The 57,671-nt window shown below is 63.5% G+C and carries 48 protein-coding genes and 1 pseudogene (1 of these 49 running past the window's edge); 28 read left to right on the plus strand and 21 right to left on the minus strand.

Annotated features, from left to right (window positions below):
• Positions 1 to 234: 234 nt before the first annotated feature.
• Complete coding sequence (locus NKJ73_RS03075) at positions 235 to 708, minus strand: VOC family protein (protein WP_352568320.1); 474 nt, start codon at positions 706 to 708, stop codon at positions 235 to 237.
• A gap of 288 nt (positions 709 to 996) precedes the next feature.
• Here NKJ73_RS03075 and ilvD point away from each other — a divergent pair, with 288 nt between their 5' ends.
• The 3 genes from ilvD to NKJ73_RS03090 all read left to right on the plus strand — a co-directional run bounded on the left by ilvD (position 997) and on the right by NKJ73_RS03090 (position 5,486).
• Positions 997 to 2,841, plus strand: coding sequence for a dihydroxy-acid dehydratase (gene ilvD, locus NKJ73_RS03080; protein WP_352568321.1), 1,845 nt, complete (start codon positions 997 to 999; stop codon positions 2,839 to 2,841).
• 230 nt (positions 2,842 to 3,071) lie between these two features.
• A complete protein-coding gene (locus NKJ73_RS03085) occupies positions 3,072 to 4,346 on the plus strand; it encodes an amidohydrolase family protein (protein WP_352568322.1) in 1,275 nt (424 codons plus the stop codon).
• Between the two features lie 219 nt (positions 4,347 to 4,565).
• The gene (locus NKJ73_RS03090; RefSeq protein ID WP_352568324.1) at positions 4,566 to 5,486 is read left to right on the plus strand and encodes a DMT family transporter; all 921 of its coding nucleotides are present in this window, start codon (positions 4,566 to 4,568) and stop codon (positions 5,484 to 5,486) included.
• Here NKJ73_RS03090 and NKJ73_RS03095 read toward each other — a convergent pair.
• Positions 5,483 to 6,385: a phosphotransferase gene (locus NKJ73_RS03095; RefSeq protein WP_352568326.1), complete on the minus strand. Its 903-nt coding sequence runs from the start codon at positions 6,383 to 6,385 to the stop codon at positions 5,483 to 5,485. The genes NKJ73_RS03090 and NKJ73_RS03095 overlap by 4 nt on opposite strands.
• 103 nt (positions 6,386 to 6,488) lie before the next feature.
• On the opposite strand from NKJ73_RS03095, the gene NKJ73_RS03100 reads away from it, so the two are divergent.
• The gene (locus tag NKJ73_RS03100) at positions 6,489 to 7,121 is read left to right on the plus strand and encodes a class I SAM-dependent DNA methyltransferase (protein ID WP_352568327.1); all 633 of its coding nucleotides are present in this window, start codon (positions 6,489 to 6,491) and stop codon (positions 7,119 to 7,121) included.
• An 18-nt stretch (positions 7,122 to 7,139) separates the two neighbouring features.
• On the opposite strand, the gene NKJ73_RS03105 is transcribed toward NKJ73_RS03100, so the two are convergent.
• Both NKJ73_RS03105 and NKJ73_RS03110 read right to left on the minus strand, forming a co-directional pair.
• Positions 7,140 to 9,593 (minus strand): GcvT family protein, encoded by a 2,454-nt coding sequence (locus NKJ73_RS03105; protein WP_352568328.1) that lies wholly within the window; start codon positions 9,591 to 9,593, stop codon positions 7,140 to 7,142.
• Positions 9,590 to 10,474, minus strand: coding sequence for a phosphotransferase family protein (locus tag NKJ73_RS03110; RefSeq protein ID WP_023676353.1), 885 nt, complete (start codon positions 10,472 to 10,474; stop codon positions 9,590 to 9,592). Before NKJ73_RS03110 ends, NKJ73_RS03105 begins: the two co-directional genes overlap by 4 nt.
• 435 nt (positions 10,475 to 10,909) lie before the next feature.
• Between NKJ73_RS03110 and NKJ73_RS03115 the strand changes: the two genes are divergently transcribed.
• The 7 genes from NKJ73_RS03115 (at position 10,910) to NKJ73_RS03145 (ending at position 18,557) form a co-directional block, all read left to right on the plus strand.
• Positions 10,910 to 11,686 carry a DeoR/GlpR family DNA-binding transcription regulator gene (locus tag NKJ73_RS03115; protein ID WP_352568329.1) on the plus strand — a complete coding sequence of 259 codons (777 nt, stop codon included), beginning with the start codon at positions 10,910 to 10,912 and terminating at the stop codon, positions 11,684 to 11,686.
• A gap of 78 nt (positions 11,687 to 11,764) precedes the next feature.
• A complete protein-coding gene (locus NKJ73_RS03120; RefSeq protein WP_023676350.1) occupies positions 11,765 to 12,691 on the plus strand; it encodes a LysR family transcriptional regulator in 927 nt (308 codons plus the stop codon).
• 304 nt (positions 12,692 to 12,995) lie between these two features.
• Positions 12,996 to 14,150 (plus strand): ABC transporter substrate-binding protein, encoded by a 1,155-nt coding sequence (locus NKJ73_RS03125; protein WP_023676348.1) that lies wholly within the window; start codon positions 12,996 to 12,998, stop codon positions 14,148 to 14,150.
• A 188-nt stretch (positions 14,151 to 14,338) separates the two neighbouring features.
• Positions 14,339 to 15,334, plus strand: coding sequence for an ABC transporter ATP-binding protein (locus NKJ73_RS03130; RefSeq protein ID WP_352568330.1), 996 nt, complete (start codon positions 14,339 to 14,341; stop codon positions 15,332 to 15,334).
• A gap of 14 nt (positions 15,335 to 15,348) precedes the next feature.
• Positions 15,349 to 16,299: an ABC transporter permease gene (locus NKJ73_RS03135; RefSeq protein ID WP_023676346.1), complete on the plus strand. Its 951-nt coding sequence runs from the start codon at positions 15,349 to 15,351 to the stop codon at positions 16,297 to 16,299.
• Positions 16,289 to 17,104, plus strand: a complete 816-nt coding sequence (locus NKJ73_RS03140; protein WP_023676345.1) for an ABC transporter permease — start codon at positions 16,289 to 16,291, stop codon at positions 17,102 to 17,104. The genes NKJ73_RS03135 and NKJ73_RS03140 overlap by 11 nt, the downstream gene beginning before the upstream one ends.
• 25 nt (positions 17,105 to 17,129) lie before the next feature.
• Positions 17,130 to 18,557 (plus strand): gamma-aminobutyraldehyde dehydrogenase, encoded by a 1,428-nt coding sequence (locus tag NKJ73_RS03145; RefSeq protein WP_352568331.1) that lies wholly within the window; start codon positions 17,130 to 17,132, stop codon positions 18,555 to 18,557.
• 17 nt (positions 18,558 to 18,574) lie between these two features.
• Here the strand turns inward: NKJ73_RS03145 and nhaA are convergent, their stop codons facing one another.
• The 5 genes from nhaA to NKJ73_RS03170 all read right to left on the minus strand — a co-directional run bounded on the left by nhaA (position 18,575) and on the right by NKJ73_RS03170 (position 25,487).
• On the minus strand, positions 18,575 to 19,768 hold the full coding sequence (gene nhaA, locus NKJ73_RS03150; RefSeq protein WP_352568332.1) for a Na+/H+ antiporter NhaA: 1,194 nt from the start codon (positions 19,766 to 19,768) through the stop codon (positions 18,575 to 18,577).
• Between the two features lie 91 nt (positions 19,769 to 19,859).
• The gene (locus NKJ73_RS03155) at positions 19,860 to 20,423 is read right to left on the minus strand and encodes an ActR/PrrA/RegA family redox response regulator transcription factor (RefSeq protein WP_023676342.1); all 564 of its coding nucleotides are present in this window, start codon (positions 20,421 to 20,423) and stop codon (positions 19,860 to 19,862) included.
• A gap of 63 nt (positions 20,424 to 20,486) precedes the next feature.
• Complete coding sequence (locus NKJ73_RS03160; RefSeq protein WP_023676341.1) at positions 20,487 to 21,812, minus strand: ActS/PrrB/RegB family redox-sensitive histidine kinase; 1,326 nt, start codon at positions 21,810 to 21,812, stop codon at positions 20,487 to 20,489.
• A gap of 90 nt (positions 21,813 to 21,902) precedes the next feature.
• Positions 21,903 to 24,521: an ATP-dependent helicase HrpB gene (gene hrpB, locus NKJ73_RS03165; RefSeq protein ID WP_023676340.1), complete on the minus strand. Its 2,619-nt coding sequence runs from the start codon at positions 24,519 to 24,521 to the stop codon at positions 21,903 to 21,905.
• Positions 24,522 to 24,596: 75 nt separating this feature from the next.
• A complete protein-coding gene (locus tag NKJ73_RS03170; protein ID WP_352568333.1) occupies positions 24,597 to 25,487 on the minus strand; it encodes a DMT family transporter in 891 nt (296 codons plus the stop codon).
• A 27-nt stretch (positions 25,488 to 25,514) separates the two neighbouring features.
• Between NKJ73_RS03170 and NKJ73_RS03175 the strand changes: the two genes are divergently transcribed.
• From NKJ73_RS03175 to dhaK, 14 genes are all read left to right on the plus strand, one after another.
• The gene (locus tag NKJ73_RS03175) at positions 25,515 to 26,204 is read left to right on the plus strand and encodes a PIG-L deacetylase family protein (RefSeq protein ID WP_352568334.1); all 690 of its coding nucleotides are present in this window, start codon (positions 25,515 to 25,517) and stop codon (positions 26,202 to 26,204) included.
• A gap of 212 nt (positions 26,205 to 26,416) precedes the next feature.
• Positions 26,417 to 27,748 (plus strand): ABC transporter substrate-binding protein, encoded by a 1,332-nt coding sequence (locus NKJ73_RS03180; RefSeq protein ID WP_352454682.1) that lies wholly within the window; start codon positions 26,417 to 26,419, stop codon positions 27,746 to 27,748.
• Between the two features lie 110 nt (positions 27,749 to 27,858).
• Entirely contained in the window at positions 27,859 to 28,806 is a 948-nt protein-coding gene (locus tag NKJ73_RS03185; protein WP_031211681.1) for a carbohydrate ABC transporter permease, read from the plus strand.
• Positions 28,803 to 29,753: a carbohydrate ABC transporter permease gene (locus NKJ73_RS03190; RefSeq protein WP_023676335.1), complete on the plus strand. Its 951-nt coding sequence runs from the start codon at positions 28,803 to 28,805 to the stop codon at positions 29,751 to 29,753. Before NKJ73_RS03185 ends, NKJ73_RS03190 begins: the two co-directional genes overlap by 4 nt.
• Positions 29,750 to 29,950 (plus strand): hypothetical protein, encoded by a 201-nt coding sequence (locus tag NKJ73_RS03195; protein ID WP_023676334.1) that lies wholly within the window; start codon positions 29,750 to 29,752, stop codon positions 29,948 to 29,950. Before NKJ73_RS03190 ends, NKJ73_RS03195 begins: the two co-directional genes overlap by 4 nt.
• 3 nt (positions 29,951 to 29,953) lie before the next feature.
• Positions 29,954 to 31,066 carry an ABC transporter ATP-binding protein gene (locus NKJ73_RS03200; RefSeq protein WP_352568335.1) on the plus strand — a complete coding sequence of 371 codons (1,113 nt, stop codon included), beginning with the start codon at positions 29,954 to 29,956 and terminating at the stop codon, positions 31,064 to 31,066.
• Positions 31,059 to 32,072, plus strand: a complete 1,014-nt coding sequence (locus tag NKJ73_RS03205) for an ABC transporter ATP-binding protein (RefSeq protein WP_352568336.1) — start codon at positions 31,059 to 31,061, stop codon at positions 32,070 to 32,072. Before NKJ73_RS03200 ends, NKJ73_RS03205 begins: the two co-directional genes overlap by 8 nt.
• Before the next feature lie 67 nt (positions 32,073 to 32,139).
• On the plus strand, positions 32,140 to 33,783 hold the full coding sequence (locus tag NKJ73_RS03210) for a dihydroxyacetone kinase subunit DhaK (RefSeq protein WP_352568337.1): 1,644 nt from the start codon (positions 32,140 to 32,142) through the stop codon (positions 33,781 to 33,783).
• Between the two features lie 81 nt (positions 33,784 to 33,864).
• Positions 33,865 to 34,467 carry a dihydroxyacetone kinase subunit DhaL gene (dhaL, locus tag NKJ73_RS03215; RefSeq protein WP_352568338.1) on the plus strand — a complete coding sequence of 201 codons (603 nt, stop codon included), beginning with the start codon at positions 33,865 to 33,867 and terminating at the stop codon, positions 34,465 to 34,467.
• Positions 34,464 to 34,853 carry a dihydroxyacetone kinase phosphoryl donor subunit DhaM gene (dhaM, locus tag NKJ73_RS03220; RefSeq protein ID WP_352568339.1) on the plus strand — a complete coding sequence of 130 codons (390 nt, stop codon included), beginning with the start codon at positions 34,464 to 34,466 and terminating at the stop codon, positions 34,851 to 34,853. The genes dhaL and dhaM overlap by 4 nt, the downstream gene beginning before the upstream one ends.
• Positions 34,854 to 34,875: 22 nt before the next feature.
• Entirely contained in the window at positions 34,876 to 35,178 is a 303-nt protein-coding gene (locus tag NKJ73_RS03225) for an HPr family phosphocarrier protein (protein ID WP_023676329.1), read from the plus strand.
• Complete coding sequence (ptsP, locus tag NKJ73_RS03230) at positions 35,162 to 36,778, plus strand: phosphoenolpyruvate--protein phosphotransferase (RefSeq protein ID WP_352568340.1); 1,617 nt, start codon at positions 35,162 to 35,164, stop codon at positions 36,776 to 36,778. Before NKJ73_RS03225 ends, ptsP begins: the two co-directional genes overlap by 17 nt.
• A gap of 8 nt (positions 36,779 to 36,786) precedes the next feature.
• Positions 36,787 to 37,209, plus strand: a complete 423-nt coding sequence (locus NKJ73_RS03235; protein ID WP_023676327.1) for a hypothetical protein — start codon at positions 36,787 to 36,789, stop codon at positions 37,207 to 37,209.
• 26 nt (positions 37,210 to 37,235) lie between these two features.
• Complete coding sequence (gene dhaK / locus NKJ73_RS03240; RefSeq protein ID WP_023676326.1) at positions 37,236 to 38,222, plus strand: dihydroxyacetone kinase subunit DhaK; 987 nt, start codon at positions 37,236 to 37,238, stop codon at positions 38,220 to 38,222.
• Positions 38,223 to 38,506: 284 nt separating this feature from the next.
• Here the strand turns inward: dhaK and NKJ73_RS03245 are convergent, their stop codons facing one another.
• A complete protein-coding gene (locus NKJ73_RS03245; protein ID WP_023676324.1) occupies positions 38,507 to 39,298 on the minus strand; it encodes a DUF2259 domain-containing protein in 792 nt (263 codons plus the stop codon).
• A 170-nt stretch (positions 39,299 to 39,468) separates the two neighbouring features.
• Here NKJ73_RS03245 and NKJ73_RS03250 point away from each other — a divergent pair, with 170 nt between their 5' ends.
• On the plus strand, positions 39,469 to 41,376 hold the full coding sequence (locus NKJ73_RS03250; protein ID WP_352568341.1) for a propionyl-CoA synthetase: 1,908 nt from the start codon (positions 39,469 to 39,471) through the stop codon (positions 41,374 to 41,376).
• A gap of 193 nt (positions 41,377 to 41,569) precedes the next feature.
• Positions 41,570 to 42,271 (plus strand): metallophosphoesterase family protein, encoded by a 702-nt coding sequence (locus tag NKJ73_RS03255; protein WP_352568342.1) that lies wholly within the window; start codon positions 41,570 to 41,572, stop codon positions 42,269 to 42,271.
• Between the two features lie 15 nt (positions 42,272 to 42,286).
• Here the strand turns inward: NKJ73_RS03255 and NKJ73_RS03260 are convergent, their stop codons facing one another.
• From NKJ73_RS03260 to NKJ73_RS03285, 6 genes are all read right to left on the minus strand, one after another.
• Complete coding sequence (locus NKJ73_RS03260) at positions 42,287 to 44,707, minus strand: polysaccharide biosynthesis tyrosine autokinase (protein ID WP_352568343.1); 2,421 nt, start codon at positions 44,705 to 44,707, stop codon at positions 42,287 to 42,289.
• A 149-nt stretch (positions 44,708 to 44,856) separates the two neighbouring features.
• Positions 44,857 to 45,753: a UTP--glucose-1-phosphate uridylyltransferase GalU gene (gene galU / locus NKJ73_RS03265; RefSeq protein WP_352568344.1), complete on the minus strand. Its 897-nt coding sequence runs from the start codon at positions 45,751 to 45,753 to the stop codon at positions 44,857 to 44,859.
• A gap of 75 nt (positions 45,754 to 45,828) precedes the next feature.
• Positions 45,829 to 46,779, minus strand: coding sequence for a glycosyltransferase family 2 protein (locus tag NKJ73_RS03270; protein WP_352568345.1), 951 nt, complete (start codon positions 46,777 to 46,779; stop codon positions 45,829 to 45,831).
• A complete protein-coding gene (locus NKJ73_RS03275) occupies positions 46,769 to 47,719 on the minus strand; it encodes a glycosyltransferase family 2 protein (RefSeq protein ID WP_352568346.1) in 951 nt (316 codons plus the stop codon). The genes NKJ73_RS03270 and NKJ73_RS03275 overlap by 11 nt, the downstream gene beginning before the upstream one ends.
• Positions 47,719 to 48,711, minus strand: coding sequence for a glycosyltransferase family 2 protein (locus NKJ73_RS03280; RefSeq protein ID WP_352568347.1), 993 nt, complete (start codon positions 48,709 to 48,711; stop codon positions 47,719 to 47,721). Before NKJ73_RS03280 ends, NKJ73_RS03275 begins: the two co-directional genes overlap by 1 nt.
• 11 nt (positions 48,712 to 48,722) lie before the next feature.
• Complete coding sequence (locus tag NKJ73_RS03285) at positions 48,723 to 49,895, minus strand: glycosyltransferase family protein (protein ID WP_352568348.1); 1,173 nt, start codon at positions 49,893 to 49,895, stop codon at positions 48,723 to 48,725.
• Between the two features lie 302 nt (positions 49,896 to 50,197).
• Here NKJ73_RS03285 and NKJ73_RS03290 point away from each other — a divergent pair.
• Positions 50,198 to 51,250: pseudogene (locus NKJ73_RS03290) on the plus strand (polysaccharide pyruvyl transferase family protein); the annotation flags it as partial.
• A gap of 222 nt (positions 51,251 to 51,472) precedes the next feature.
• On the opposite strand, the gene NKJ73_RS03295 reads toward NKJ73_RS03290, so the two are convergent.
• From NKJ73_RS03295 to exoK, 5 genes are all read right to left on the minus strand, one after another.
• Entirely contained in the window at positions 51,473 to 52,936 is a 1,464-nt protein-coding gene (locus NKJ73_RS03295; RefSeq protein WP_352568349.1) for a lipopolysaccharide biosynthesis protein, read from the minus strand.
• Positions 52,933 to 54,219: a glycosyltransferase gene (locus tag NKJ73_RS03300; RefSeq protein ID WP_352568350.1), complete on the minus strand. Its 1,287-nt coding sequence runs from the start codon at positions 54,217 to 54,219 to the stop codon at positions 52,933 to 52,935. The genes NKJ73_RS03295 and NKJ73_RS03300 overlap by 4 nt, the downstream gene beginning before the upstream one ends.
• Positions 54,220 to 54,288: 69 nt before the next feature.
• Positions 54,289 to 55,368, minus strand: a complete 1,080-nt coding sequence (locus NKJ73_RS03305) for a glycosyltransferase (RefSeq protein WP_352568351.1) — start codon at positions 55,366 to 55,368, stop codon at positions 54,289 to 54,291.
• 31 nt (positions 55,369 to 55,399) lie between these two features.
• Positions 55,400 to 56,731 (minus strand): UDP-glucose dehydrogenase family protein, encoded by a 1,332-nt coding sequence (locus NKJ73_RS03310; protein WP_023676312.1) that lies wholly within the window; start codon positions 56,729 to 56,731, stop codon positions 55,400 to 55,402.
• Between the two features lie 85 nt (positions 56,732 to 56,816).
• Positions 56,817 to 57,671: the 3' portion of an endo-1,3-1,4-beta-glycanase ExoK gene (gene exoK / locus NKJ73_RS03315; protein WP_023676311.1), read on the minus strand. The gene runs 12 nt beyond the window's last position; the window shows 855 of its 867 coding nt (coding positions 13–867); its start codon lies off the right edge, out of view; it ends in the stop codon at positions 56,817 to 56,819.

Here is a 57,671-nt window from a genome sequence, read left to right on the forward strand (position 1 = left end):
CAAGCCGTCGAAAACTGCTTTCCCGGCCTTCAAAAAAGCCCCATTAACTCACCAACCAGGATTTCGCTTCCCGTGCAAAGCCCTCTTTGTGGGAGAAGGTGTCGCCGAAGGCGACGGATGAGGGGTGTTCCAGGAAACACCAACGTCTCATTCCGTCCAGCACCCCTCAACCGTCTCGGCGCTTCGCGCCGATCCACCTTCTCCCACAGGGGGAGAAGGAAAGATCGCGTTCGTTCACCCTTTCGCTGCCTCTTCGATCTTGGCGATGTCGATCTTGGTCATCTGCATCATCGCCTGCATCACGCGGCCGGCCTTTTCCGTGTCGGGGTCCAGCAGCAGCTTCGGCAACTGCTCGGGAACGACCTGCCAGGAAAGGCCGAATTTGTCCTTCAGCCAGCTGCACTGGCTGGGCTGGCCACCGCCCGCGATGAGCCTGTCCCAGAAATAGTCGACCTCTTCCTGCGTCTTGCAGTCGATGGAGAGCGAGACTGCCTGGGTGAACTTGAATTGCGGGCCGCCGTTGAGCGCCTGGAACTGAACGCCGTCGAGCTCGAATGAGACCATCAGCACCTTGCCCTCATTATCGCCGCTGCCCTTGGGCCAGCGCATCACGCTCAGCACCTTCGAATTCTTGAAGATGGAGATGTAATGGTTCATGGCCTCCTCGGCCTGGTCGTCGAACCACAGGCAGGGGGTGATCTTTTGCATTCTCTTGCTCCTCGGGCTGGTTTTGGCTTGTTTCACTCGCAAAACGGCCGGCTGGCAATTGATGCCCGGTCCCGCCGTCTGCTCAAGGACGCTCGAGCAAAACACGATCCGACAGCACTTCTGACTTTTTTACGGCCTGGACCGGCTGCGTCTTTGGCTGGCCGCTCGTTCCGCACCCTGGCGCAGCGCAAAATTGTGGCCAGACCAGAGTGTGCCGTCTATAAGGCCTGCGGCTCAATTCCGGTTTTCCGCACCTTTGGGCGCGACGCAGACAGCAAGGACAGTTCAATGCCCGCCTACCGTTCCCGCACCACCACCCATGGCCGCAACATGGCCGGCGCCCGCGGCCTGTGGCGCGCTACCGGCATGAAGGATTCGGATTTCGGCAAGCCGATCATTGCCGTGGTCAATTCCTTCACCCAATTCGTGCCGGGCCATGTCCATTTGAAGGATCTCGGCCAGCTGGTTGCCCGCGAGATCGAAAAAGCCGGCGGCGTCGCCAAGGAGTTCAACACCATTGCCGTCGATGACGGCATCGCCATGGGCCATGACGGCATGCTCTATTCGCTGCCGTCACGCGAATTGATCGCCGACTCGGTCGAATACATGGTCAACGCGCACTGCGCCGACGCGATGGTCTGCATCTCGAATTGCGACAAGATCACGCCCGGCATGCTGATGGCGTCGCTGCGCCTCAACATCCCGACCGTCTTCGTCTCCGGCGGGCCGATGGAGGCCGGCAAGGTGGTGCTCGCCGGCAAGAGCCAGGCGCTTGATCTGGTCGACGCCATGGTCGCGGCCGCCGACGACAAGGTGTCCGACGAGGACGTCAGGACCATCGAACGCTCGGCCTGTCCGACCTGCGGTTCCTGCTCCGGCATGTTCACCGCCAATTCGATGAACTGCCTGACCGAGGCGCTCGGCCTGTCCTTGCCCGGCAATGGTTCGACGCTAGCGACGCATGCCGACCGCAAGCGCCTGTTCGTCGAGGCCGGCCACCTGATCGTCGATCTTGCCCAGCGCTATTACGAGCAGGACGACGACACCGCGCTGCCGCGCAGCATCGCCTCGAAGGGCGCCTTCGAGAACTCCATGACACTCGACATTGCCATGGGCGGTTCGACCAACACCGTGCTGCACATCCTTGCTGCGGCACATGAGGGCGAGGTCGACTTCACCATGGAGGACATCGACCGGCTGTCGCGGCGGGTGCCAGTGCTGTGCAAGGTGGCCCCGGCCAAGGCAGACGTCCATATGGAGGATGTCCACCGCGCCGGCGGCATCATGGCCATCCTCGGCCAGTTGGATAGCGCCGGGCTGATCAACCGCGACCTGCCGACGGTGCACACCGCAAGCCTTGGCGAAGCGCTCGATCATTGGGATATTTCGCGCACCACCAGCCAGAATGTCCGCGATTTCTTCCTGGCGGCACCCGGCGGCGTGCCGACGCAAGTCGCGTTCAGCCAGGACCGCCGCTGGGACGATCTCGATCTCGACCGCGAGAAGGGCGTCATCCGCTCGGCCGAACATCCTTTCTCCAGGGATGGCGGCCTTGCCGTGCTGAAAGGCAATCTGGCACTCGATGGCTGCATCGTGAAGACGGCGGGCGTCGATGAATCGATCCTGAAATTCACCGGTCCGGCAAGAGTGTTCGAAAGCCAGGACGCCAGCGTCAAGGCGATCCTGTCGAACGAGATCAAGGCCGGCGATGTCGTCGTCATCCGCTATGAAGGGCCACGCGGCGGACCCGGAATGCAGGAAATGCTCTACCCGACCAGCTATTTGAAGTCGAAAGGCCTCGGCAAAGCCTGCGCACTGATCACCGACGGTCGTTTTTCCGGCGGCACCTCCGGCCTGTCGATCGGCCATGTCTCGCCGGAAGCCGCGGAAGGCGGTCTGATCGGGCTGGTCAGGGAAGGCGACACGATCGAGATCGATATCCCCAACCGCACCATCAGGCTTGCTGTCGACGACGCCGAACTCATCGCCCGTCGCGCCGCGATGGAGGCCAGGGCAACGGCTGCCTGGAAGCCCGAAGAAAAGCGCAAGCGCAAGGTGACGACGGCCTTGCGCGCCTATGCGGCGATGGCGACAAGTGCCGCCAAGGGGGCGGTGCGGTACGTGCCGGAATAGAGGCTTTTCCTTCTCCCCTTGTGGGAGAAGGTGGATTGGCGCGCAGCGCCAAGACGGTTGAGGGGTGCTGGACGGAGTGTCGTCGGCGCCAAGCTGGAACACCCCTCATCCGGCCGCTTCGCGGCTACCTTCTCCCACAAGGGAGAAGGGAAGGGGCGCGCCTGAAGGTTCCGCCTTGCGGCAGCACGCTGCATGGAAAGAAACGGCTTTTTTGAACGAGGTGGCGCTAGATGGATTTTGACCTTGTGGTGCGCGGCGGGACGCTGCCCGACGGCAGGATCGCGGATATCGGCATCGTCGGCGAAACGATCGCAGCGATAGAGCCCGAGCTGAACGTCAGCGCCGGCACGGCGATCGATGCCCATGGCAATCTGGTCTCGCCGCCCTTCGTCGATCCGCATTTCCATATGGACGCCACGCTTTCGCTCGGCATTCCGCGCATCAATGTCTCGGGCACGCTGCTCGAAGGCATCTCGCTTTGGGGCGAGTTGAAGCCGCTTCTGACCCACGAAGCGGTGCGCGACCGTGCGCTCGCCTATTGCGACTGGGCGGTGTCGATGGGCCTGCTCGCCATCCGCACCCATGTCGATGTTTGCGACGACCGCCTGCTGGCGGTCGAGGCGCTGCTCGACGTGAAGAAGACGGTTGGCCCCTATATCGACCTGCAGCTGGTCGCCTTCCCGCAGGACGGGTTTTACCGCTCGCCGACGGCGCGCGACAACACCATCCGGGCGCTCGACATAGGCGTCGATGTCGTCGGCGGCATTCCGCATTTCGAGCGCACAATGGCCGACGGCACGCGCTCCGTCACCGAGCTCTGCGAAATCGCGGCGAAGCGCGGCCTGATGGTCGACTTGCATTGCGACGAGACGGACGATCCGCTGTCGCGCCACATCGAGCAGCTTGCCTATGAGACGCAGCGGCTCGGGTTGCAGGGCAGAGTGGCCGGCTCGCACCTGACATCGATGCATTCGATGGATAATTACTACGTTTCGAAGCTATTGCCGCTGATTGCCGAGGCCGGCGTTTCGGCGATCCCCAATCCGCTGATCAACATCATGCTGCAGGGCCGCCACGACAGCTTTCCCAAGCGCCGCGGACTGACGCGAGTCAAGGAGATGCTGGCGCAAGGCATCCGCGTCGGCTGGGGCCAGGATTGCGTGCTCGACCCCTGGTATTCGCTGGGCACCGCAGACATGCTCGACGTCGCCTTCATGGGCCTGCATGTCGCGCAGATGTCGAGCCCGGCCGAGATGGCGCGCTGCTTCGACATGGTCACCAACGTCAATGCCGCCATCATGGGCCTCGACCACCTTGGCGTGGCGGTCGGCAAGCGCGCCAGCCTGGTCGTTCTCGATGCCGGCAACCCAGTCGAGGCGCTGCGGCTGCGCCCAGAGCGTCTCTGCGTCATCGCCAGGGGCAAGGTGGTGGCCGAGCGCAGCCGGCAGGACACGCGGCTTTCGATCGCCGGAAGGCCGGGCACGGTGAACCGGCGCCACGCTTAAAGCGCGTCGCGTTTGAACGGACCCACGCGACGCGCTTTAAGGTCTTGTTTTTAAGCGTGTCGTTATCGCAAAACCGCTGCACACTTTTGCGCGACATGCATCAGTCCAGCCGATTTCCGGCGCTGGTCTTACCGAATTCTCGATTTTCGCCTCGTCATGGCCGCAGCTTGCGACTACGACGCGGGTCACCGTACCCCACGGCGAGGAACCGGTAACGGAATGGCGCAGCCCGCAGCCCAGTACTCAACGATCATGAACGTGCTGCTGGCCGGCATCCTGCTGATGCTCGCCGGCGACTTCCTGTTTGCGCTGAACGACGCGATGGGCAAGTGGCTGGTCGCCAGTTTTTCCGTCGGCCAGGTCGTGCTGATCCGCTCGATCGGCGCGTTTTTCATACTCGGGCCGATGATTGCACATCAGGGTGCGGCCAAGCTGTTTCGCATGGAGCGGCCGGAGCTGCAGCTGCTGCGCGTGGTGATGACGACGCTCGACACGGCGCTGTTCTACGCGGCGGTCGTCTATCTGCCGCTCGCCGATGTGATGAGCTTTTACATGGCCGGGCCGATCTATGTGGCGGCGCTGTCGCATTTCCTGCTCGGCGAAAGGGTCGGCTGGCGCCGCTGGGCGGCGATCCTGGTCGGCTTCTGCGGCGTGCTGATCATGCTGAAGCCATCCTCGGCCGCGTTCTCGCTGTCCTCGATGTTCGCGCTCGCCGGCAGCATTTCATTTGCCTTCGCTATCATCCTCAACCGGCGGCTGCGCGGCACCAGCGACACTTCGCTGGTCACCTGGCAGAGCATCGGCACGCTGCTGGTCGGCGCTGCGTTGACCATAGGCAGTTGGAAGACGCCGTCATCGCTCGATTTCGGCGCCATGCTGCTTCTCGGCGTCGTCTCCTGCGGCGCGCACCTGATGATCACCCGGGCGTTGAAGCTTGCCCCTGCCTCGACCTTGGCGCCGCTGCATTACAGCCTGCTGTTGTGGGCAGTGGTCTTCGGCCTGGCCTTCTTCGGCGATGTGCCTGGGCCGCGCATCCTGGTCGGCTCGGCCATCGTCGTGCTGGCCGGCCTGTTCATCTTCCACCGCCAGAAGGTGGTCGACACGGTACCGCCCGAAAACGTGCCAAAGGGCGTGAACTAACCCCGGCGCATCGCCGCAAGATGCCGCGAAAATTCCGGCGTCTCCATCAGCGCCTTGCAGCGCGCAAACCGGCCGTCGGCATAGGCGCGAAAGTCGTCGGCCGGATTTTTGTTGGCAAGCTGGATCAGTCCCCACAGCGTCCACAGCAGGTCGCACATCGCCTTATAAATGACGATGCGGGCGCGCTCCGCCGGTCTCGGCTCGCCGCCGAAATAGGCCAGCGTCATCTCCTCGTCCTGCGCGGCGTCGAATTGCCCTTCGACGCTGAGGTCGCCGATATCCCAGAGCGGATCGTTCATGCCGGAATATTCCCAGTCGACGATCCACATCCTGTCCCCAGTATCGAGAAAGTTTTCGCATAGCGGGTCGCAGTGGCAGGCGACGATCGGCAGAGGTTGAGCCGCAAGTGCTGAGCGCACTGCCTCCGCCTCGCGGACCACATCGTGGTAGCCGGCAGGCAGGGCGACGTCCTTGGTCGACAGCACTTTCAGATAATCGTCGATCATCGCAAACAGCTCGAAGCGGAAGGGGAACACCGCGCCGGATGTGTGCAGTTTGCGAAAGGCCTTGCCGGCGCGTGCCGGACTGCCCGGCCGAGTCTTGAACTTTTCCGGTGACATCGTCTCGGCACCGGCAACGAAGCGGGTCACCAACACGCCGGTCTCGGCATCGACATGCAGCACATCGGGACTGACGCCGGCCTTCGCCGCTTCCCGCGCCGCCACTGCCTCGTTGGCGCGGTTGATGTATTCCTCGGTACCCTTGCCGGGGATACGCAGGCAGAAATCTCCCGCTCTGAAGACGAGATTGGTGAGGCCGCCAAGCCGTTCCAGCGGCCCCTCGTAGCCGGCCAGCACCGGAATAGCCGCAAGTGCGGCGCGCGCCCGGTCGTCCGCCATGGATTTCGCTCCTTTCCCCGTGTTATTGGGACGACGACGGTTCCACAGTTTTCGCCGTTTGGCTATGATCGCGTTGCGGATCGATACCAGGCGACGGAAAGCGATGACGGACAGCAATCAGCAGAGCGCACTCGCCGCAGCCTATGCGGCGAAGCGGCCGGAAGACGTCGCGGCGCTCTACGACAGTTGGGCAGGCACCTATGACGCCGACATGTCGGCGGCTGGCTATCGCCATCCCACCATCTGCCTTGCCTTGCTGGCCCGCCATCTGCCGCGCGGCGCCGCACCTCTCCTCGATGCCGGGGCAGGCACCGGGCTTATCGGCGAATGGCTTGCCATCACCGGTTATCCGCAGGTCGAGGCGCTCGACATCTCGGAAGGCATGCTGGCCCAGGCGGCGCGCAAGGGCGTCTATTCGGCGCTTCACTGCCTGGCGCTTGGCGGACCGCTGCCGTTCGTGGACGATGCCTATGCCGGGATCATCTCCGCCGGCGTCTTCACTTCGGGCCATGTCGGAGCCGAGGGGCTGGACGAGCTGATCCGCATCTGCCGGCCGGGTGGGGTGATCGTGCTGACGGTGAAGAACACGCTGTGGGATGCCGGGTTTGCCGCGCGGATCGCCGAGCTCGAGGCGCAAGCCACCGTCACGCGCGCCGAAGAGACGCTGCCCTATGTTTCGATGCCAGGCGAGGCCGATACCGTGCCGAGCCGGGGGCTGGTGCTCATCGTGAACTGAGGCTGAAACCGGAAGGCTCTACGCCTTCACCTTTGCTCCTGCCGGATCGTAAAGCGGCTCGAGGTGTATCTTAGCCGGCGTCCGTTCCATTGCCACCACCAGCTCGTAGTTGCCGGAAGTGAGGAAATCATCGTTGACGCCATCGGCATTGCGCACATAGCCGTAGCCGATGTTCTTGCCGATGGTGTAGCCATAGCCGCCGCTGGTGAGATAACCGACCGCCTCGCCGTTGCGCAGGATGGTCTCGCGCCCGAGCAGGACGATGTCCGGATCGTCGACCGTGAAGCCGGCAAAACGTTTCCTGGGCGGCGAACCGTCGACCTTCTCCAAGGCCCGCCGGCCGAGGAAATCGGTGTTTTTTCTGAGCTTCACCGCCCAGCCGAGGCCGGCCTCCTGCGGCGTGTCGTTGGGCGTGATGTCGGAGCCCCAGGCGCGGTAGCCTTTTTCCAGCCGCAGTGATTCCAGCGCCCGGTAGCCGACCGGGCGGATGTCGTAGGTCTCGCCCGCCGCCATCAGCGCATCGAAAACCTCGCCCGTCGCCGCGATCGGCGCATGCAATTCCCAGCCGAGCTCACCGACATAGGTGACGCGCAGTGCCCGCACGATGTGGCCGGCAATGGCGATCTCGCGAACATGGCCGAACGGGAAAGCTGTATTCGACACATCCGCGTCGGTCACATCGGACAGCACGTCGCGGGCGCGCGGCCCCATCAGCGACAGCGTGCCAAAATCCTCCGTGACGTCGGTCAGCGTCACGTCGAACTCCCTGCCGATATGATCGGCAATCCAGGAGAAATCATGCGTGCGGAACCCGGTGCCGGTGACGATGTAGAATTTCTCCTCACCGAGCCGCGCCACGGTCAAATCGGCCGCGATGCCGCCGCGCGTGTTGAGGAGCTGCGTGTAGGTCAGCCGGCCGACCGGTTTGGCGACGTCATTGGCGCAGATCCAGTCCAGCGCCTTCAGCGCGTCCGCGCCCGTCATTTCGTATTTGGCGAAGGATGACTGGTCGAAGATGCCGATCTTTTCGCGCACGTGGCGGTGTTCGTCGCCGACCGGCGAAAACCAGTTCTGCCGGCCCATCGAATAGACGTCTTTAGGCTCGAACCCTTCCGGCGCGAACCAGTTCGGCCGCTCCCAGCCGAGCTTCGAGCCGAACACGGCGCGATGTTCTTTCAGCCGTTCATAGAGTGGAGAAACGATGCGCGGCCGGCCGCTGACATATTCCTCATGCGGAAAGCCGATCGTGTAGTGCTTGCCATAGGCTTCAAGCGTGCGGTCGCGGACCCATTGCCGGTCGCGGTGCAGATTGGAGAAGCGGCGGATGTCGACCACCCACAGATCGAGCGGCGCCTCGCCGTCGACCACCCATTGCGCCAGCACCCAGCCGGCGCCGCCGCCGGATGCAATGCCGAAGGCGTTGAAACCGGCGCCGACGAACATATTCGGGCATTCCGGCGCCACGCCGAGGATGAAATTGCCGTCCGGCGTGAAGCTCTCCGGTCCATTGATCATCTGCTTGACGCCGACATTGGCGAGCGCCGGGACACGCTCGATCGCCTGGCCCATATGCTGCTCGAAATGATCGTAATCATCGTCGAACAGCCGGAACTCCCAATCGTCCGGCACATCACCACCGGGCAGATCGGTCGTCCAGGCCTGCGGGTTCGGCTCATAGCCTCCCATCACCAACCCGCCGACCTCCTCCTTGAAATAGGTGCGGCGGTCGGGGTCGCGGATCGTCGGCGCGTCACCCGCCAAGCCGTCGATCCTTTCGGTGATGATGTATTGGTGCTTCACGGGCTGCAGCGGCACGTTGATGCCGGCCAGCGCACCCACCTGCCGCGCCCATTGCCCGGCGCAGTTCACCACCTTGTCGCAGGCGATATCGCCCTTGTTCGTCCTTACCTTGACGATCCGGCCGTTCGTCATTTCGAAGCCGGTGACCCGCACCTCCTCGAACAATTTTGCGCCATGCATGCGCGCGCCCTTGGCCAGCGACTGGGTGATGTCGGAAGGGCTTGCCTGACCGTCGCTCGGCAGCCAGGAAGCGCCGACGAGGTCGCCGGTTTCCAGCAGCGGCCACATTTCCTTGACCTCGGCCGGCGACAGCAGATGCATGTCCATGCCGAAGCTCTTTGCCGTCGTCGCCAGCCTCTTATACTCGGTCCAGCGGTCGGCATTGGTGGCGAGGCGCAGGCAGCCTGTCATCTTCCAGCCGGTGGCCAGGCCGGTTTCGGCTTCCAGCCCCTTGTAGAGATCGACCGAATATTTGAGCACGCGCGTGATCGACGCCGACGAGCGTAGCTGGCCGACCAGCCCGGCAGCATGCCAGGTCGAACCCGAGGTCAGTTTGCCCTGTTCGAGCAGCACGATTTCGGCCTTGTGGTCGCGCGCCAGATGATAGGCCGTCGAACAGCCGATGATGCCACCGCCGATGACGACGATCGCGGCCTGAGCGGGCAAGGTCATGTCCGCGTCCCGTATTTTGTCCTGTAGTTTTCCAGGGCGGCTTCGAGCCGCGCCAGGTTTTCGTCGGCGTAGGCGGCGTAGTCGACACCGGGCGCGTCGAGGTAAAGCTCGGAAACCATGCCCCACATCGCCTCACGCAGCAGCGACGCGCATTGCATGGCGGCGTGCGAGCGCCGTATCGCCGGGTCCGGCTCCTTCATGAAATAGGCGGTGAGGAAGGCGAAGGACTCCTCGTCGCTCATGCCTGCATTCGACGCCGCGCCGGCAAGGTCGAACATCGCGGTGTTGAAGCCTGCATATTCGAAATCGATGAGCCACAGCCTGTGACCGTCGTCGATTATGTTAGCCGGCAAGAGGTCATTATGGCCGAAGACGATCGGCAGCAGCTTTTGCGCGCGCTCGAGCTCGTCCGCCAGCGTCAGCAGGCGCGGCAGTTCGCCCAGCTTGCGGCTGCGGCCTTCCTCCAGCGTGCGCGCATAGTCGCGAATGACATGGAATACCCAGAACATGAAGCCGGCGCCGGAGACATGACCGGGCATCTCCCGGTGGAAACCGCGCAGCAACGCGGCAACGCGGCCGAGATCGGCGCGCACGTCCTGCGCGACATAGGCCTTGGCGCCGAGATACTCCGTCACCATGACGCCGGGTCCAGTGTAGTGGACGGCCGGAGCGAAGCCTGCCGCGTGCGCTGCCCGCGCCGTCATCATCTCGCGCTCGCGAAAGACATGGTGGAACGGATAGTCCTGGCCGAGCCGCACGACGTGCCGCCCGGCCGCGTCCTTGACCAGATAATTGGCATTGCTCAGCCCGCCCGGCAGCGGCGCGATGTCGATGCTGCCCGTCCAGCAAGGCAGCGCACGGATGCGGTCTTCGACAGTCACGATCTCGTCCAACATTGGGTCAATCTTCCACGCATGTCACGGCTGGCCAGCGATGACAATCGGACGGAGGAATGGAGGCAACGCGAAGATCTCGTCGGTGCAGATCTCGGGATCGGTATCCCGCACCGCACCGACGAGCCCCTTTGTGCCGGGTTCTTCGACGCCGGCATCCGCCCCCGCGGATCCTGAATTTCGGTACCCTTGCACCCGACGATCTCCCGGGCGTTCGGGCAAGCGATTTTTCGTGCGGCTCAGCCGTCGTCCTCCGTTCCGAGCCTGTCACAGCGATAATGTCGCGCCACGCTGGAGGCGTTGTCAACGCGAAATTGTGGTATTTTCTGGTTTTTTGCCCGAATTTTGCTAAATTCCTTGGAGTTAGTGGCATTTATGCCGTAGAAGCGGTCAGCGGTGCAACAATCCGACCGGATGGAACCGATGGTCCACTCGAAGCGGCATGGCGAAATCCTGCGCCTCCTCAGGGAGGAAGGCACCGTGACCATTGCGAGCCTGGCCGACCGGCTGGGCGTCTCGCTGGAGACAGTACGCCGCGACGTCAAGCCACTGACCAGCGACGGTTCCATCCTCAAGATGCACGGCGCCGTCGGCCTGCCGTCGATTGCCGGCGAAGCGCCGTTCGAGCGGCGCATGCGCGAGAACGCCGATGCCAAGCGGGCAATAGCGCGCATGGTCGCCGCCACCATCCGCGACGGCGAATCGATCATGCTCGACACCGGCACCACCACGTCTTTCCTGGCCCGGGAACTGCTCGGCCACCGGCGGCTGACGGTCGTCACCAACTCCTCCGACATCGCCCGCACATTGGCCACCGTCAACGGCAATAAGGTCTACATGGCCGGCGGCGAGCTGCGCAGCGATTCCGGTGCTGCCTTTGGCGTCTCTGCCATCGAATTCGTCAGCCGCTTTTCCGTCAGCCATGCAGTGATATCGACCGGTGCGGTCGATGCCGTCACCGGCGTCATGGACTATGATCTGGAAGAGGCCGAATTCGCCCGCATGGTGCTGTCGCGCGGCCAGCGTTCGCTTGTCGTCACCGACCATAGCAAATTCGGCCGCCAGGGCCTTGTTCAGGTCTGCGGCTTCGGCGGCTTTTCCGAACTCGCGACCGACCGTCCGCCGCCGCACGACATCGCCGCCGCCCTTGCCCAGGCCGGCGCACGGCTCAGCATTGCCGATGGCGGAAGCGAGGGCTGAGCTCTATCGTGAGCTCTATCGGGAGATCTGCGCCAGCACCCACTTCCCAGCGCCGCCTCTGCCGTGTTTAGTCCGGCCATGGCTTTCACCATCCGCCAATTGCAGTTCTTCATCGCCGTCGCCGAGCAGGGCACAGTGTCGGGCGCCGCCCAGAACCTGTCGATCTCGCAATCCTCGGTCACCGAGGCGATCAAGGAGCTGGAGCACGATCTCGGCGTCGAGCTGTTCGAGCGCCACCCGCGCGGCTTGAACATCACCCACAAAGGCCACCAGTTCCTGCGCCATGCGAGAAAGATCCTGGCCGACGTTTCCGATGCGCGCCGCGCCTTCTTCGGCGAACAGGCCGCGGCAAGCGGGCGGCTGCAACTTGGCGTCACCTCGCTGGTCGCCGGCTATGTGCTTTCCGATCTTCTTGCCCGCTACCGCCGCGCCTATCCGGGTGTCGAGGTCTCGGCGATCGAGGACAATGGCGACTATCTCGAGCACCTGTTAATTGGCGGCAAGCTCGACATTGCCGTCATGGTCACCTCGAACCTGCGCGACCGCACGGCACTGCAGTCCGAAATCCTCGAAGTCTCGGCCTACCGGCTATGGCTGCCGCTCGGCCATCCCTTGGCCGGTGCCGACATCATCGGCATCGGCGACATCGCCTCGGAACCGCTGATCATGCTGACCGTCGACGAGATCGAGGAGAATACCGGAAAGCTGCTGACGGCAATCGGCGCCAAGCCGCATGTCGCCTTCCGCACCCGCTCGGTCGAAGCGGTGCGCAGCCTCGTCGCTACCGGCGCCGGCGTGGCGCTGCTGCCCGACCTCGTCTACCGGCCATGGTCGCTGGAAGGCGACCGCATCGAATCTCGCGATATTTCGGGGTCGTTACCAGTCGTCCAGGTCGGCATGGTCTGGCGGCGCGGCTCCGGCCTGCCGCAGGCGGCTCGTGACTTCATCGGACTTGCCCAGTCGCAGCGCATGGTGCGCCAACGGCCTGAGAAGATCGGCCGCTGATATATCGGAAAAACCGATATCGGCTTTCTGATAAATGAATTTGCGAAACCGGAAATTTCGCAGCACTTTTCGGTCAGGGAACAAAGCTGCCGTTAGAGCGACGTGCGTCCAATTGGACGCACATAGTACGCTCTAAGACTTTTAGTTTTCGCATCGGACTTTCCGAAAATCGATTCCGATTTTCGGGCCGATGCGAGGAGCACGGCCCTTCAGAGCCGCGCATCCAACGTTTTGGAACGGGCGCATGATCTTCTTCCGAAACCCGAAACCGGTTTCGAGGTCATGCAAAAATGGGAGATCGACGATGAATTCATTGCTGAAATCATGCACTGCCTTGACGGTCGCGCTGAGCTTCTCCGGCCAGGCCATCGCCCAGGTCAAGGAGCTCGGCAAAGGCGAAGGCGAGGTCACTATCGTCGCCTGGCCGGGCTATATCGAGCGCGGCGAAACCGACAAGGGCTATGATTGGGTCACGTCCTTCGAGAAGGAAACCGGCTGCAAGGTCAACGTCAAGACCGCCAACACCTCCGACGAGATGGTCTCGCTGATGAACGAGGGCGGTTTCGACCTGGTCACCGCCTCGGGCGATGCCTCGCTGCGTCTGGTCGCCGGCAAGCGCGTCCAGCCGATCAACACCGACCTCATCCCGAGCTGGAAGACGGTCGACGACCGGCTGAAGGATGCGCCCTGGTTCACCGTCGGCGGAGTCCATTACGGCGTCCCCTATCAGTGGGGGCCGAACGTGCTGATGTACAACACCGAAGTGTTCAAGGAGGCGCCGAAGAGCTGGAACGTGGTCTTCGAGGAATTGAAGCTTCCCGACGGCAAGTCGAACAAGGGCCGCGTCCAGGCCTATGACGGGCCGATCCACATCGCCGACGCCGCCAATTACCTGATGGCTCACAAGCCGGAGCTCGGCATCAAGGATCCGTACGAACTGACCGAGGATCAGTACAAGGCGGCGCTCGACCTGTTGCGGGTCCAGCGTACGCTGGTCGGACGCTATTGGCACGACGCCGCCATCCAGGTCGACGATTTCCAGAACGAAGGCGTCGTCGCCTCCGGTTCTTGGCCCTACCAGGTCAACACGCTGATCGCGGCCAAGAAGCCGGTCGCCTCGACTATCCCCGAGGAGGGCGTCACCGGCTGGGCCGATACCACGATGATGGAGGCCGATGCTGCCCACCCGAACTGCGCCTACATGTGGATGGAGCATTCGCTGTCGCCAAAAGTGCAGGGCGACGTCTCCGCCTGGTTCGGCTCGCTGCCGGTGGTGCCCGCCGCCTGCAAGGGCAACGAACTGCTCGGCGAAGAAGGCTGCAAGACCAACGGGTACGACAATTTCGACAAGATCAAGTTCTGGAAGACGCCGGTCTCGAAATGCGCCACCCAGAACGACCAGTGCGTGCCCTATTACCGCTGGGTGTCGGACTATATCGGCGTCATCGGCGGGCGGTGAGTTCGCCTCACCTACGAAGCTCGGCGCTGCCCCTCACCCTTACCCTCTCCCCGTGAAGAACGGGGGTCGCCAGCGTTGGAGCGCCTCCCTTCTCCCCGTCCACTATACGAGGAGAAGGTGCCGGCAGGCGGATGAGAGGCAGCGCTACCGCCTGAAATTTGATGAGCCTGACAGATCAGGACAGCCCCATGACCTCCGCCGTTTCCTTCCAAAACGTCTCTCGCCATTTCGGCAGCGTGCGTGCCGTCGACGCGGTCGATCTCGACATCGTGCCGGGCGAGTTCTTCGCTATGCTCGGGCCTTCCGGCTCGGGCAAGACGACGTGCCTGCGCCTCATCGCCGGTTTCGAGCAGCCGACGGCGGGCTCGATCGCGATCTTCGGCGAACGCGCCGAGGGCGTGCCGCCCTATCGCCGCAACGTCAACACCGTGTTCCAGGATTATGCGCTGTTCCCGCATCTCAACGTGCTCGACAACGTCGCCTATGGGCTGATGGTCAAGGGCGTCGGCAGACCGGAGCGGCAAAAGGCGGCGGAAGAAGCGCTGGCGCTGGTGCGGCTTCCCGGCTACGGCGCCCGTCGCCCTGGCCAGCTTTCCGGCGGCCAGCGCCAGCGCGTCGCGCTCGCCCGTGCGCTGGTCAACCAGCCCAAGGTGCTGTTGCTCGACGAGCCGCTCGGCGCCCTCGACCTCAAGCTTCGCGAAAACATGCAGGAGGAGTTGAAATCGCTGCAGAAGGCGCTCGGCATCACCTTCGTGTTCGTCACCCACGACCAGGGCGAAGCGCTGTCGATGGCCGACCGCGTCGCCGTCTTCAATGACGGCAAGATTATGCAGATCGGCACGCCGGAAGACATCTACCAGCGTCCCAAGACCCGCTTCGTCGCCGATTTCGTCGGCTCGTCCAACGTGCTGCCGCCGGATTTCGTCCAGCGCTATGCCGGCCAGCATCGCTGGGGCAGCCTGCGGCCCGAATCCATCCGTATTGGCCGGGCCAACGGCGAAGGGGTTGCCGCCCGCCTGGTCTCGACCAACTATCTCGGCGCCACGACAAGACTGGCGCTCGATGCAGAGGGCTTGCGGCTGCATGCCATCGTGCCGGCGGGTGCTGCCTTGCCCCGGGAAGGCGAGGCGGTGGTGCTCACCTTCAACCGCGAGCATTTGCATCTGATGGACGAGCTAGGATGAGCCTGGACGCTGCCATGCCGCGGGCCACGGCCCCCGCCATCCTGCCGGGTAGTGGCGGCGTACGCGGCGGGCTCTCCGATCTCTTCTGGCGCCGGCCGCAATTCTTGCTGCTCCTGATGCTGCTACCCCCGGTTCTTTGGCTCGGCATCGTCTATATCGGCTCGCTGTTTGCGCTGCTTTTGCAGAGCTTCTTTTCGATCGATGAGTTCTCCGGCCTCATTAACCGCGAGTTCACGCTGAAGACTTATGGCGACCTGCTGCAGGCCGCCAATCTCGACATCATCCTGCGCACGGTGACGATGGCGGCGCTGGTGACGCTGGCTGCGGCGATCATCGCCTTTCCCATCGCCTATTACGCGGCGCGCTATGCGCGCGGCCGTTGGAAGGCGCTGTTTTATCTCGGCGTCATGCTGCCGCTGTGGTCGAGCTACCTGGTCAAGATCTATGCCTGGAAGCTGATCCTGGCCAAGGAAGGCATCCTGACATGGCTGCTGGCCAAATTGCATCTTCTCTGGCTGCTTGATGCCTGGCTATCGCTGCCGATCGTCGGCGGCAACTCATTGTCGGTCTCCTCAACCGGCACCTTCATCGTCTTCGTCTATGTCTGGCTGCCATTCATGATCCTGCCGGTGCAGGCCGCACTCGAGCGCGTGCCGGGCAATTTGGTCGAGGCTTCGTCCGATCTCGGCGCCTCGCCCGGCCAGACCTTCGGCAACGTGCTGTTCCCACTGGCGCTGCCCGGCATCGTTGCCGGCTCGATCTTCACCTTCTCGCTGACGCTCGGCGACTACATCATTCCTCAGATCATCGGCACCTCGCGGCTGTTCATCGGCCAGGCCGTCTATTCGCAGCAAGGCACCGCCGGCAACATCCCGCTCGCCGCCGCCTTTACCGTGGTGCCCATCGTTATCATGGGCTTCTATCTCTGGGGCGCCAAGCGCATGGGGGCTTTCGATGCGCTCTGACCGTGGCCCATCCGCGCCGATCGGCCTGAAGCTCGCTGCCACCGGCGGCCTGCTCTTTCTGCACCTGCCGATCCTGCTGATCTTCGTCTATGCCTTCACCACCGAGGAGAAGAGCTTCGTCTGGCCGCCGCCGGGCTTGACCACGCAATGGTTCGCCGTCACCTGGAACCGCCCCGACGTCTGGCAGGCGCTGTCATTGTCTGTGCGGGTCGCGGCGATCTCGACTGCCATCGCTCTGATCCTCGGCACGCTATGCGCAGCCGCCGTGTCCCGCACAAAATTCTTCGGCCGCGAAACCATCTCGCTGCTGGTCATCCTGCCGATCGCGCTGCCCGGCATCATCACCGGCATCGCGCTGCGCTCGGCCTTCGCGCTGGCCGAAATCCCGTTCTCGTTCTGGACGATCGTGCTCGGCCACGCCACTTTCTGCGTGGTCGTCGTCTACAACAATGCGGTCGCCCGTTTCCGCCGCACGTCCGGCTCGATGATCGAGGCGTCGATGGATCTCGGCGCCGATGGTTTCCAGACCTTTCGGCATGTCGTGCTGCCCAACATCGCAACCGCGCTGCTGGCCGGCGGCATGCTTGCCTTTGCGCTGTCCTTCGACGAGGTCATCGTCACCACCTTCACCGCCGGCCAGCAGCAGACGGTGCCGATCTGGATGCTCGAAGAATTGATCCGTCCGCGCCAGCGTCCGGTCACCAATGTCGTGGCGATGGTGGTAGTGCTGGTGACGCTGCTCCCCATCCTCGCTGCCTATTACCTGACCCGCGACGGCGACCAGATCGCCGGTTCGGGCAAATGATCTCGTTCATAAGGGAGAGACTTCCATGGACACGCAGATGCTGATCGGCTCGAAATTCGAAAAAGGCACCGAGACCGAGGAGCCGATCCTCAACCCGAAGACCGGGGCGACCATCCTCAATCTGCCTGAGGCCAGCCCAGCGCAGATCGAGGCGGCCGTGCTTGCTGCCGAAAAAGCCTTCGTCACCTGGTCCCGCACAACACCGGCGCAGCGCGCCGGCTATCTCCTGAAGATCGCCGATCGCATCGAGGCTGCTGCACAGGATTTCGCGGCGCTCGAGGCGCTGAACTGTGGCAAGCCGATCAATGCCGTGCTCAATGACGAGATCCCGGCGATCGTCGACTGCTACCGCTTCTTTGCCGGCGCGGTCCGCTCGATGCCCGGCCAGGTCGCAGGCGAATACATTCCCGGCCACACCTCGATGGTCCGCCGCGACGCCATCGGCGTTGTCGCGTCGATCGCGCCGTGGAACTATCCGCTGATGATGATGGCCTGGAAGCTGGCGCCGGCGATTGCCGGCGGCAACACCGTCGTCTTCAAGCCGTCGGAACAGACGCCGCTGACCGCGCTGAAGCTGGCGAAAATCCTTGCCGAGATCCTGCCGGAAGGCGTCGTCAACGTCGTGCTCGGTCGCGGCGACAGCGTCGGCAACACGCTGATCAACCACCCGAAGGTCAACATGATCTCGATCACCGGCGACGTCGCCACCGGCAAGAAGGTGCTGCAGGCTGCCGCCAAATCGGTCAAGCGCACGCATCTCGAGCTCGGCGGCAAGGCGCCGGTCATCGTCTTCGACGACGCCGATCTCGGCGCGGTGGTCAACGGCCTGCGCGCCTTCGGCTATTACAATGCCGGCCAGGACTGCACCGCCGCCTGCCGCATCTACGCTGGCAAGAAGATCTACGACAAGCTCGTCGCCGACCTCTCCGCTGCCGTCTCGACCATCAAGTATGATCGTCCTGACGATACCGAAAACGAGATCGGCCCGCTGATCTCGCGTCGCCAGCGCGACCGCGTCTCGAGCTTCGTCGAGCGCGCCTCTGAGCTCAAGCACATCGAGATCACCACGGGCGGCAAGCCGGGCGAGGGCTCCGGCTTCTTCTACCAGCCGACCGTCGTCGCCGGCGCGCTGCAGGAGGACGAGATCGTGCGCCGCGAAGTGTTCGGTCCGGTGGTCTCGGTCACCCGCTTTTCCGAAGTCGACGAAGCGGTGGACTGGGCCAATGACTCTGACTATGGCCTGGCGTCGTCGGTGTGGACCAAGGATGTTTCGCGCGCCATGGCGACGGCGGCCCGGCTGCAATATGGCTGCACCTGGATCAATACCCATTTCATGCTGACCAACGAGATGCCGCATGGCGGGTTGAAACAATCCGGCTACGGCAAGGACATGTCGCTCTACGCGCTGGAGGACTATACGGCCGTCCGCCACGTCATGGTCGCTCACGGGTAGCGCCCGCGAGGAGACGCCTATTCTTCCGCCTCCTCCGCCTCGCCTCCGGCCGGCGCCACCAGCAGCACAGCGGCGCCTAGGAGCGCGGCGATAAAGGAGCCAGCGAGGATGCCGACCTTGACCGCGTCCTGCAGGGCGGCGTCGCTGGCGAAGGCGAGCAGGCCGATGAACAGGCTCATGGTAAAACCGATGCCACAGAGCAGCGAAATGCCGACCATGTGCAGCCAGCCGGCATTGGCCGGCAGATCGGCGAAGCCAAGCCGGATGGCAAGCGCGGAAGACCCGAACACGCCGACCAGCTTGCCCAAGACGAGGCCGGCGGCGACGCCGAGCGTCAGCGGCTCGGCCAGGGCGGCAGCGCTGAGACCGGCGAGCGAGACGCCGGCGTTGGCAAAGCCGAAAATCGGGATGACGAAAAAGGCGACGACTTTGTGCAGGCCGTGTTCGAGCCGGTGCAGCGGCGAATGGTCGAGATCATGGCCGCTGCCCGGCGATATCTTCAGCGGTATGGTGAGGGCCAGCGCGACGCCGGCGAGCGTCGCATGGACGCCCGATTTGAGCACCAAAACCCACAGAACGATGCCGAGCAAGATGTACGGCAGCAGCGTCAGCACCCGCATGCGGTTGAGCACCACCAGCAGCGCGATCACGGCGAAGGCGGCGCCGAGATAGGCGAGCGAGAGGCCGCTGGTATAGAACACCGCGATGATGAGCACCGCGCCGAGATCGTCGATGATGGCGAGCGCGGTGAGGAATATCTTCAGCGAGCCCGGGACGCGCCTGCCGAGCAGCGACAGCACGCCGAGCGCAAAGGCGATATCGGTGGCGGTTGGGATCGCCCAGCCAGACAGAGCGGCTGGATTGTTGTGGTTGATGGCGACGTAGACCAGTGCCGGCGCTGCCATGCCGCCGGCGGCGGCGATGCCGGGCAGCACGCGGCGCGGCCAGGTCGACAGCTGGCCGTCAAGCATTTCGCGCTTGATCTCGAGGCCGACCAGCAGGAAGAACACCGCCATCAGGCCGTCATTGATCCAGTGCGAGACGCTGAGCGGTCCGAGATAGGCATGGAGGGCGGAGAAATAAGCCTCGCCCAGCGGCGAATTGGCGACGATCAGGGCCAAGGCCGCCGCAGCCATCAGGACGAGGCCGCCGGCCGCCTCGCTGTCGAGGAATTCGCGCAGCATGGAGACCAGCCGCTTTTCGTCCTGCATGTCGCCTCCGTCGTATCAGTAGCAAGGTCCGACACCGCCAAGCGATGATGCGCAAACAGCGCTGGCCGGGCAAGCCTGTAATGAGAGCCCTTTAGCGCGGCGCGCGCTTGGCGAGGATGCGTTGCAGCGTGCGGCGATGCATGTTCAGGCGGCGTGCGGTTTCCGAGACGTTGCGGTCGCACATTTCGTAGACGCGCTGGATGTGTTCCCAGCGCACGCGATCGGCCGACATCGGATTTTCTGGCGGCGCTGCGCGTTCGCCCGCGGTGCGGGTCAGGGCGGCAAAAATATCGTCGGCATCGGCCGGCTTCGACAGATAGTCGATGGCGCCGAGCTTTACCGCCGTCACCGCAGTGGCGATGTTGCCGTAGCCGGTGAGGATGATGGCGCGGGCATCGTCGCGCTTCTCGCGAATCGCGGCGACGACGTCGAGGCCGTTGCCGTCGGCCAGCCGCATGTCGACCACCGCATAGGCCGGCGGATTGGCGCGCGCTTTGGCAACCGCCTCCTCGACGCTCTCCGCCGTCTCGACCACGAAACCCCTGGTTTCCATGGCGCGGGCAAGCCGCGTCAGGAACGGCTTGTCGTCGTCTACGATCAGCAGCGAGGTATCCTCGCCTTCGACCATTGCGCCAATCGTTTCGTCAGTACTCATCGTGCTGAAAATCCTGCTGCCTGATTTTTACGCAAATATAGTTTCGCAACGCTATTGTCCAATTTAGGCCGTGTCGAACATGGTGGCCGAAGCCTGCTCGGGATTGAGGAAGACGCTGCGCGGCCACGATATCTGCACGATAGCGCCCTCGCCGGGCTCGCTTGAATTGCGGAAATCGAGCGTCGCGCCGGAGCGTTCGAGCAAGGTCTTGGCGATGAATAGGCCGAGGCCGAGGCCGCCGCCGGCTTCGGTGCCTTGTCGTGTCGACATATAGGGTTCGCCGATACGGTCGATGATCTCCGGTGGAAAGCCCGGCCCGTCGTCGATGATCGAGAAGCTGACGGCGGCTTCATTCCAGTTCCAGCGCACTGTCACGCTGTTGCGGGCGAAGTCGACCGCGTTCTCGACCAGATTGCCGAGGCCGTAAATGACGCCGGGATTGCGCCGGCCCACCGGTTCCGGGCCGATGCGCTCGCCCGGCCGAAGCTTGATCGAAATGCCGAAATCGCGGTGCGGCGCCGTCACCTCCTCGACCAGCGAGGTCAGCGGCAGGCGCGAGAGGTGCACCTCGCTCTCGGAGGACAGGCTGGTCAGGCGCTTCAGGATTTCGCGGCAGCGCTCGCTCTGCGAACGCAGCAGCCTCACGTCCTCGCCGTATTTCGGATCTTCGCCAAGCGCCTTCTCCATTTCCTTGGCGACAAGCGTGATGGTGGCGAGCGGTGTGCCGAGCTCGTGCGCGGCGGCCGCGGCGAGGCCGTCGAGGGCAGAGAGATGCTGCTCTCGCTGCAACACCAATTCCGTGGCGGCAAGCGCGTTGGCAAGCAGCCGCGCCTCCTCGGCCACCCGGAAGGCATAGATCGCGGTAAAGGCGATGGAGCAGAACACCGCCATCCACATGCCTGCGACATAGATGACCGGCATCGCCAATGGCGCGCCCTCATGCCATGGCAGCGGCAGGTGGTAAAAGACCAGCAGCGTCGCCGCCACGATCACCAGCGCGCCGAGCATGGCGGTCAGCCGCAGCGGCAGCGACGTCGCCGAGACGACGACGGGCACGGTCATCAACAGCGAAAACGGATTGGTGAGTCCGCCGGTCATGTAGAGCAGGCCGGCAAGCTGCAGGCTGTCGAAGGTCAGGATGGCGAAGGCCGAGAACGGGGTAAGCCGATGCGCCGCCGGATAGCGGAAGGTCAGCAAAAGGTTCATCCAGGCCGAACAGGCGATCAGCGCAAAACACATGCTGACCGGCAGCGGAAATTTCAGCCCGTAAGCGACGACAAGCACGGTCAGGCTCTGGCCGACGATGGCAAGCCAGCGCAACCTGATCAGCGTGTTGAGGCGCAGCCGCTGACTTTGCTGGAAGTCGGGTGCGTGCAGGATGTTTATCATGGCCAGTGATTATAGAGGGGAAACAGCCGGAGGTCTTTTCCGAAAAACCGCCGAAGCCGGCCCTCGGTTCGGGATGACAATCTGGAAGCATCAGGTACCGCGCGGCTTGGCGCGGCTGGTGGCGGCGGCGAGAAGCGGGTTCTCCGGCCAGACATGCCTGGGATAGCGGCCGCGCATCTCTGCCCGCACATCGGCCCAGGAGCCGCGCCAGAAGCCGGGTAGGTCGCGCGTCGTCTGGATCGGCCGGTGAGCCGGCGACAGCAATTCGAGCGTCAGCGGCACAGTGCCGTTGGCGATCGCCGGATGCCGGTCGAAGCCGAACAGTTCCTGCACGCGGATCGCCAGCACCGGCCATTCGCCGCCATAGCGGATCGGCAGCCGGCTGCCCGACGGCGCGTCGAAATGGGTCGGCGCCAATGTGTCGATCTTGCGCTGCAATTCGTGCGGCACCAGCGTCATCAGGCCTTGCGAAAGCACGCTGGGATCGATTGCCGCAAAGGATGCCGCGCCGGAAAGGAACGGCAGCAGCCAGTCGTCGAGGCGCTCGACGAGCGCGGCATCGGAGACATCGGGCCATGGCGCGCCGAGGCCGCGATGCAGCCAGCCGAGCCGCTGCCGCAACGTCTCCGCCTCCCTGTTCCACGGCAACAGGGACAGGCCGTGTTCGCGCAAGGCGTCGAGGATGGCGCGATCCGCGTCGGCACCGGTCGGCGCCGGCAGCATGCGTTCGGACAGCGTGATGGCGCCGAGGCGAACCGTTTCGCGCACCCGCACCGCGCGCCTGTCGCGGTCGAAGCTCACCTCGCGGCGGGTCTCGGTCTTTTCCGCCAGCGCAGTGCGGATGTCGGCCTCATCGATGGCTGCTGCTGCGGTGATGCGGGCGTTCTGCGCCTTGCCCTGCAGGTCGGCGACGACGAGCCAGGTCTCGCCGGCCAGCGGATCGGAGGCGTCGAGCATGGCGCCCGAGCCGTTGGCAAGCACGAAGCGGCCACGCTCGCCGCGCGCTTTGGCGACCCGATCCGGCCAGGCATGGATGAGGAGAGCGCCGGCTGTGCTGCCCTCCCTCTTGAGGGGGTCGGAAGGACGAGCGAGCCCCGTGGCTCGCCCCGGCGCGTCGATCCGCGTAGCGGATCGGGGTGGGGTCGGTTCGGGCACGCCATCGACGACCCCGCCCCGTCTCCCTCGTCTCGCTGCGCTCGGCTCGCTCGCCGACCCTCCCCTCGAGGGGGAGGGTGAAGCCTGCTTTGCCAGCCTCTCAGCCAGCTGCCGGGCGGCGGTGGCGCGCGGCGATCTTTCGGCGCGAAAGCGCAGCAGCCGCCGTTCGAGATCGGCACCATCGCCGCCAAGGCCACGCTCGGTCAACAATACGGCGAGCATCGCCGCCTCGAGCGCCTCTCCGGTTCTTGCCGCCTCGGCGACCATGTGGGCGAGCCGCACCGGTAGCGCCAGCCTGCGCATCGCGGCACCGGCATCCGTCAGGCGTCCTGCCGCATCGACAGCATCGAGCGCACGTAGCAGTACCCTCGCCTCGGTGAGCGCCGGAGCCGGCGGGGGGTCGAGGAAGGACAGGCTGGTCGGATCGGCGACGCCGAACGCCGCGCTATCGAGCAACAGGCCGGAAAGATCGGCCTCGAGGATTTCCGGCGGCGTGAAGGCCGGCAGGGCCGCTGTCTGCTCGGCCCGCCACAACCGGATGGCGACGCCCGGCTGCGTGCGCCCGGCACGGCCGGCGCGCTGGTCGGCGGAAGCGCGGGAAGCACGTACCGTCTCCAGCCGCGTCAGGCCGCTCGCCGGCTCATAGCGCGGCAGCCGCGACAGGCCGGAATCGATGACGACGCGCACACCGTCGATGGTGATGGAGGTTTCGGCGATCGACGTCGCCAGCACGACCTTGCGGCGGCCGAGCGGCGCCGGCTTAATCGCCGCGTCCTGCGCCTTGTTGTCGAGCATACCATAGAGCGGCACGATGTCGGTATCGGCGCCGACCTTGCCCGCCAGCCGCTCGGCGGTGCGCTCGATCTCGCGCTGGCCGGGCAGGAAAGCGAGCACGCTGCCCTCCTCCCCGGCAAGCGCCGAGCGGATCGCCTTGGCCATGGCGTCCTCGATGGTGACGCCGGCCGGCCGCTCGTCATAGCGGATGTCAACCGGGAAGGCGCGGCCTGCGCTCTCGATCACCGGCGCGCCGGACAGCAATTTTGCGACACGCGCGCCGTCGAGCGTTGCCGACATCACCAGCAATCTGAGTTCGGGCCTCAGCGCACCCTGCACGTCGAGCGCCAGCGCCAACCCGAAATCGCCGTCGAGCGAGCGTTCGTGGAACTCGTCGAATAGCACCGCCGCGACACCAGGCAGTTCCGGGTCGTCGAGGATCATGCGGGACAGCACGCCTTCGGTGACGACGAGAATCCTGGTCTTTGCGGAACTGCGGTTTTCCATGCGCATGGCATAGCCGACGGTTTCGCCGGGCTCTTGGCCGAGCAATTCGGCCATGCGGCGGGCGGCAGCGCGGGCGGCGAGGCGGCGCGGCTCGAGCAGGATGATCTTTCCGGCGCCGAGCCATTCAGCGTCGAGCAGCGCCAGTGGAACCAGCGTCGTCTTGCCGGCACCGGGCGGCGCCACCAGCACGGCGCTGTTACCATGGCTCAGCGTTTCATTGAGCGCCGGCAAGACAACGGAGACCGGCAGGTCCGGCAAGGGTTTTGTCGTCATTGTGCTATGCTGTGCAGCCAGTTGGCAACGACCGCATATCAGCGGTGGCGGTCGCGGCGCAACCTCGGCGCCGACTCAAAGCCTGGTCCGCGAAAACGGGTTCCAGCGCACCGTGCCGAGCCGCACCTCCTCGCGCACCGTCGTCAGCAGGCCGGAACCGCCGACCACGGCCAAGCCGACCAGCGACAGAAAATCCGGATATTCCCTGAAGAACAGCGCACCTAGAACCACCGCCCAGACGATCTGCGAGTAATGCGTCGGCGCGATGCGGTTGGCCGGCGCGTATTTGACCGCCAGCAGATGCAGCAGCTGGCCGCCGGCGGTAAAGGCGCCGGCCAGCACCAGCCAGGCCCATTGCCTGCCATCCGGCAGCGAGAACGAGGTAGCCGCCGCACCGACGCCGTTGAAGAGCAGGCCGTAGCCGATCAGCACGCCGAGCATCGTTGTGCGCTTTTCCTGCGCGGCGAGCGAACGCATCAGGATGACATTGGTGGCGGCCAGGAAGGCGATGATGAACGCCGCCAGATGGCCAAGCTGCAACTCGCGAAAACCAGGCCTGACGACCAGCATGACCCCGGCAAAGCCGGCGACGACCGCCAGCCATCGCCATGGGCCGACCTTTTCCTTGAGGACCAGCGTGGCCAGGATAGTGACGAACAGCGGCGCCAGAAAGATGAGCGCATAGACTTCCGCCAGCGGGATGGTGGTGAAGGCATAGACGCTCAGCACGCCCGAGGCGATGCCGGCCCAAGCCCGGGCCTGTACCGCCCAGGGCCGGTTGGTGCGCCAGAAATCGAGCCAGCGCTCGCCTGCCGGCCTGGCAAAGAGCAGAAAGCAGCCGGCGAACAATGTCGAGAAGAAGCCGATCTCGAAGACGTTGAACTGCCCGCCCAGGCTTTTGACAACCGCGTCGCTGCACGAATAGCTTGCATAGGCGATGAGCGCGAGCAGAATTCCGTTGGGCACGTTTTTCCATTTCCGGGAGAGATGAGAGTGAAGATATTGGCGCTTGGCGCGCATTCGGACGACATCGAGATCTTCATGTTCGGTACGATGGCGGCCTATGCCGCGCAAGGCGCAGAACTCTTTTTTGCCATAGCCACGGATGGCACCCGGGGCGGCTACGGCGATCCGTCAGCGCTGGCCCGCACGCGCCGCAAGGAGGCGACGGCGGCGGCCGGCCTGCTTGGCGTGACGCCGCGCTTCCTCGACTTTCCCGATGGCGGGCTGGTCGCGGATGCCGCGCTGATCGGGGCGCTCAAAGCACTGATCGGCGAGATAGGGCCGGATCTGGTGACAACGCATGCGCCGAACGACTATCATGGCGACCACCGCGCGCTGTCGGATGGCGTGCGCATCGCAGCGTCATTCTCGGTGCCGGTGCTACATGCCGACACGTTCGGCGGCACCGGGTTTTCGCCAACGCACTACGTCGATACCTCCAGGCATTTCGATCTCAAGGCGGAGGCGATCCGGGCGCACCAGTCGCAGGATCCCGAGCGTTTCGTCGACGCGGCGCGCACGCAGAACGCCTTTCGCGCCGGCCAGTGCAACGGCCCAGCCGGATCGTTCGCCGAGGCCTTCCGCTTCGAGCCAGTCTTCCCCTTCGCCGATATCCGCGCGCTGCTGCCGCCGGCCCCAGTGATCCGTCCGGTGGCCGTCAGCAACAAGACGGTGACCTAGGCAGGTCGCCGCAACTTCTCACGTTGCTTTCCTATCCAGCATGCTGCGATGCAGCAACGAATTCGCTTGCCTTGTTTAGTAAAAATTGCATCACTAAACAAATTACTAAACATCCGGTGCGCCGCCGCGTCGTTGTGTTTGGGCCCCCGAGGTGGGGTTTAGCGGGCTCTTGAAACCGTCATCCGGACGCGTTTCGCAAATGGGAGGAAGGCATGAAATCGACCTTGAAATTGGCGTTGGGACTGGCATCGACACTCTTTGCGTCGACAGCCGTTTCGAATGTCGCGCAGGCAGAAGATCTGACGCTTTGCTGGGCAGCCTGGGACCCGGCCAACGCGCTTGTGGAATTGTCCAAGGACTTCACCAAGGAAACCGGCATCGGCATGAAATTCGAATTCGTGCCGTGGACCAACTATGCCGATCGCTTTCTCAACGAGCTGAATTCGCACGGCAAGCTGTGCGACCTCATCATCGGCGACAGCCAGTGGATCGGCGGTGCCGCCGAGAACGGCCATTACGTCAAGCTGAACGACTTCTTCGACAAGGAGAAGATCAGCATGGACGATTTCGTGCCGGCGACCGTCGTCGGCTATTCGGAATGGCCGAAGAACTCGCCGAATTACTGGGCGCTGCCGGCCATGGGTGACGTCGTCGGTTGGACTTACCGCAAGGACTGGTTCTCCAAGCCGGAGCTGCAGAAGGAATTCAAGGAAAAGTACGGCTGGGATCTCGGCCCGCCGACGACCTTCGACCAATTGAAGCAGATCGCCGAATTCTTCCAGAAGCGCGACATCGACGGCAAGACCGTCTATGGCGCGTCGATCTACACCGAGCGCGGCTCGGAAGGCATCACCATGGGCGCCATGGACGTGCTCTACAGCTTCGGCTTCCAGTACGAAAACCCGAAAAAGCCCTACGAGATGGAAGGCTTCGTCAACTCCGATAAATCGGTGAAGGGCCTGGAGTTCTACAAAGCCCTCTACGATTGCTGCACCCCTCCCGGCGCCTCGAACAGCTACATGGGCGAAGGCGTCGATGCCTTCAAATCGGGCCAGGTGGCGATGCACATGAACTTCGCCTTCACCTGGCCAGGCCTGCAGAAGGACGAGAATGTCGGCGGCGACAAGATCGGCTATTTCGTCAATCCGAAAGGTCCGGACGGGGACCAGTTCGCCCAGCTCGGCGGCCAAGGCATCTCGGTGGTCTCCTATTCCGACAAGCAGGAAGCCGCGCTCAAATACATCAAATGGTTCGCCAACAAGGACGTGCAGTCCAAATGGTGGTCGCTCGGCGGCTATTCCTGCCTCAACGCGGTCGTCAAGGACCCGGCCTTCCCGGCCAGCCAGCCCTACGCGCAGACCTTCCTCGACTCGATGGCCATCGTGAAGGACTTCTGGGCCGAGCCGAGCTATGCCCCGCTGTTGCAGGCATCGCAGAAGCGCTTCCACGACTATGTCGTTGCCGGGCAAGGCTCGGCCAAGGATGCACTCGACGGCCTCGTCAAGGACTGGACCGAGGTCTTCCAGGACGATGGCAAGATGTAAACGGCTCCTCCCGAGCCCATGACCGAACCGTCCCGTGCCACTTGGCACGGGACACAGTTCAGATAAATTCCATTGTCGAGACGAGCCAAGTGACCGAAGCAGGACTGACCATGCTCAATCGGACGGCGGACAGCGTTGCCCGGGCTACGCCCGAGCCGTTGGCCCGCAAGGTCCGGGGCATCAGCGACAAGGGCCTCGCCTGGCTGTTCATCTCGCCGACGATCCTGTTGCTTTTAGCTATCAACATCTTTCCGCTGTTCTGGGCAATCTATCTGTCCTTCACCAATTTTCGCGCCAATCGGCCCAACGAGGTTGTGAAGAACCTTGGGCTGGCAAACTACAAGCGCATCCTCGCCGACCAGGACATCTGGATCGCCATGCAGACGACGGCGCATTTCGTGTTCTGGACCATCCTGCTGCAGACGCTGATCGGCTTCACGCTGGCTTGGCTGATCGACCGCAAGTTTCGCGGCCACGCCTTCTGGACGACAATCATCCTGGTGCCGATGATGCTGTCGCCGGCGGTGGTCGGTAATTTCTGGCGCTTCCTCTACGAGCCGCAGATCGGGCTGTTCGCCTACGCCGTTTCGTTCGTCACCGGCATTCCGGCAACCGAAATCAGCATGCTCTCCAACGTGTCACTGGCGCCATGGTCGATCATCATCGTCGACACCTGGATGTGGACGCCTTACGTGATGCTGATCTGCCTCGCCGGCCTGCGCTCGATCCCCGAATACATCTACGAAGCGGCCGAGGTCGACCGCGCCTCCAACTGGCGGCAGTTCTGGTCGATCACGCTGCCGATGGCGCTGCCCTTCATCATGCTGGCGGTGCTGTTTCGCGGCATCGAGAACTTCAAGATGTTCGACATGGTCAATTTGCTCACCGGCGGCGGGCCGGGATCAACCACCGAAGTGGCCTCGATCACGCTGAAGCGGCAGGCCTTCGAAAGCTGGCGGACGGGCTATTCCTCGGCCTTCGCCATCATCCTGTTCGTCGCAGTGTTTGGCCTCGCAAACATCTACGTCAAGGCGCTCAACAAGGTGAAGCAGAGATGAGCCTGACGTCAGCCCATTCCGTTGTCGCGCCGTCGGCCACGTCGAAGCGCGTCGCCGGCACGATCATCGTCGCCTACGCGCTGATCTCGATCGTGCCGCTGCTGTGGATCTTCGCCACCAGCTTCAAGACGCCGCCGGATTCGATCGCCTATCCGCCGAAGATTCTGTTCCAGCCCAGCCTCGAGGGCTACTGCAACCTGTTCTCGACCCGGACTCGGCAAACACCGGAATACATCAACTCGCTGGGACCGGCGACGGGCCTGTGCGACGAGACGGTGCGCAAGCGCAACATGGTGATCGCCGGCCCGTCCAACTTCATGCCGCGCTTCGTCAATTCGCTGATCATCGCGTTCGGCTCGACGTTTTGCGCGGTGTTCCTCGGCACGCTGTCGGCCTATGGTTTTTCGCGCTTCAAGGTGCCGCTCGCCGACGACCTTCTGTTCTTCATCCTGTCGACGCGGATGATGCCGCCGATCGCCGTCGCCATCCCGATCTACCTGATGTACCGGGAGCTTGGCCTGTCGGACACGGCTCTCGGCATGATCCTGCTTTATACGGCGGTCAACGTGTCCTTGGCGGTGTGGCTGCTAAAAGGCTTCATCGACGAGATCCCGCGCGAATATGAAGAAGCGGCGATGATCGACGGCTACACCAGGCTGCAGGCGTTCTGGCGCACGGTACTGCCGCAGGCGACCACCGGTATTGCCGCAACCGCCATCTTCTGCCTGATCTTTGCCTGGAACGAATATGCCTTCGCTGCGCTACTGACCTCGGGCACGGCGCAGACCGCGCCGCCCTTCATCCCGACCATCATCGGCGAAGGCGGTCAGGACTGGCCGGCGGTCGCGGCCGGCACGACGATCTTCCTGGTGCCGATCCTGGTCTTCACCATCCTGCTTCGCAAGCAATTGCTGCGCGGCATCACCTTTGGCGCGGTGCGTAAATGAGCATGACCGCAAAACGCAAATCGCGCTGGCCCGTCTGGGCCAGGCGCGGGCTGATGGAAAACGTCGCCACCGCGATCATCGCCATCGGCTTCCTGATGCTGTTCCAGCCCTTCGCACTGGTGCTCTACACCTATTCCTTCATCACCATGCTTGCGGGCACGGCGATGTTCATCATCGTCTCGAAATTTCCGGAGTAGACGATGGCCGAGATCAGGGTCGAACATCTGAGGAAGGCATTCGGCGATTTCGTCGCCGTGCAGGATTCCAACTTCGTCGTCGAGGAGGGCGAATTCTTCGTCATGCTGGGGCCGTCCGGCTGCGGCAAGACGACGACGTTGCGCATGATCGCCGGGCTCGAACTGCCGACCGGCGGCAAGATCCTGCTTGGCGGCGAGGACGTCACCATGCGGCGTGCCCGCGAGCGCGACATCGCCTTCGTCTTCCAGCTGTTCGCGCTCTATCCGCACATGAATGTGCGGAAGAACATCGGCTTTCCACTGCTGGCGCAAGGCATGCCAGGCGCTGAAATCCGGAGCCGAGTGGAGGAGACGGCGAAGCTTTTGCGGATCGACCATCTGCTCAACAAATCGGTCTCCGGGCTTGCCGGCGGCGATCGCCAGCGCGTGGCGCTCGGCCGCGCCATCGTACGGCGGCCAAAATGTTTCCTGATGGATGAGCCGCTCGGCACGCTCGACACCGAATTCCGCGACCTGATGGTCCATGAATTGCGAGAACTGCACAACCGCATCCACGCCACCACCGTCTATGTCACGCATGACCAGATGGAAGCGATGTCGATGGCCGACAAGATCGCGGTGATGAACCACGGCGTCATCGAGCAGTTCGGCACGCCGCGCGAGATCTACGACCGGCCGGCGACGATGTTCGTCGCCGACTTCATCGGCTCGCCGCCGATGAATTTCCTCGGCTTCGGCGGCGGGCTTTCAAAGGGCGCCAGGGAAATTGTTGTGCAAGGCGCGAAGGTGGCCGTGCCGGAGATCCGCGAGGACGTCGCGCCGGCCGATATGGCGCTTGGCATCCGACCGGAGCACATCCGCTTCGACGACGCTTCGAAGCTGCGCGGTGCTATTTATGGCACGGAATATCTCGGCACCACTCAGATCGTGGCGGTGGAGACAGCAGACGGCATCATCAAGGCCAGGGTGCCGGCCGAAATCCGGCTCAATCCGGGCGATCATGTGGGCCTGGCGCTGAGCAGCGCGCGGCTGTCGCTGTTCGCAAAAGGATCCGGCCGTGCGGTGCGCACCGAAATCCATGACTCGGCCTCCCAGGGGAGAGCACATCATGGCTGACGTTCACATCAAAAGCGTGACCAAGGCTTTTGGCGAGCATGTCGCCGTCCACAATCTCGACCTGCATATCGCCGACGGGGAATTCGTCGTGCTGCTCGGGCCGACCGGCGCCGGCAAGACGACGACGCTCAGGCTGATCGCCGGGCTGGAGCGTCCGGAAGCGGGCTCGATCCATATTGCCGGCCACGACACGACGACGCTGTCGCCGGCCGAGCGGGACACCGCTTTCGTGTTCCAGCAATATTCGCTCTATCCGCATCTGTCGGTTTACGACAACCTCGCCTTTCCGCTGCGCTCGCCAGCACGGAAAATGCCGGAGGATCAGATCCGCCGCCGCGTCGAGGACGTGGCCAAGATGGTGCGCATCCACCACAAGCTGAATAATCGCTCGACCAAACTCTCTGGCGGCGAGATGCAGCGCGTCGCCATCGGCCGCGCTTTGGTGCGCAAGCCGTCGATCTACCTGATGGACGAGCCGCTGTCGTCGCTCGACGCCAAGCTGCGCGCCGATCTCAGGCTCGAGCTGAAGCGCATCCAGGCGGAACTCGGCGCCACAATGCTCTACGTCACGCACGACCAGATCGAAGCGATGACCATGGCCGACCGCATCGGCATTCTCGCCGACGGCGTGCTGGTGCAGATCGGTTCCCCGCGCACGATCTATTCTGAGCCGGCAAACCTTCACGTCGCCGCAAGGCTCGGCCAACCGGCAATCAATTTGTTGCCGGTCGGACTGCTGCCGGATGGTGGCGCGCCGGCGGGAACAAAGACGATCGGTGCTCGTACCGAACATCTTTCGATCGAGAAGGCGGCGAACGGCCATGCCGACGGCGTCGTCGATTGGGTCGAGCATCTCGGCGACCAGAACCATCTGCATGTGACGGTGGGGACCAGGAAGCTGGTGACGCTAACCGACCCCGACACCGACCTGGCGCAGGGCGACAAGATCATGATCCGCTATCGCTCGCCGCTGTATTTCGGCCCCGATGGGCGACGGCTGATGTGAGCGCTGCGCGAGTGTTTTCCTGGCACCTTTCAACCGGCAATTTCGGGCACCGGACTGGACCAATTCGATGAAGCATTTTTTCAATCGCAGGGATACGATCGTAACTGAGGCCCTGGACGGCTTCCTCGGTACGACCGGCGCCGGCGATCTCGCTCGCCTCGACGGCTATCCCGAGATCAAGGTCATTCTCCGCGCGGACTGGGATAAGACCAAGGTCGCGGTCATTTCCGGCGGCGGGGCCGGGCACGAACCTGCCCATGCCGGCTTTGTCGGCATTGGCATGCTGACGGCGGCGGTTTCGGGCGATATCTTTGCTTCGCCGAGCGTGGAAGCGGTATTGGCCGCCATCCGCGCGGTGACCGGTCCCACCGGGTGCCTGCTGATCGTCAAGAACTATACCGGCGATCGCCTCAACTTCGGCTTGGCCGCCGAGAAGGCGCGCGCCGAAGGCTTCCGCGTCGAGATGGTGATCGTCGCGGACGACATTGCCCTGCCTGATATTGCCCAGCCGCGTGGCGTTGCCGGCACCTTGTTCGTGCACAAGATCGCCGGCCACCTGTCGGAAGCCGGCATTGACCTGGCGACGGTTGCCGCTGCGGCGCGGGCAGCGGCGGCGGATATCGTTTCGCTCGGCATATCGCTGTCATCCTGCTCGATCCCCGGTCAGAGCCATGAAGAAAGATTCGGGGCGGACGATGCCGAACTCGGCCTCGGCATCCATGGCGAACCGGGCGTTGAGCGGATTGCGGTGCAAAGTGCCGAAAGGCTGGTTGCGATCATGTCGGAGCGCCTTGCCGCGCGGCTCGATCCGGTCAGCGACTACGCCTTGCTGATCAATAATCTCGGTTCGGTGCCACCGCTGGAAATGTTGCTTGTCGCCAATGCGGTACTGGCTTCACCGCTGGCACAAAAGGTGACGCTGACAATCGGGCCCGGGCAGCTTATGACCGCGCTCAACATGAACGGCTTTTCCCTGTCGCTGATCCGGCTCGATGCATCGCGCGAAGCGGCGTTGCGGGCGCCGGTAGGCCCTCACGCCTGGCTGCCGGCAAGAGCCGTTCGCCAAGCCAGCGTCGTGCCGATGGCCAAAGCCGCCGGCCCGAACAACGCGTCGAAAGCCAGCCAGGACGCACGCACCGACCGGTTGGTTGTCGCGGTCTGCGACCGGCTGATCTCGCTTGAAGGCGCGTTGAACGGACTGGATGCCAAGGCGGGAGACGGTGACACCGGATCGACTGTGGCGGCCGGTGCGCGCAGCGTGCTTGGCCGCATTGCGACACTGCCGCTCGCTGACCCTGCCGCAACGCTCGCCGCCGTCGGCGATATCCTGAGCGCCAGCATGGGCGGCTCTAGCGGCGTGCTGTTGTCGATCTTCTTCACCGCCGCCGCGCTGGCGCTGGAGTCTGGCGAAACGCTTCCCAAGGCGCTTCTCGCCGGCCTCGATCGGATGTCCTTCTATGGTGGAGCGAGGGTCGGCGATCGCACGATGATCGATGCCCTGGAACCCGCCTTGAGGGCGCTGGACAGGGGGAGTCTGGAAGATGCGGCGGTCGCGGCGCAACGCGGAGCCGAGGCCACCGCTGCCATGCGCAAGGCCAAGGCCGGGCGGTCCGCCTATATTGGCAGCCAGCTCGACGGCGTGGTCGACCCCGGCGCCTTTGCCGTCGCCGAGGTCTTCACTGCCCTCGCTGCGTTGCTCGAACCCGCTTGACTGGGGAAAAGAATGCTTCAATTGCCGGATATGCAATTTTCTCGTACTGCCGGCAGCGCAGGGGCCAGGAGCATGGGTGATATGGCGGCAGCGGATATTTCCAGGCTGATCGAGGCGGCGGCAAACACGATCGCCGCACATGCCGAAGAGCTGACCAGTCTCGACCAGGCCATCGGCGACGGCGACCATGGGCTCAACATGAAACGCGGCTTCGAGGCAGTGCGGGCCGAGGCCGGCGCGTTTGCGGCAAAGCCGTTGCCCGAGGCGCTGAAGGCGATCGGCACCAAACTGGTGATGACCGTCGGCGGAGCCTCCGGTCCCTTGTTCGGCACGCTGTTCATGGCGCTCGGCAAGGAGATTTCCGCCGCGCCGGGTCGCGCCGACCTGGCGGCGGCCTTCGGCAAGGCGATCGAAGCGGTTGCCGCCAGAGGCAAGTCGCAGGCCGGGCAAAAAACCATGCTCGATGTGCTGCAGCCGGTGCATGAGGCCCTGCTGCACGGAAAGACGGCAGCGGACATCGTCGAGATCGCCGACAACGCGGCCGACGCGACCGTGCCGATGAAGGCACTGCGTGGGCGCGCCTCATTCCTTGGCGACCGTTCGATCGGTCATATGGATGCCGGCGCACGCTCGACTGCGCTTCTGGTGCGGGCCGTAGCCGAGGCAATCGAGAGGCGCGCATGAGCAATGTCGGCATCGTCATCGTATCGCATTCGCCGCTGGTCGCCGAAGGCACCGCCGACATGGTGCGGCAGATGGTCGGCAACGAAGTGCCGCTTGCATGGTGCGGCGGAGACGGCCATGGCGGGCTGGGAACCAATGTCGAGGCGATCATGGGCGCCATCGACAAGGCCTGGTCGGAGGCGGGGGTCGCGATTCTCGTCGATCTCGGCGGTGCCGAGACCAATAGCGAGATGGCGGTCGAGATGATCGGCGAACCACGCGCCCAGAAGATCATCGTCTGCAATGCGCCGATCGTCGAAGGCGCGGTGATGGCGGCGACCGAGGCTTCCGGCGGCGCCTCGCTCAGGGAAGTGGTGGCGACGGCGCACGAATTGTCGCCGTCGTGAACGAACGGGAATTTTGACAAGCATGTCCGCAGCAGCCGAAGCCAGCGTCCTGATCACCCATGAGGTGGGACTGCATGCGCGTCCTTCGGTGAAGTTCACCAAGCTTGCCAAGACGTTTTCGGCCGACGTCGAGATTGCGCTCGCCGCCAACGGGCCATGGTTCGACGCCAAGAGCATCGTCAAGGTGATGGCGGCGAAAGCGCCGAAAGGCACTGTCCTGCATATCAGAGCCAAAGGGGACGGCGCCGGCGAGGCGGTCGGCGCCCTGGTCGAGCTGGTGCGGCGCGATTTCGACGAAGGCAAGGACCATGCCCGAACCGCTTAGGCTGCAGGGCATTTCGGCATCGGCCGGCTATGCCGAGGGGCCGTTGTTCGATCTGGACCAGGCTGCTGTGCGTTATGTCCGCAAGGCGACTGCCGCGGACGAGAAGGCGGCGCTTGAGGCCGCCATCTCCATTGCCGCAGGCCGGCTCGCGACATTGATCGAAACCAGCGACAGCGAGGCGGCCGGGATCCTCGAATTCCAGCTCGCCATGCTGGAGGACGACGCGCTGACCGGCCCGGCCTTTGCGCGAATTGCCGAGGGCATGGCTGCTGATGTGGCTTGGCGAAAAGCGCTCGACGCCGAGATAGCCGGCTATGAAACATCCGAGCAGGACTATTTCCGGGCGCGCGCGGCCGACATGCGCGACATACGCGACCAGGTGCTACGCGCGCTTGCCGGGGGCGGCGACATTGCCGCGCCGGCAGGTGCGATCTTCTACGGCGAGGATATCGCACCGACGCGCTTCCTCGAAACCGACTGGAGTGCCGGCGGCGGCATAGCACTTACGGCCGGAAGTGCCGCAAGTCATGTCGCAATGCTGGCACGCTCACGCGGCGTGCCAATGGTGGTGGGGTTGGGGCTCGTAGCGCGTGGGGTAGCCGGGCCCGGTGCTTCGCCGGCTCACCTTGCCGGAATCGCACTGCTCGATGCCGAACATGGCGGCATCGTGTTGGCGCCTTCGAAAACGGAGATCGAGGCATTCCGGCGATCGTCGTCGTCTTTCGCGGCGCATCGCGACAATGCGGCAGCCTATTTGACAAGGCCGGCAGCAACGAAGACCGGCATAGCGGTCCACGTGCAGGTGAATATTGCCGATCCGTCCGATGTCGACCGCATCGATGCTGCGGCGTGCGACGGTGTCGGGCTGATGCGGACCGAATTCCTGTTCGGCAAGACGCTGCCGGACGAGGAGACGCAATATCGCGCCTACCGTAGAGTGCTGGAATGGGCAGGCGACAGGCCGGTGACGATCCGTACTGTCGATGCGGGCGGCGATAAACCTGTGCCGGGCCTGACCGTCGAGGAAGGTAATCCATTCCTTGGCCTGCGCGGGATCAGGCTGTCGCTGATGCGTCCGGAGGTCTTTCGTGTGCAGATCCGCGCCTTGCTACGTGCCGCCATGCACGGCAATCTGAAGGTGATGTTCCCGATGATCGCCGTTCCGGAAGAGTATGAACACGCCACCGCGCTGTTCGCTGAGGAGCAGGCTGACCTTTTGGCGCGCGGCATCGCGCACAAAATGCCGCCGCTTGGCATCATGGTCGAGGTGCCGTCGGTGGCCATCGCACCGGAGGCATTCGCCAAGGCCGCCTTCTTCTCGATCGGCTCGAATGATTTGACCCAATACGTGATGGCCGCCGCGCGCGACAATGCGTCGGTCGCACATCTGAATTCCGTCAGGCACCCAGCCGTGCTCCGGCTGATCGCCTCGGTTGCCGCCTTCGGCCGCGAGCATAATATCCCGGTCAGCCTGTGTGGCGATGCCGGCGGCGACCCCGCCTTGATCCCGGCGCTGCTCGAAACCGGCCTGCGTGACCTCTCCGTCGCTCCCGCCCAACTCGCGATGGCCAAGGCGGCCATCGCGGACGTTTCGATCTAGGCCCCGGTATGGCAGACAAGGCGTCGCAATCCGGCCCCGAAGAGGCGATCCGCGCCTACAAGACGATCCTGTCGCAGGTGATCGACCAGCGCCCGTCCGGCATGCGCCAGCGCCTCGCTGATGCGCTGGGCAAGCATCGCAGCTTCGTCACGCAGATTTCCAGCCCGGCCTATTCGACGCCGATCCCGTCGAAGCATTTGCCGGCTATCTTCTCCGTCTGCCATTTCAGCCCGGCCGAACGCGATCATTTCCTTGAGGCCTACCATCGGGCGCATCCGGGAAAGATGTCGCTGGCCGCAGGCTTGCGCAAGACACGCCATGTCTCGCTGATCGTTCCCGATTTCGGCGACGACAAGCAGAACGCGGCGCTCGACCGGGCGGTCAACGATTTCATCCAGAAGATCACCAGCATCGCCGGCAAGGGCAGCTGACGCTGGGCTATTTCGGGAGGACGGCCATGAAGAAATTTTTGAATTCGGTCGATACGGTGCTGACCGAGAGCCTCGACGGCTTCGTTGCCGCGCATGCCGATATCCTGGCGCTTGGCGAGGAACACAAATTTGTCCGCCGCAAGCTGCTCACACCGGGCAAGGTGGCGCTGATCTCCGGCGGCGGCTCGGGTCACGAGCCGCTACATGGCGGGTTCGTCGGGCACGGCATGCTGGATGCGGCCTGCCCCGGCCAGGTATTCACCTCGCCAACGCCTGACCAGATGATGGCGGCGGCCGAAGTCGTCAATACGGGCGCCGGCTGCCTGTTCATCGTCAAGAACTACGAGGGCGACGTGATGAATTTCGACATGGCCGCTGAAATGTCGGAAGGCGTGATGCAAATCGTGACCAATGACGACGTTGCGGTCGAAAACTCGTCCTACACCACCGGCCGGCGCGGCGTCGCCGGCACGCTGGTGGTCGAGAAAATCGTCGGCGCGGCGGCCGAACAAGGCATGGCACTGGAGCCGTTGAAGGCGCTCGGCGAGCGCGTCAACGGCGCGACGCGCTCGATGGGCGTGGCGCTGACCAGTTGCACCGTGCCGGCGGCGGGCAAGCCGACCTTCAATATCGGCGATGGCGAGATGGAGTTCGGGGTCGGCATCCACGGCGAGCCTGGGAGGCGGCGCGACACATTGAAAAGCGCCGATGCTATCGCCGAGGAGATCTGTACCGCAATCCTGGGTGACCTGGGCGACGGTGCCAGAGGCCAGGCGCTACTCTTCGTCAACGGCTTTGGCGGCACACCGTTGATGGAGCTTTATCTGATGTACAACAGCGCCCGCAAAATCTTCGAGAAGCACGGCGTGACGGTGACCCGGTCGCTGGTCGGGTCCTATGTGACCTCGCTCGACATGGCCGGCTGTTCGATCACGCTGAGCATGCTCGACGACGAGGCGGCTGTTTGGTGGGATGCACCGGTACATACGGCCGCGCTGCGCTGGGGCATGTAGCGGCGGAGAATGCCCCAGAAATAGTCGGTGACAAGACCGGTATCGGCAACGCCGCGCATCGCCAGACAGTTGCCCTCCTCACCCTGCGTAAGATAAAGAATCTGCGGGTTTGGGGAGTTCGAGCATGCGTTACAATTGGGATCGGGCGCCGACGGGTTTCGAGCGCCATGGAAAGGTGCTGGCAGCCGCCTTGCTGATCGTCGGCGGGGTCGGACTTATGCTCGCTGCCCTCCCGCTTTAGGGACAACAAACTCGGGTAGCGGACTACGTCTCAGCGCGTTGCCTCAGTGCGCCTGGCCAGTCACGGCGATGAAACGGCGGTCGCGCCCTTCAAATCCCTGGCTGAAGCGCTGCACGAGCACCGCAAGCACGCCCGGTTTTCCATCCGGGGTGAATGCGTAAGATTCCGACAGGCTGTAGGAAGTCGGGCAATTCCTCGAACCGGGCACCGCCTTGTCCTCATGCAGCAGCTTGATCGGCTTGCCGTCCTGACCCTGCAGCGTCAGGCGAAAGCCGAGCGCCTTGCCGGTCGTTTCGCCTTGCTGCGTCGCGTCGAAACTCGCTGAACAATCCGCCGTGCTGTCGGCACGGATCTGCTCGAGCTGGATGGTGCCAAGCTCGTCATAGGCCGGCGAAAGCCATTTTTGCGAAACCTGCTCGAGGCGCGCAATGTCATTGTAGGCGACCATGTCGTCGGGAAAGGTGAACCTGTCCAAGGCAGTCCGCTCGCCGCGCGGCGCGATGGCATATTTGGCCAGCAAGGGCGCCGCCAGTTCGGCGGCCTGTGCCCTCGCCTGCGCAAGCGTCAATGTCGAATCCTCCGTCTCGTCGGCGATGACGATCGGCTTGCCGCCGACGAACTCATCGGTCCGCGTGTCGATGATCTCGATCTCCGACCAGCCCGAATCCGAAGCACCGGCATCGAGCGTGCCGTACTGTTCGAAGGCGAAGTAGTTGCCGTCTGGCGAAAAGCCGATGACGCGCCGGGCCGCCGCGTCGCCTGCCTGAGCAGCTGAAGCGAGCACCACCGCCAGCGTCGCAACCGCGGCAAACCCAAGCTCATATCGCAATTTCATCGCGCCCTGCCCCTAATGCCGAAAATTCGAACGATACCGGCCCCCAGACCACCATGACCCGCACTTGCGGCCAAGTTAGAACGACAGCAAACGAAACGCACAAATACATGGTTACACAAACCAGCATACGCTATTTCAAGGACAGCAAACATTCCTGGGGAGGAAGCTGGATGGCGTCACGCTACCACGAGGTCTATGACGGCTGGAAACGCGACCCGGAAAAATTCTGGGCCGATGCCGCCGGCGCAATCGACTGGTTCTCGCCCTTCGAGACGGTGTTCGACGCCAATGCCGGCGTCTATGGCAGGTGGTTCGTTGGCGCCTCGTGCAACACCTGCTTCAATGCCGTCGATCGTCATGTGGCGGGCGGCCGTGCCGACCAGATCGCGTTGATCCATGACAGCGCGATTTCGGGCACAATCAGGAAATTCACGTATGCCGAGTTGAAGCGCGAGGTGGTCGCGCTGACCTCGGTGCTCAAGAATCGTGGCATCCAAAAAGGCGATCGCGTCATCATCTACATGCCGATGGTACCGGAAGCAGCCTTCGCAATGCTTGCCTGTGCGCGGATCGGCGCCGTGCATTCGGTGGTCTTCGGCGGCTTTGCCTCGCATGAGCTCGCCACCCGCATCGACGACGCCAAGCCGAAGCTGATCATCTCCGCTTCCTGCGGCCTGGAGCCAGGGCGCGTCGTTGCCTATAAGCCGCTGCTCGACAAGGCGATCGAGATGTCGCGGCACAAGCCGGAAAGCTGCCTTATCCTGCAGCGCGACCAACTGCGCTGCGAACTCAGGGAAAACCACGATATCGACTATGCCGACGCCGTGGCGCGGGAGCGGGCCGCGGGTGCCAATGTCGACTGTGTTCCGGTGCTTGCCACCGATCCGCTCTACATCATCTACACGTCGGGCACGACCGGCCAGCCGAAGGGAATCGTGCGCGACAATGGCGGCCATATGGTCGCGCTGAAATGGTCGATGGAAAACGAGTTCGGCGTCAAGCCGGGCGAAGTGTTCTGGGCGGCTTCCGATGTCGGCTGGGTGGTCGGCCATTCCTATATCGTCTACGGCCCGCTGCTGCATGGCTGCACAACGATCCTGTTCGAGGGCAAGCCGGTCGGCACGCCCGATGCCGGCACCTATTGGCGTGTGATCGCCGAGCATGGCGTCGTCGCGCTGTTCACCGCGCCAACCGCCTTTCGCGCCATCAAGGGACAGGACCCGAGGGGCGAATTCGTCCCGAAATACGACCTGTCCAAATTCCGGACGCTGTTCCTCGCCGGCGAGCGCGCCGATCCGGAAACCATCAAATGGGCGGAGCAGAAATTGACCGTGCCGGTGATCGACCATTGGTGGCAGACCGAGACCGGCTCGCCGATGACCATCAACCCCGCCGGACTGGGCCTGCTGCCGGTCAAATACGGCTCGCCCGGCGTGCCGATGCCCGGTTATGACATCCGCGTGCTCGACGATGCCGGGCATGAGGTCAAGCGTGGCACGCTTGGCAACGTCGTGGTCAAATTGCCGTTGCCCCCCGGCTGCCTGCCGACGCTGTGGAATGCCGACGAGCGGTTTCGCCAAGCCTATCTCGACGAGTTCCCCGGCTTCTACAAAACCGCGGATGCCGGCATGATGGACGAGGACGGCTATCTCTATGTCATGGCTCGCACCGACGACATCATCAATGTCGCCGGCCACCGGCTATCGACCGGCGCCATGGAGGAGGTTCTGGCCGCGCATCCCGACGTCGCCGAATGCGCCGTCGTCGGTATTGCCGATGCTATGAAAGGCCAGGTTCCACTCGGCTTCGTCGTGCTGAATGCCGGCGTCGACCGCGACGCCGGCATCATCGAAAACGAGGTTGTCACCCTGGTGCGCGAACGGATCGGCCCGGTCGCTGCCTTCAAGACGGTGGTGACGATCAAGCGCCTGCCGAAGACGCGCTCCGGCAAGATCCTGCGCGGCACCATGCAGAAGATCGCCGACAAGGAGGAATGGGCCATGCCGGCAACGATCGACGACCCGGCCATCCTCGACGAGATCACCGCCGCGCTGAACCGCCGCGGCATCGGCCTGTAAGGGGCGCCGAAGCCGAGTTGCGTCCGAAGCTCCGGTATGGAACGACCGGCGCCGGACGTGGTATCCACGCGCGGTGTCGTCATGTTGTTTCGGAATCGAGACGCACCCACAGCCATGCGAGATGCCATACGTGACCCTGTTCCAGCGATCGAGAAAGCCCCAGGCCGCGGCACGCCAGCGGCTGGAGATCGATATGCGGGGCGCAGTCGTCTATGCGATCGGCGACGTGCATGGCTGCTACAAGGAACTCCGCGCCCTGGAGCAGAAGATCCTGCTCGATTCGGCGCCCTTCGAAGGGCGCAAGCTCATCATCATGCTTGGCGACTACGTCGATCGTGGACCCCAGTCGGCGCGTGTGCTCGATCATCTGCTGGCGCCGCCGCTCCATGATTTCCAGCGCATCTGCCTTGCCGGCAACCACGAAGTCGTGATGCTGAACTATCTCGACGGGATCATTTCGAGAGAGTCGTGGCTGGCAATAGGCGGCCTGCAAACGCTGTTTTCCTACGGCGTCGACCCGGAGCGCATGGCCGATCTCTACGGTTCAAGCGAGGAGGTCGACAGGCGCATTCGGGAGATCATCCCCGCCGACCACGTCAGTTTCATGCGTGCGCTGCCGGTCATGGTCTGTTCGGCGAAATTCGTGTTCGTCCATGCCGGCATCAGGCCCGGCATCGACCTCGCCGCGCAGGACGAGGACGACCTGCTGAATATCCGTTCGGACTTCTTCGACGCTACGCATCTTCTCGACCGCTATGTCGTGCACGGACATACGCCGGTCGACACTCCGAAGCTCGAGGGACGCCGGCTTGGCATAGACACCGGCGCCTTCCAAACCGGCCAGCTGACCGCCCTCAGGATCATCGACAACCGCGCCAGGTTGATATTTTCCTGAGCGCGATGTCGTCGCTCAGGCGGCTGCCTTGGTGCGCGCTTCCGATTTTTCCAGATAGTAGCTCGAATATTTGTCGAAGAATTTTTCCGAGCCGCCGATCGCGCCATATTTGGCCAGCTTCTTCAGTTCGACCTTGTTCAGCACCGCGCCAATGATCTTCTTGGCGATGTAGGGCTCCGAGCTGAGCATGGATTGCACCATCGCACGCGGCGTGCGTCCCCACTCGGTGACCAGCACGAAGCCGTCGACAAGCGGAGCGAAGGCCTTGGCGTCGACGACAGGCCCGAGCGGCGGCAGATCGACGATGATGTATTCGAAGGTTTCCTTGGCGTTATCGATGAAACGCCGCATGCCGGCTGAAGACAGAAGCTCGCTGGTATGCGAAAACTGGCCACGCAGGACGGCCGGGATGATAGCCAGCTTGGTCTGCCGGTCGATCTTGCCGACCGACTGCCATGTCTGCCCGCTCACCACAGCTTCCATCAGGCCCTGCTCGGCCTCCATACCGAGGCTGCGGCTGAGGCCGGGATTGCGCAGGTCGCCGTCGATCAGCAGCGTTTTCGATCCGTTGACGGCAAGCAACCCGGCAAGATTGGCCGCCACCGTCGACTTGCCTTCGCCGGGAAGCACCGAGACCACGCCGATGACCCGGCTGCCCTGGCCCTCCATGACGACGTCGAAGGCGATCTTGGCGTTGCGCAGCGTCTCTGAGAACATCGATGCCGGTGCATCGACGGTTACCCGCATCCGCGCACGTTTTTCGGCTGCCGACAATGTTTTGGAGGGCTGGGATTTGGAGGACTTGGCGGTCTTGGATTCAACGACTTTGACGTCAGGCTGACCGCCATTGCGCTGGTCATCCTTGCCAGCCTTGCCGATGACCGGCAGGTAGCCGAGGAATTTGAGGCCGACACGGTCGCGCACATCCTCGCCGGTCCTGAAGAAGCGTTCCCTGAATTCATTCAGGCCACCAACCCCTGCGCCCATCATTATGCCAAGCGCCAGCGAAAGCCCCAGCACGATGGCCGTGCGCGGGGTTGCGGCCGACTGCGGCATCGTCGCGTCCGAGATGACCCGGATCTTGCCGACCGGGAAGGATTGCTGCTGGGCGGCCTCCTCATAGCGGTTCAGGAACGTCTGGTAGAGCGTCGACAGCGCCGTCGCCTTTTGGTCCAGCTCACGCAGCTTGACCTGCGACTGGTTGTCGATGGAGCTCTTGCCAGCCGCCAAGGCGACATTTGCGCGGAGCGCGGTTTCGCGCGCCAGAGCGACCTCGTATTCGTTACGGTAGCTTTCGGTCAGTTGCTTCAGCTCGCCGAAAATCTGCGCCGATATGTCGGCCTTCTCCTTGGCGAGCGCGACGGCCTGCGGATGTTGCGGGCCGAAATTGGCTTCGACGTCCTGCTGCCGCTTGGCGACGGTGAGATAGCGGTTCTTCAGCGTCGTGATGACGGAGCTGCTCGGCTGGTCGTTCGATATCGCGGCGTCCTTGAATGCATTGTCCGAGCCGCTTTCGACGATCGACTTGTACTGCTGATAGCGGGCGCCGGCACGTGCGGTATCGGCCTGCGCGACGATCAGCTGGGTGTTGAGATCGGACAATTGCTTGTCGCTGATCAGCTGGCCGTCATTGACGGCCAATCCGTGTTCGGCCCTGAACTTTTCGACCGCTAATGCGGCCGCCTGGGAGCTCTCACGAAGCTCGGTCAGCCGGCCTTGCAGCCAGACCGCCGCCCGCTCGGTCGCGTCGAAGCTGGCATCGAGCTGATCGGCGAGATAGGCGTCGGCATAGGCCTTGGTGATGGCGGTCGCAAGCGCCGGATCCGTCGCCTGGAAGGAGATGCTGATGACAAAGCTTCGGCCGATCCGCTCGGCGTCGAGTTGGTTCTGCAGTTTGAAGATTGCATAGTCGCGGGGCGACGACGATGCGGTGATCGCGTCACGCGTCGCAGCATCAAGCTGAGTGACATCGGTTGTGCTAGCGGCGCGCTTGGGGCGGACAGACTGGATGATACCGCGCACAAAGCCAGCAACCTTCGACAGGGCCGATGTCGGAGGGTTCATGAAAGCGTCGTTCTGATCGAGCTTCAGCTTGTCGACGACCACCCCAGCCAGCCTGGCCGACTGTAGTATTTCGATCTGGCTCAGAACGGCGGAGTCGGTCTGCATGCTGACCGACGCCGCCGAAATGTCGTCGACGACCTTGTTCAATCCTTCGTCGATCAGCACGCTGCTCGTCGCCACATAGGTAGGAGGCGTCGTCTGCAAATAGAGCACGCCGAGAAAGAGACCGATGACGGCGCAGGCGGCAACCACTTTCGCCTGCCGCGCGGCCATGCCAAGCAGGCGCTCGATGTCGATGAAGTCTTCGGCGTTTGCCGCATTAGAAGCCGGCAATGGCGTCCTCTTGTCGACAGGAAAATTGGCATAGTTCATCTTCGGTCCAATTCTAGTTTGCAGGCGCTACCGCCTCGAAGGTCGGGACATAGGGTGCAAACCTTGCGCCGGACAGTGCGCGTCGCGCGCGGCGCAACGGCCTGTCCTGCGTCATCAGCCGCACCCACAATGCCTCGAAAAAATGGACATTATGCGGCTTCTTCCCGACGCTGATGCGACCGTACGAATTCCTGCAGCATCTCGAAGATCGGGCCCTTCATGTCCTCCCGCGCCAGCGCGAAAGCGACATTGGCCTGGATGAAGCCCTCCTTCGAACCGCAGTCGAACATGCGGCCGTCGAAAGGCTGGGCGAAGAAGGCCTGGGTCTGTGCGAGACGCACCATTGCGTCGGTCAGTTGTATTTCGTTGCCGGCGCCGCGCTGCTGGCTGGCCAGCAACGAGAATATCTCGGGCTGCAGGATGTAGCGGCCGTTGATGTAGAAGTTCGACGGCGCGTTGGCAGGAGCCGGCTTTTCGACCATGGCCGTCACCTCGAAGCCCGTGCCGACATCAGCGCCGCGCCCGACAATGCCGTATTTGCTGGTCTCGGTCGGATCGCAACGCTCGACGGCGATAACGTTTGCGCCAGTCTGCGCATAAAGATCGGCGACCTCGGCGAGACACCCGCGCCCGCCGAAGGACACCATGTCCGGCAAAAGCAATGCGAAGGGCTCGTCACCGATGACTTCGCGCGCGCACCAGACGGCATGGCCGAGGCCTTGCGGCGACTGCTGGCGGATGAAGCTCGTCGCGCCGGCGACGGGAAGCAGGCTTTCAAGCGATTCGAGTTGCGCCTTCTTGCCGCTCTGCTCCAGGGTTCCGGTCAGTTCAGGATGTAGGTCGAAATAGTCCTCGATCACCGCCTTGTTGCGGCCGGTGACGAAGACGATGTGCTCGATGCCGGCCTCGAACGCCTCGTCAACCGCATATTGCACGACAGGCCTGTCGACCACCGGCAGCATTTCCTTCGGCATGGACTTGGTCGCCGGCAGGAACCGCGTTCCGAGCCCCGCCACCGGTATGACTGCCTTCCTGACTTTTTTCATTGCATGTTCCTTCTGAGGAGATCGATTTCAACCCTGTCGCAGGCGGCGAAACTGTCTTCATTCACCTGCAGCCCTTCACCTCCCCGCCACCACGGCAAACTGTGCCGCTACCCTTCGCAGCCGGACGGCGATCGGCATGCTCATATGCCGAACCGCCGCCGGATCGCTGAGCGCCGTCCATATCGCCTTGAGCGGGGACCGCGCCTTGATGTGCTGGACCAGCGACAGGAATGATGCCGCCCGGCGCAGGCTGCGAGCGCGCCTGGCGAACGCCGCCTCGGCCGCAGCATCCATGGAATGGGTCGCGGCGAAGGTGGCATCGGCCCTGCGCATCGCCTCGACGTGATGAAGTTCGAGCACCCGGGAGATGGAACCGGTGCGAATGTGGTAGATATAGCCCGTCGTCGGCTCGACCACGCAATTGCCGCCTTTAGCCAGAGCACTGGCCAGGAGGATATAGTCTTCGCCAATGATCAGGCTTTCATCGTAACGAAGCCCGTTCTCGTTCAGGAACCGGCGCTGGAAGATCGGCTTGAGGTAGCCGAGATTGAACCTCGATTCGAAGAGGACATTGCCGCCGATGAAATCCGCCAGCGAGATTGAACCGAGGCCTTCCAGATAGTCGGCCGGGAACATCGTCTCTTCGGCAACGCCATCCTCGCGAACGACCTGCAGATTATCGACCGCGATCTCGGCGCCCGCTTTCTCCGCGCGTTCGATCATGGTGCAGAGTCGCCCGGGATAGACCGCGTCGTCGGAATCGAGGACCGCGACCCACCTGCCGCGTGCAAGCTCAAGGCCGGCATTCCTGGCGCCGCCGGGGCCACGGTTTTGCTCAAGCGCGACAACGCGTACGATGTCTTCGGGGTACGATCTCGCCAGGTCGAGCGTCCGGTCGCGCGACTTGTCGTCGACGACGATGACCTCGACGCTGATATTGCGCTGGGCGACGGCGCTGGCAATCGCCCGATCGATGGTCGCCTCGGCATTGTAGGCGGCAATCACGAAGCTCACGTCAGGCTGCACGCTTGCCCCCTTGCTGCGGCGAAGACAGGCCGTATTGGCGGATTTCACGAACCCCGACGAGGCCGCTGACGACGCCGACATGCATAATGCCGCGAAGCAGGCTGCGGTTCCGACGTACGGGGTCGATGGCGACCGGAATTGCCGACAGGAAACTGTAGGCGGCCTTTGCCGCGGCAATGCCGACCTGCTTGAGCCGGGCAAGGCCGTGTGCGTTGCGCCCCAGAAGATGACCGTGCGTCTGCCCAACGCGGAACCGGCGGCGGCCGAGCCAGTCGAATGCCGCCCTGGCAGGTGGCACCGCTTCGTCGACCCAAGCCTCCGGCGAAAAGGCGATGCGGCCGCCGGACTTGACCATCTGGTCGAAAAATTCCGTATCTTCGCCGCCGGTCTGGCCACGTGCCAGGCTGAAGCGCCGGCCGCGCAGGCTCTCAGCGCCAATCCTGAGCAGGACGTTGCAGGTGTAGCCGGTGCGGATTTCGCCGCTCACCCAGACCGGCAAGGTCGAGTGGAAATCGCCTTTGCGCATCCAGGCGGGCGCATCCGGCAGGTAACGGGCTTGCACCGGCCCAAGCACCGTCGCAGCACCTGTTGCTTCCGCCGTCGCCACCAGTTCGGCAAGCCAGCCAGCGGTGGCCGTCTCGTCGTCGTCGATAAAGGCGACGAAATCCGCCGCACTGGTATCGAGGCAAGCGTTGCGCGCGATCGAGATGTTGCGGGCCGGGGCGTGCCGGTAGGTCACCGGCAGCTTCAACTCCCCCGCCAGCTTGGCGACCAGCGTTCCGGCCGTCGGCGTATCGTCGTTGTCGGCGATGACGATACCGACGTCGAACCCCGCGGGCATGTCCATGACCGCTATGGAGCGAAGCGTGTCGGCAAGCTCCGGCCGGCGGAATGTGCAGACGCAGATATCGATGCTTCGATTTTTCCTGAGGGGGTCCATCACGCCACCCCGCGCTGCGGTCGCGGTGCGAGCAGTTGCAGCCAGAAACCGACCGACCAGCCGAAATGCATGACCATTGCCGAGACCCCGGCAAGCGCAATGTCGGCTTTGCGCTGGCTGACGGCGGTCCAAAAGCCGTAGCCGAGGCAGACCGACGCCCATAGCAAAAGCGGCACGGCCGCCAGCCAGTGGACGAAGGAAAAGGCGGCGAGAAGAACCACGGGGAACACCAGAAGCGGCACCATCTGCCGGATCTTCGGGATCATGCGGTGCTTGAGAACGTTCTTCGCCCGGCCACGGCCATAGCCGAGATATTGAAAATAGAGGCCCTTCAGCGAGGAGCGCGGGTAGTAGACCATTTGCGTCTTGCCGGTCATCCAGATGCGGTAGCCGGCCTGGCGGAGCCGATAGTCGAGTTCGGCATCCTCATTGTGGCTGAAGGTTTCGTCATAGCCGCCGACCGCGGTGAAGGCCGATATCCGTATCAGTGCGTGGTGGCCATGATCGACCCATTCCCCCGCCGAAAGATGCCGGTGCTTGGAGCCGCCGGTGCCGAGCCTGGAGTTCTGCGCCGCTGCCGCTGCTTTCTGAACCATGCCGCTGCCACTGGTCAGCATCGAGACGACGACCGAATCCGCACCGGTGGCCTGCGCTTCTTCGACCAGCCGGTCGCAATAATCCGTAGGATAGCCGCCATGCGCGTCGATGCGAATGAGATAGTCGACGCCTTCCCCGAACCTGGCGACGGCGAGATTGATTGCCGCGCTCTGCAAGCGCTTTTCATTGTGCAGCAGGATCACCCGCTGATCTTTTGCGGCGATGTCCGCGACGATCGTCCTGGTGCCGTCCGTGCTGCCGCCATCGGCAACGATGATCACGGCGCCCAGCCTCTCGGCCGCAGGGCGGAGCTCTCGAAGCAACGCGCCGATATGGGCTGCTTCGTTCAGGCACGGAACCACGATCATGCAGGATGGAATTTCGGTTTGCGTCATCGGCAGTCCTTCTATGCCAATGCTTCGGCAGCATATGGACCGGGAGCCGCAGTCAGCCCGCGGAGCTTTTCGACGAGCGCCCGGCAATCGGCGCGGTCGTAGCTCCATATGCGCGGATTGCGGGCGAGAACACGCGCCCTCAATGTCTCGAACCGATGCTGCTCCATCGTGCCGACGGCGGCTTCGAGCGCCTCGGGCGTGGCTTCTGGCAAAAGAACCCCTATGCCTTGCCGGTCAAGGAACCGGCCGGTTTCGGTGGCTCCCATCGAAATCGGCACGGCTCCGAAGCGGCAGCCCTCATAGAGCCGATTGGGCAGCAGCCATTCGGAGTTCAGGCCCTGCTCAAAAAAGTCGATGGCCCAGGAAAAGTGGACCTCGCGATAGATCGCCGCCATATCCTCGGGATTGCGGTAGGGCCCGCCAAACGAGAGCCAGGGTTCCGATTCGACGAAACCGTGGAAATCGGGAAATTCGGACAGCGCCGGCCGGCCCCTGAGGACGATTTCAAAGCGGCCGTCGAGGCGGCGCGAAAATTCGGCCAGAAGCTCCAGGGAGCGACGGCAGCGAAGCGCCCCGAACCAGCCGATCCGCCAAGGCGGCGCTACGGGGTTCTCCGGCGCCGCGCGGTCATCCAGCGAGGCCGCGGCTGGCTCGAAATACTTGTTTTCGAGCAGTTCGACCGGGGCGGCAATCTGTCCGAACGGCTTGAAATAGTTGGCGATGAAGGCCGGAGAGCTGGTCACCAGAAGCTTCACATCCCTGGCCAGGAAGCGTTCTGCGCCGCGCATCGCCCAGCCCAGCGGATCGTCGCGAAGCAGCAGGCGATGGATATCCAGGCACTCGTAGACGATCGGCACCGTTGCCTGGAAAGCCGACCTGGCGCGGCGGGCAAGCGCCAGCATTTCCAGATTGCGCGCGATAATGAGGTCGGGCCGTGGCATTGAGCCCAGCTTCGAGCCGGTCGAGACGACTGCCTTCATGATCGCGGCCAGACGTTGGGCGAATCGGCCATCACGAGTCGGGCCGAGATCGATCGGCTGCAAGCCCTCGACATCAGCAACTGCGCTTGCCGTACGACGAAAGCCCGCCAGCGTAACCTGGGCGCCGCCTGCCTTGAGCATTATGATCCGCCGGCGCACTGCCGGGTCGGAGACGTCGTGTACCAAGTACAAGACATGCAGCATGAAAACTCGACCGCTGTTGGCCCGCCCGCGACAATGCTAGTACAGCTCTTGCTGCATCGCAACATTTTTGGTTGCAGCGTAGCAAAGATCCCCGTTTTTTGTTGCACTGCAAAATCGATGGGTTAATCTCGCTCTGCTTGGGCCACATGGACCGCGCGTTGGCCTGCCATCGGGCTGCGCGCCAATAATCACGACGCGAGGACCATCCTTGGCGTGCAGCATTTTCGGCCAACCCGCCTGCAATCCGCCCCTTCGCACCCGTCGATGGAAGCACGGGACTACTCACGAAATGAGGTCATTCCATGAAGATCGCGGTTGAAAACACCGTCTGCCTGAATACCGGGGATGCAGCGATTCTCCTGGCGATCCGCCATGTTTTCAAGACGATCGTGCAAGACGATATCCAGTTCTACGTCTTCGACAGCCAGCCGGAGGTGGCGGCGAGGCTCTACACGAAGAAAGAGTATCCTGATCTCGAATTCCACAAGCTGCTGTCGGAATCGCTGTTCCGCTACAAATACGGCAGCGGGCTGAAGAACCTGTTCAAGCCGATCTACAATCGGCTCGTCCTCAATGCCCTGCGGCGGTTCGGCATCCGCGGCGTTCTCGGGCGTTTGTTCAGCTCAAGCAATCGCCGTGGTCTCGAGATCTACAAAGACGCCGACCTCGTGGTCACGACAGGCGGAACCTATCTTGTCGAGACTTACAATCTGGAACGGCGACTCAATCAATTCCGGATCGACGCGATTCTGGGCAAGGACCCCGTCTTCTTCACGCAATCGCTCGGCCCGTTCAACAAAAGTTACAATCGCCAGGAGTTGAGCCCAATCTTCGATCGGAGCCCGCTCATCCTGCTGCGCGACGAACGTTCGCGAGGCCACATTGTGGACATGGTGAAAGACCCCGGCAAATGCCACGTCGTGGCCGACGCCGTCTTTGCCCTGGCCGACACCGACAGGATCGGAAAAATTCTGGCCTCCGGCCAGTCGGCGACCGTCACCGGCCGCGTCGCCATTTCCGTCCGTCACTGGAACTATGTCAGCGACGGCGAGGGCGGCATGCGCCGCTACATCGACTCGATCCGCGCGATCGCGACCATCCTGGTCAGGGACCACGCCAAGGAGGTCACCTTCGTCTCCACCTGCCAGGGCGTGCCGGAATACGCCCATGATGATTCCAAGACGGCGCGGGCTATCGTTGCCGAACTCGATCCGGAGATCGCCAAGCATGTCAGCGTGGACGCTTCGTTCCACACGCCGGAGCAACTGATGGCACTGGTGAAAGGCTTCGACTTCGTTGTCGCAACGCGCATGCACATGATGATCATGTCGCTCTGCGTCGGCACGCCGGTGCTGCCGATCGCCTATGAATTCAAGACCAAGGAACTCGCCAAGCGGATCGGCGTCGCCGACCTGCTGCTCGACATCGACACGGTGACGCCCGAGGAAGCGAGCGAGAAGCTCGGCAGACTTACCGCCAATCTCGACCTCTATCGCAGGACGAGCCTTCAGGCAGTGCTTGAGGAGCATGCGTCGGCGATGTCGGCAGGTGAGCTTTTGAGGCCGGTGATTGCCGGCCTAGCGGGCGTTGCGCATGGCGCTGGAAAGCGTGGTGAACAGGGCGCTGCGCGACTGGCGAAGGGCAAGCATGAGGACCAGGCCGATCGAATAATTGAGGGCAACCGCCAGGACCACCGCGAGCAGGTCTGACTGGCCGGTCAGCGATGCCGGCAACTCGCGGTACACGGACCAGGCAAGCAGCGACGACGCGATGAAAAGTCCCTGCATGACCAGGAAGTCGGCTGCGGTCACCGGGCCGACCCGGTGGACAAGAACGGCAAGCACCGGGACGCGCAGCACATAGCCGCTGATCGCATAGGCCGCCGCGACACCGACGGCGCCCCAGTGCAGGCCGATGATGAAGGCGGCGACCGTCGTCAGCGACGAGTAGATGCCCCAGTGGAACATGGTCTTGGTCTTGCCCTGGCAGATGAAGATCCAGCCGGTGGTGCTCGAGACGGACTGGATCAGGCTGGCGATGCCCAGCCAGGCGAAGATCGGCGCCACCGCTGTCCAGCGCTCGCCGAAGAGAAGCCCGACGACCTGGTCCGACGTCAGCGTCAGCGCCGCGATGCCGGGCATAGTGATGGCCGCCAGCATCCAATTGGTTCGCACATAGATGTCGCGAAACCGCGCCTTGTCCTCATGGATGCGGCTCAGCAGCGGCACCATCACGCGTGTCAGCGGCTGGTTGATGTTCTGCAGCGGAAACAGCAGGAGCTTGTAGGCGCGGTCATAATAGCCGAGCTCGATCGCGCCCGAATATTTTCCGATCAGGATGTTGTCGAGATTGCGCGAGAAGAAGTTGGCCAGATTGAAGCCGGTCAGATTGGCGCCGAAGGACAATATGTCGGTATCGACCTTCAGGTCCGGCCGCGACGGCGTCCAGCGCGCCACCTGCCATGCCGCGGCCAGCGCGACAACAGCCGATACCGCAGGGCCGATGACCAGCGACCAGTAGCCCAGCCCCGCATAGGCGGCGATTGCGGTAGTCGCAAGTCCGGCAGCAGCGGTTATCACGTCGTTCAGCGCGAGCTGGCCAAAGCGCAAGTGACGGTTCATCAGCGCCAGCGGCACCGCGGCGAGGCTGCCAAGCAGCAGCGGCAAGGCAGAGCCGATGGTGATCCCGACCATGCGTTGATCGCCATAGAAGGCAGCGATGGCGGGCGCCAGGCATGCAACCACCACGGCACTGCCCAGCCCCACCAGCGCACTGATCCAGAATACCTGGTTGAGCTGCTCGGTGCTGATATCCTTGCGCTGGACCACGGCCTGCTGCAGGCCAAGGTTTTGAAGCAGCCCGACAAAGGCCACGATCGGCCCGACGGAAGCCACCAGGCCGAAATCCTCGGGCACGAGCAGACGCGCAAGCACGATGACGGAGAGAAACTGGATCGCCATCTTGAAGCCTTGCGCGCCGATCGTCACCACGCCGCCGCGCAGGGCGACGCGACCGAACTGGGGGGGCGGGTTGGCGTTCATGCCGGCTGCCTGGCTTCGGCCAGCTGGGCAACGATCTGCGCAAAACGTTCGTTGAGTACGTCCGCGTTGAAATCCTGCTCGATCTTGCGGCGCGCCGCACGTGCGATGCGCTCGCATTTGTCCGGGTTCTCGGCCACCCAGACAAGCTTGCGGGCCAACGCCGCAACGTCTCGCTCCGGTGCGAGGAAGCCTGTCTCCTGATCCTCGATCAGTTCGGGAATGCCCGAGTGATAGGTGCTGACGACGATCAGCCCGGCGGCCATAGCCTCCATCAGCGCCACCGGAATACCCTCGAGATCGCCGTCTCGCGCGGCAACGCTGGGCAGCAGGAATACGTGGGCATCGCGCAGGCACTGCTTGACCTCGGCGTGCGGACGCGGCCCGAGGAAAGTCACCCGGTCGGCAATGCCGAGATTTGCGGCGAGCTTCTTCAACTCTTCCAGCAATTCGCCGCCGCCAATCACCGAATAGACCCAGTCGCGCCGCGGCAGGCTGGCGAGGGCGCGAAGGGCGAATTCGATGCCCTTCTTTTCGGTCAGCCGGCAGACCGAGATGAAGGACAGCGTGTCCCGGTCCCAGGAACGCCAATGGTAGCCGATCTCACCGAGCCGCACGCCCATATGGTGAACCATGACTTGCGCCGGGGGTGCTCCGACGCCGATCAGGGCGTCGCGGAAAAACGCGTTCACCGGGAGCTGGAGAACGCCCTTGTCGAAGACAACCTTGTAGCGCGTGAGCGTGTTGTCATGCAGCGGTTCGCCGACATCGCGGCCGTGGAATATGGTCACCAGCGGAGCGGAAATCCGGCCTCGTTTCATGGCGCGGGCGACGCGCATGCCGTTATTGCCGAAATGCGCGACGATCACATCGGCGTTCTGCAATTTGCGCGCAAAAGCGATGTCGATAGCGGTCGAGAGCTTATCCCAGAACCTGCCCGACCATCTCCTGAGCGTCGGGCGAAAGCGCCCCAGCCCGCCCCACCAGCAGACGACCTTGCCAGGGAGAGCCTGCCAGCGGCGATCGTCGATGTTGCTGTCCTTGCCGAAGGACGTCTCGTTGCAGACGACGCCGACTTGCATGCCGCGCTCGAGGCACCCTTCTATCTGGTCGAGGACGAAGGTCTCCGACAAAGAGGGGAACTTATCAACTACGAAGCAAATCTTCATCGGATGGACGATCTTTCGAGGCCGGTCGGCGATCTGCTCGCGCGGATGAGGGCTGACGCCCGTCGCCACCGTGCGAGGCGCCTCAAGCGTCTGGTGTTGTGCGTGTCTTTGTCCCAAGGCAGCTCCCACCCCGGTCAGGCGCGAGAGCCGGCTTTTGGCAACGTGCATGGCTTTGGACGAAATGCATCAGGCGGCACGCTCCAGCGCGCCTTGCCTGGCGCGGTCGAGAACGCCGAGAAAAGTCGCGAACTGGCTGTCGGGGTTCATTTGGGGCCGCTCCGAAAACAGCTGCGCCGCCGCCGACAGCCGATCGTACTCGGCCTTGTCGCTCCATAGTCGCCTGACCGCGGCGACCCAGTCGTCGAGCGGTGCATCATAGTCGAGCACCACGCCGCCGGCGCCAATCGCTTCCGGCAGGCCGCCGCGACGGGACCCGACGACTGGAATGCCGCTGCAATGGGCCTCGGATGCCACCCGCCCCCAGGCTTCTTCCCATTTGCTGGGCGCCAGCAGAATCTTGGTGCGGCCATAGACGGTCTTCATGTCGCTGGTGCGGCTTTCCAGCCTGACGTTGCGCAGCGGGGCGATGATCTGTTCGATCTGCGCCCGATGGTCGTCGTCGAGCTTCCAGCTTTCGACGAACAGGAACGGAATTTCTGGGCATTGGCCGGCGATGCGCACGGCGAGTTCGAACCCTTTTTCATTGTAAGGATTGATCAGCGTGACGAATTCACCGGTGGTCGGCGTGCTGTAGAGCCCGGGATTGATGGTCGGCGGGATCACGGTCGAATCGATGCCGAACCTTTCCTTATAGGTGCGCGCAGTGAATTCGGAGTTGGCGATATAAAGCGCCGAATGCAATTCGCGCAGGTCGCCGGCCAGTTCGTGGAATTCGACGTTCCGCAGATAGACCACCAGCGGCACGCCGAGCGCCTGCAGCGCCTTTCCGATCGGCACCGATTTGTGGCACTGCACGACGGCGACATCGGGATCGAGCCGTTCGACCGCGAAGCGCGCCGCCTCCCAGGGAAACCATGCCCGCACGACCGGATAGCCGGGATAGCTGTCGATGACCGCTCGCTGGCGAAGCAGCTTCATCTTGGCGCGCGCCTTGAAGCCGAACATGCCGTCACCGAACAGCGCCGCCAGAACCGAGGCGTCATGACCGTGCTCGCGCAGCTGCTCGACCAGATGATGCGTGCTCGACTGAACGCCACCGCTGAACTGCGGCGTGTAGCCGTTGCCGCCCGCAAACAGAACTTTCATGGACCTGGCTCCTTGCTGGACCGCCCTAGCGTCACGCCGCCATTCTGCCGATGCTGTGGTATTCGATGCCGTGGCGGGCGATGACCTTGGGGTCGTAGAGATTGCGTCCGTCGAAGATGACGGGCGTGGTCAGCGCGTTCTTCAGCGCATCGAAAGACGGCGCGCTGAAGCTTTTCCACTCGGTCACGATCAAGAGCGCATCGGCGCCTCGCAGCGCGGCCTCCTTGGTGCCGCACAGTTGCAGGTCGTCGCGCAGCCCGTAGATCGCCTGGCATTCCTGCATCGCCTCCGGATCATAGGCCTGCACATTGGCACCAGCGGCCCAGAGCGCTTCCATCAGCGTGCGGGCCGGGGCCTCGCGCATGTCGTCGGTATTGGGTTTGAAGGCCAAGCCCCACAGCGCAAATGTCTTGCCTTTGAGATTGCCCTTGAAATAGCGGTCCACCTTCTCGAACAGGACCGACTTCTGCTGGTTGTTGCGCTCCTCGACGGCACGCAGCAGCTTGGCGTCGAACTTGACGGCCTCGGCGGTCTTGATCAGGGCACGCACATCCTTCGGGAAGCATGAGCCGCCATAGCCGAGGCCCGGATAGATGAAGTGGTAGCCGATCCGCGGGTCGCTGCCGATGCCCTTGCGGACCTCCTCGATGTCGGCACCCAGTTGCTCGGCTAGGTTGGCCATTTCGTTCATGAAGCTGATCTTGGTCGCCAGCATGCAATTGGCCGCGTATTTGGTGAACTCGGCACTGCGCACATCCATCACGATCATCTTTTCGTGGTTGCGGTTGAACGGCGCGTAGAGCTCGCGCATCACCGCCTCGGTGTCCTCGTTGCTGGTGCCGACGATGATCCGGTCGGGCTTCATGCAGTCGCTCACAGCGGACCCTTCCTTGAGGAATTCCGGATTGGAGGCGACGTCGAAAGCCAGATCCTCGCGCCCGCGCGCCTTCAGCGTTGCGGCGATCCTGGCCTTTATCCTTTCGCAGGTGCCGACGGGCACGGTCGACTTGCCGACGACGATCTTGGGCTCGTCCATCTCACGACCGATGGCCTCGGCGACGGCCAGCACATATTTGAGGTCGGCCGAACCATCCTCGCCCGGCGGCGTGCCGACGGCGATCATCTGGATCTGGCCATGCTTGATCGCCGCGGCGGCGTCGGTGGTGAACTTGATGCGGCCGGCGGCATGGTTCTCCTTGACCATGCTTTCGAGCCCAGGCTCGAAGATCGGGACATGACCCTGGTTGAGCCGCTCGACCTTTTTTGCATCGATGTCGACGCAGACCACCTGATGGCCGACTTCGGCAAGCACCGCCGCCTGTACAAGACCGACATAGCCGATTCCAAAGACAGTCAAATTCATTCGGTTTCATTCCTGTTCAAGGTTTCGGGCCTGTTCGAGCTTCGGTTTTCCGACCACCTTCGGCCCGGCCGGTTCAGATGCGCTTCTAGTTTGTGTTGCATGCCAGCGATTCGGGGAATTGGCAGGGCTGGCCAAGTGCGGTGAATGCAACGCGATCCACCTGCATGGTGAGCTTGCGGCCGGGATCGGAGAACGGCCCCATCCAGCCCTTCATTGTATCGCTGCCCCAAAGGCTGAAATAGATCCTTTGCGAATGGGTGGGCAGCTTCGCCGGATCGGTGATCTCGTGGACAAGCTTGCCGTTGACGTACCAGCGCAGCCGGTCCTTTTCCCAGACGAAGGCGTAGTCGTTGAAGGCCTTGTCGGTGCCGCCAGCGACGTCGACCAGTTTCTCGTTCTTGCCTTTGCCGGCTATGTAGGCGTTGACCTGAACCTTGGACGTGTCCTTGGTCAGCACCTCGAAGTCGATTTCATCATGCGGCTGCTTGTCGGCATCGCCGACGAAGCTGAAGAATGCCGCGTTGACGCCGGAGCCCGTGTCGGTCTTCATCCGCGCCTCGTAAGTGCCGTAGCCGAAGCGCTGCTTGGTCTGGATCTCGGCGCAGGCGAATTCGCGATCCTTCAGCTTGCGCTTCTCGAAACCGAGCGTCAGCATGCCGTCGGAAAGCCCGATCAGGCTTTTGGACCAGGTGCAGTTCTGATGCTTGCCGTTCGTCCAGCCGTCGGAAATGTACCAGCGCGCGCGACTGAGGCTGGTGAAATCATCGACAAAGGACGGCGCGGTTGGGAGATCCTGGGCGCGCACGGGGACCAGGCCCGCAACCATGCTGCCGAGAACGACCAGCAGAAACGCGCCGTCTGAACGGAGCCGCCGCAGCTTGCCTGGGATCGGGCGCGTGAACGGGGTGCCTCGGGTTGCCGGGGCGGGCGTGCTTTTAGG

It is taken from the genome of Mesorhizobium sp. M0074 (assembly GCF_040322975.1).
Taxonomy (GTDB): Bacteria; Pseudomonadota; Alphaproteobacteria; order Rhizobiales; family Rhizobiaceae; genus Mesorhizobium.

Coding starts and splice junctions, on each gene's coding strand:
- NKJ73_RS03160 (WP_023676341.1), bottom strand. CDS start 21,812: ATGATAAACATCCTGCACGCACCCGACTTCCAGCAAAGTCAGCGGCTG.
- NKJ73_RS03180 (WP_352454682.1), top strand. CDS start 26,417: ATGAAATCGACCTTGAAATTGGCGTTGGGACTGGCATCGACACTCTTT.
- NKJ73_RS03075 (WP_352568320.1), bottom strand. CDS start 708: ATGCAAAAGATCACCCCCTGCCTGTGGTTCGACGACCAGGCCGAGGAG.
- NKJ73_RS03155 (WP_023676342.1), bottom strand. CDS start 20,423: ATGAGTACTGACGAAACGATTGGCGCAATGGTCGAAGGCGAGGATACC.
- NKJ73_RS03185 (WP_031211681.1), top strand. CDS start 27,859: ATGCTCAATCGGACGGCGGACAGCGTTGCCCGGGCTACGCCCGAGCCG.
- NKJ73_RS03280 (WP_352568347.1), bottom strand. CDS start 48,711: ATGACGCAAACCGAAATTCCATCCTGCATGATCGTGGTTCCGTGCCTG.
- NKJ73_RS03090 (WP_352568324.1), top strand. CDS start 4,566: ATGGCGCAGCCCGCAGCCCAGTACTCAACGATCATGAACGTGCTGCTG.
- NKJ73_RS03100 (WP_352568327.1), top strand. CDS start 6,489: ATGACGGACAGCAATCAGCAGAGCGCACTCGCCGCAGCCTATGCGGCG.
- NKJ73_RS03205 (WP_352568336.1), top strand. CDS start 31,059: ATGGCTGACGTTCACATCAAAAGCGTGACCAAGGCTTTTGGCGAGCAT.
- hrpB (WP_023676340.1), bottom strand. CDS start 24,521: ATGACGACAAAACCCTTGCCGGACCTGCCGGTCTCCGTTGTCTTGCCG.
- galU (WP_352568344.1), bottom strand. CDS start 45,753: ATGAAAAAAGTCAGGAAGGCAGTCATACCGGTGGCGGGGCTCGGAACG.
- NKJ73_RS03310 (WP_023676312.1), bottom strand. CDS start 56,731: ATGAATTTGACTGTCTTTGGAATCGGCTATGTCGGTCTTGTACAGGCG.
- NKJ73_RS03210 (WP_352568337.1), top strand. CDS start 32,140: ATGAAGCATTTTTTCAATCGCAGGGATACGATCGTAACTGAGGCCCTG.
- NKJ73_RS03250 (WP_352568341.1), top strand. CDS start 39,469: ATGGCGTCACGCTACCACGAGGTCTATGACGGCTGGAAACGCGACCCG.
- dhaM (WP_352568339.1), top strand. CDS start 34,464: ATGAGCAATGTCGGCATCGTCATCGTATCGCATTCGCCGCTGGTCGCC.
- ptsP (WP_352568340.1), top strand. CDS start 35,162: ATGCCCGAACCGCTTAGGCTGCAGGGCATTTCGGCATCGGCCGGCTAT.
- dhaL (WP_352568338.1), top strand. CDS start 33,865: ATGGCGGCAGCGGATATTTCCAGGCTGATCGAGGCGGCGGCAAACACG.
- NKJ73_RS03225 (WP_023676329.1), top strand. CDS start 34,876: ATGTCCGCAGCAGCCGAAGCCAGCGTCCTGATCACCCATGAGGTGGGA.
- dhaK (WP_023676326.1), top strand. CDS start 37,236: ATGAAGAAATTTTTGAATTCGGTCGATACGGTGCTGACCGAGAGCCTC.
- NKJ73_RS03305 (WP_352568351.1), bottom strand. CDS start 55,368: ATGAAAGTTCTGTTTGCGGGCGGCAACGGCTACACGCCGCAGTTCAGC.
- NKJ73_RS03130 (WP_352568330.1), top strand. CDS start 14,339: ATGACCTCCGCCGTTTCCTTCCAAAACGTCTCTCGCCATTTCGGCAGC.
- NKJ73_RS03245 (WP_023676324.1), bottom strand. CDS start 39,298: ATGAAATTGCGATATGAGCTTGGGTTTGCCGCGGTTGCGACGCTGGCG.
- NKJ73_RS03235 (WP_023676327.1), top strand. CDS start 36,787: ATGGCAGACAAGGCGTCGCAATCCGGCCCCGAAGAGGCGATCCGCGCC.
- NKJ73_RS03105 (WP_352568328.1), bottom strand. CDS start 9,593: ATGACCTTGCCCGCTCAGGCCGCGATCGTCGTCATCGGCGGTGGCATC.
- NKJ73_RS03125 (WP_023676348.1), top strand. CDS start 12,996: ATGAATTCATTGCTGAAATCATGCACTGCCTTGACGGTCGCGCTGAGC.
- NKJ73_RS03135 (WP_023676346.1), top strand. CDS start 15,349: ATGCCGCGGGCCACGGCCCCCGCCATCCTGCCGGGTAGTGGCGGCGTA.
- nhaA (WP_352568332.1), bottom strand. CDS start 19,768: ATGCAGGACGAAAAGCGGCTGGTCTCCATGCTGCGCGAATTCCTCGAC.
- NKJ73_RS03120 (WP_023676350.1), top strand. CDS start 11,765: ATGGCTTTCACCATCCGCCAATTGCAGTTCTTCATCGCCGTCGCCGAG.
- ilvD (WP_352568321.1), top strand. CDS start 997: ATGCCCGCCTACCGTTCCCGCACCACCACCCATGGCCGCAACATGGCC.
- NKJ73_RS03195 (WP_023676334.1), top strand. CDS start 29,750: ATGAGCATGACCGCAAAACGCAAATCGCGCTGGCCCGTCTGGGCCAGG.
- NKJ73_RS03260 (WP_352568343.1), bottom strand. CDS start 44,707: ATGAACTATGCCAATTTTCCTGTCGACAAGAGGACGCCATTGCCGGCT.
- NKJ73_RS03095 (WP_352568326.1), bottom strand. CDS start 6,385: ATGGCGGACGACCGGGCGCGCGCCGCACTTGCGGCTATTCCGGTGCTG.
- NKJ73_RS03145 (WP_352568331.1), top strand. CDS start 17,130: ATGGACACGCAGATGCTGATCGGCTCGAAATTCGAAAAAGGCACCGAG.
- NKJ73_RS03295 (WP_352568349.1), bottom strand. CDS start 52,936: ATGAACGCCAACCCGCCCCCCCAGTTCGGTCGCGTCGCCCTGCGCGGC.
- NKJ73_RS03115 (WP_352568329.1), top strand. CDS start 10,910: ATGGTCCACTCGAAGCGGCATGGCGAAATCCTGCGCCTCCTCAGGGAG.
- NKJ73_RS03190 (WP_023676335.1), top strand. CDS start 28,803: ATGAGCCTGACGTCAGCCCATTCCGTTGTCGCGCCGTCGGCCACGTCG.
- NKJ73_RS03200 (WP_352568335.1), top strand. CDS start 29,954: ATGGCCGAGATCAGGGTCGAACATCTGAGGAAGGCATTCGGCGATTTC.
- NKJ73_RS03085 (WP_352568322.1), top strand. CDS start 3,072: ATGGATTTTGACCTTGTGGTGCGCGGCGGGACGCTGCCCGACGGCAGG.
- NKJ73_RS03275 (WP_352568346.1), bottom strand. CDS start 47,719: ATGGACCCCCTCAGGAAAAATCGAAGCATCGATATCTGCGTCTGCACA.
- NKJ73_RS03140 (WP_023676345.1), top strand. CDS start 16,289: ATGCGCTCTGACCGTGGCCCATCCGCGCCGATCGGCCTGAAGCTCGCT.
- NKJ73_RS03255 (WP_352568342.1), top strand. CDS start 41,570: ATGCGGGGCGCAGTCGTCTATGCGATCGGCGACGTGCATGGCTGCTAC.
- NKJ73_RS03285 (WP_352568348.1), bottom strand. CDS start 49,895: ATGCTGCATGTCTTGTACTTGGTACACGACGTCTCCGACCCGGCAGTG.